Genomic DNA, 52,282 nt, shown 5'->3' with positions numbered 1-52,282 from the left:
TTCTCGGGGGGGCTCCCGCCCCACCCGCTCCGCCGCGGGCCGCCGACCCCGTACGGGGTCGGCGGCCTTCGCCGTATGGACCGGAATCAGCGCTCCGCGACGGGGACGTAGTCCCGCTGCGGGTAGCCGGTGTAGATCTGGCGCGGGCGGCCGATCTTGGTCTCCGGGTCGTTGATCATCTCGCGCCACTGCGCGATCCAGCCGGGCAGCCGGCCCAGGGCGAAGAGCACCGTGAACATCTTGGTCGGGAAGCCCATGGCCTTGTAGATCAGGCCGGTGTAGAAGTCCACGTTCGGGTAGAGCCGGCGGGAGACGAAGAAGTCGTCCGCGAGGGCGATCTCCTCGAGCTGCACGGCGAGGTCCAGCAGCGGGTCCGGCTTGGCCATCCGGCCGAGCACGTCCTGGGCGGCCTTCTTCACGATGGCGGCGCGCGGGTCGTAGTTCTTGTAGACCCGGTGGCCGAAGCCCATCAGCTTCACGCCGTCCTGCTTGTCCTTCACCTTCTGCACGAAGGAGCGGACGTCGCCGCCGTCGGCCTGGATCCGCTGGAGCATCTCCAGCACGGCCTGGTTGGCGCCGCCGTGCAGCGGGCCGAAGAGGGCGTTCACGCCGGCCGAGACCGAGGCGAAGAGGTTGGCGTTGCTGGAGCCGACCAGGCGCACGGTCGAGGTGGAGCAGTTCTGCTCGTGGTCGGCGTGCAGGATGAAGAGCATGTCCAGCACCCGGGCCACCACCGGGTCGACCTCGTACGGCTCGGCCGGCACGCCGAAGGTCATCCGCAGGAAGTTCTCGACGTAGCCCAGCGAGTTGTCCGGGTACAGCAGCGGCTGGCCGATCGACTTCTTGTAGGCGTACGAGGCGATGGTGGGAACCTTCGCCATCAGCCGCACCGTGGACATCTCCACGTGCTCGGAGTCGAACGGGTCCAGGCTGTCCTGGTAGAAGGTCGAGATGGCGCTGACCGCCGACGAGAGCACGGCCATCGGGTGCGCGTCGCGCGGGAAACCGTCGAAGAAGCGGCGCATCTCCTCGTGCAGCAGCGAGTGCCGCCGGATCCGTTCGCTGAATTCGGTGAGCTGCTGCGGGGTCGGCAGCTCACCGTAGATCAGCAGGTACGAGACCTCCAGGAAGGAGGAGTTCTCGGCCAGCTGCTCGATCGGGTAGCCCCGGTACCGCAGAATGCCCGCGTCACCGTCGATGTAGGTGATCGCGGACGAGCAGGACGCGGTGTTGACGAAACCGGGATCGTAGGTGGTCATCCCGGTTTCCTTGAGCAGATTGCCCACCCGGATGCCGGCGGGGCCCTCGACCGCGGACTGCACCGGCATCGACAGCTGCCCACCGGGGTGGTCGAGCTTGACTTCCGTCATGTGTTCCTCGCTTCGCCGGCAAGATCTTCGTTGAATTGCCTTCGCTTTTACCGTACTTACGGTCGGGAGGACACCGCTCGTCATGGTTCTACGGTGAGGTATGCGTCACGCGATTCCCGACTTGCCGGCTGGGAAACCCCGTGGAAGCGCGACCACGCCGCCGCGCGCCGGAGCGTCGGAAGGGCACGCGGCAGCGGTCAGGACAGGGTGAGCCGGCGCAGGGCGCCGTCCGCGGCCACCCGGTAGATGTCCAGGCGGTTGGCCCCGGCGGCGAAGAGCCGGTCGTCGGGCAGCAGCGCCGCGAACCGCCGGCCACCCTTGTCCGGCGGGACGACCGGGACCACCGCGCCGATGGTCCCGTTGACCGCCACCGCGAGCTTCGTCCCGTTCGGCACCGAGGCCGGCACGGTGCCCCAGACCAGGGCGGGCAGGTCGCCGTTCGCCGGGTCGACGGCGCGGAACGCGGCGAGGTTGGCCACGGTGGCCGTACCGCCGGCGGGTCGGTTGCCGGGCCGGGTGCCGACCAGCGGATCCGGGGCGGGGGTGGCGGGCGGGGACGGCACCCCGCCGGTGATCGGCACCGGTTCCCCGGGCCGGTCGTAGAAGCGCTTGTCGGCGCCCTCGCGCGGGGACTGCTTCGCCGAGCGGCCGTCCGTCCGCCAGGGGATCCGGATGTGGGTCTCGTCGGCGATGGTGGGCAGCAGGTCGACATGCTGCCAGTTCCGGTCGTCGACCCGGCCGGTCCGCTGGCCGGGCTCCTTGACGAACATCGGCACCCAGGCGACCTGGTCGGCGGCGTGGTTGATGGCGTCCATCCCCCGGCCCTGCCAGTCGCGCAGGAAGCTCACCCCGTGGTCGGCGGTGACCAGGACGAGGGCCTGGTCGTAGAGGCCGGAGGCGCGCAGCGTCCGCAGCGTCTCGCCGATCAGCCGGTCCGTGTAGCCGAGCTGCGCCAGGTGCCGCTGCCGGGCCAGGTCCACCCAGCCGGCGCCGTCGTTGGGCAGGTCCTCCGGCGCGGCGTACCGGGCCCCGGACGGCAGGTACGCCCACGGCGCGTGCGGCATCAGCAGGTGCAGGAAGTGCAGGGTGGGCCGGGACGAGGGGCGCAGCCCGGCGAGGAAGCTGGTGAACCGGGCCGGCTGGTTGGCGTTGAGGGCGTCCCAGCGGAACTTCGGGTCCGCCGGGACCGGCTCGGCCGCGTCCAGCCCCGCCTCGGCCCGGGTCAGCTCCCGGTACGACGTCTCGGGGTCGACCCGGATGTCCACCGGCGCGGTGACCTGCCGCAGCAGCTTGCCGCTCTCCCGGACCAGCACGCCGAGGCCCTGCTGCGGCGCGGCCGCCTGCTCGCAGCGACTGGGCGGGCAGAGCCGGGTGATGCTCTCCTCCGCCTTGATCTCGTACAGGCCGCCCAGGGCGGTAAACAGGTTGTCCGGGTACTGCGAGTAGTGCGGGGCGACCGACTCGGCCGGGTAGCGGCCGGTCAGCATGGCCGGCAGCGCGTACGGCGTCCAGCCGCTGACGCCGGTGGCGTTGCGGTACCAGGTCGAGCCGGCGGCCAGCTCGGCGAAGTGCGGGTACCGGGTGGCGTCGATCCGCCCGTCCGGTCCGAGCAGCGAGACCAGCGGCAGCTCGTCCAGGACGATCATGACCACCGATGGGTGGACGCCCGCGCCGGCCACTCCGGCGGCGCCGGCGTGGCCGCGGGGCAGCACCACCGCCGAGGCCGGCGAGGCGAAGAGGAAGAGGCCGACGAAGATCGCCGGCCCGACGGCGGCCAGCCGCAGCACCCGCTCCGGCGCCCGCCAGCGACGGTGCGCGGCCGCCCCGACGGCGCCGGCCACAGCCGCCGCCAGCAGCAGTGGTACGCCCCGCAGCGGCGTGGTGTGCCGCCCGACCTGGACGGCGAGCGCGGCCAGCAGCAGCCCCACCACGAGGGTGTGCACGACCGCCCGGGTGACCCGCCCGGCGCACAGGCTGACCGCGCCGAACAGGGCGACCGGCACGGTCGGCGCGATCGCGATCAGGGCCACCAGGAGCAGGACGTCGGCCGGGGAGGCGCGGTGGAACAGGAAGAAGTCGGGGCTGCGCCCCAGCACGTCCAGCAGCGGCTGGGTGACCACCAGCCCGACCAGTGCCGTCACCTCCAGCAGCCGGCCCAGTTCGCTCCGCCAGACCCGCCGGCCGCCGGAGGGCGCCGGCGCGACCGGGCGTACCTCGGGCGGCGCGAGGGTGTCAGCCATGTACCACCACCTGGTAGAGCGTGCGGGTGCCGGACGGCAGCTCGGCCTGGCGGACGATCCGGCCGCGCGCCGCGAGCAGCGGCTCGAACGCCTCCCGCCGGTAGTCGGGGAAGAGCCCGCCGGGCTTGTTGGCCAGCAGCCGGCGTGCCATCGGGTCCTCGGGGTGGACGAACTCCACGACCAGGCTGCCGCCGGGTGCGGTCAGTGCGACGAACTGGTCCAGCACCTCGGCCAGCGGCACGTTCCGGCCGATCGCCAGGTGGTGCACCACCGCCAGCGCGAGCACCAGGTCGGCCCGTGCCCGGTCGCCGAAGGCGGCCCGCTCGACGCCGCGCCAGCCCCCGCCGGGCGACGGGTCGGCCAGGTCCATCACCAGCGGCAGGACGCGCCGCTCCCCCGCCGCCCGCAGGGCGCGGTAGAGCGCGTCGGCCACCGCCGCGTCCTGCTCGACCGCGACCACGTAGCCAGCCTGCCGGGCGGCGATCCGGGCGTACCGGCCGTCGTTGGCGCCCAGGTCGAGCACGAGCCCGGGCGCGGCGGCGGCCACCGCCCGGTCGACGAACTCCTCCTTGGCCTGCCGGTCCGGCACCGAGTACGCGCAGGTGCGCTGGTAGTCCGACCAGTAGCTCTCCCCCGGCCGGTGGTCCAGCCGCCGGACCAGCTTCTCCAGCCCGCGTACGGTCGCCAGGGCCAGCTCGCGCGAGTAGCCGGCGGCCCTCAGCTGGGCGCGGACGTCGGCGGTGCTGGCCCGGGCGTTGCGGGCCTGCATCGCGCCGTGCAGGTGGACGTGGGTGAGCACCCCGGGCCGCCAGCGTCGGGTGCCGCCGAAGAGCCGCCGCATCTGGTCCGGCTCGATGCCGTCGATCCGGGCCCGCAGCCAGGGCTGGAAGTCGACCCCGAGGTGGGCCTGGAGCAGCATGGGATAGAGCAGGGTCTGGCAGAACTGCCGGTACCCGGCCCAGGGCTCCCCGTCGCGGGCCGGCTCGAACGAGCCGACGTCGATGAAGACCGGCGTTGCGCCCCGCCACTGGAGGTTGTACGCCGAGCCGTCCTTGGTGGTGAAGCCGTCGGCCAGCGCCATCCGCAGGACGTCCAGGTGCAGCAGGGCGGCGTCGCGCAGCATGCCGTACGTCCACTCGTACGGGTGGGAGACGAACGGGATGCGCTCGTGCCGGAGCACCGCCGCCCAGGGCAGGTCAACCGGGGCCGGGGTGAGTTCCTCGGTGCCGCAGACCTTGCCGGCGGCGAGCAGGTCGCGGAAGAAGTCGGCGGCAGCCAGTGCGTGCCAGTCCCGGGCGGACCGCTCGTCGAGCCCGCGCAGCACCTCGCCGTGGCGGTGGAAGACCCGGTTGCCAGGGTCGCGGAAGGAGCCGGGCTCGGCCCGGACGCCGGTGTCGAAGAAGGCCACGCCGGTCAGCTCCGGTCGGTGGGCTGCCGGCGGAACCGGGCCACCAACCGTCGCCAGTAGAGCTTGGCGGCCACCGCCGCGCCGGCCACCCCGCCGACCACCGCCTGCACGATCAGGCTGCCGGATCCCGCATCCAGGTAGGCCAGGTGCGTCACGGCTGCCCCCTTCCCCTGTTGATGGAGGCCGGCCCGATATAGGGGCTTTCGGCCTTTAAGCCGGACTTGTCCTTCACCGTACGCCGCCGAGGCGGTCCGTGTCGGGCACACCCGCCACTCCACCCACGTCCGTTCCGTTCAAGACGCCCCGGCCCGCCCGCCCCTACCGTGGCGGCCATGACACCGCACTTCGATCTGATCGGCATGGCCGTCACCGACATGGACCGCACCCTCGACTTCTATCGCCGGCTGGGGCTGGCGATCCCGCCGGGCGCGGAGCGGGAACCGCACGTGGAGATCAACCTGGACAACGGCGTCCGGCTGGCCTGGGACGCGGTCGACATGGTGCGCACCTTCAACCCGGGCTACACGCCGGCCACCGGCAGTCCCCGGATGAACCTGGCCTTCCGCTGCGCCGACCCCGCCGAGGTCGACCGCTGGTACGCGGAGCTGACCGCCGCCGGCCACCACGGCCACCTGCCGCCCTGGGACGCCTTCTGGGGCCAGCGGTACGCGGTCCTGCACGACCCGGACGGCAACGGCGTGGACCTGTTCGCCCCGCTCGACCGGGCCTGACCCCGGGCGCTCCTCCGGCGGCGACCGGTCAGCCGCGGCGGGCCGGCAGCAGGCGGGTCGGGGGCACCCCGGCGAGATCCTTCACCTCGCGGGTGAGATGGGCCTGGTCGGCGTACCCGGCCCGGGCGGCCGCCTCGGCCAGCGGGATGCCGGCACGGGCCAGGTCAAGGGCGCGGCGCATCCGCAGGATGCGGGCGAGGGTCTTCGGGCCGTACCCGAACAGGGCCCGGCTGCGCCGGTGCAGCGCCCGCGCGCCGAGCCCGACCTCGGCGGCGGTGGCCGCCACGGTGGCGCCGGCCGCCAGCCGGGCGGCGACCCACGCGCCGAGCGGGTCGGGCCCGCCGGCGGCGCGCAGCCGCGCCACCGCGACCGCCTCCAGCACCGCGCCGACCGGCCCGGCCCGGCCCGGCCACGCGGGCCCCACCACATCGGCCGGCGCGGCGAGGGAGACGGCCCGCCCGGCACCCGCAGCGCCGGCGGATGGCCCCGGAGGCCGGGCCTCGGCGGCCACCGCCAGCCGGTCGGCCAGCTCGGCGGCCGCCCGGCCCCACAGCTCGGTCAGCGGGGCGCGGCGGTCCCGCAGCTCGTCTGCGGGGACACCGACGACGGCCGGGCCGGTGCCGGGCGGCAGCCGCAGCCCGACCCACCGCTCGCCCGGCACGCTGACGGAGAGGTGGGCGGTCCGATCAGGACCGGCGACCAGCAACCCGGCACGGCTGGACCAGAGCAGGTCCAGGCACCCGTCGGGCAGCACCCGAGCTGGCGCCGCGCCCACCGCGACGCTCTCCCACACCACCGCCCCACCGATCCCCGCCGCTGCCCGTTCCCGATACATCCCTCCACCCTGCCACGCCACCCGGGGCGGTCAGGGGCGGCGGTGGTGCATGGCGAGGCGGAGCAGGATGAAGCGCAGGACGGTGGCGGCGAGGTTCGCGGCGACGAGCACAGCCAGTTCGAGCGTTCGGGGCGGGGCTGCCGTGGCGGTGTGCAGGATTGCCAGGGAGCCGCTGGTCAGGGCCAGGCCCAGGGCGAAGGCGAGCAGCCCCTGGAGGTGGTGCCGGCCGGCGTGGTGGCGGCCCGTGACGCCGAAGGTGAGCCGCCGGTTGGCGGCCGTGTTGGCCACCGCGGTGAGCAGCAGCGCCAGCAGGTTCGCCGGCTGCGCCCCGAGCGGCCCCCGGGCCAGCACGAACAGCAGCAGGTACGCGAGCGTGCTGGCCACCCCGACTGCGGCGAACCGGACCAGCTGCCGGGGCAGCCCGACCGGCACCTGCGCCGGCGGCTGGTGCAGGGGCGCCCGCCCCAACTGCTCGCGCAGCTCCGCCAGGGGCAGCGCGCCGGTGACCAGCGCCCGGCCCAGCCGCCCGATGCCGCGCAGGTCGGCCAACGCGGTGGCCACGATGTCCACCCGGCTGTCCGGGTCGTCCACCCAGTCCACCGGCACCTCGTGGATGCGCAGCCCGGCCCGCTGCGCCAGGACCAGCAGCTCGGTGTCGAAGAACCAGCCGGTGTCCTGGACCAGCGGCAGCAGCCGGGCGGCCACGTCGGCGCGGATCGCCTTGAACCCGCACTGCGCGTCGGAGAAGCGCGCCGCGAGGGTGCCGCGCAGCAGCAGGTTGTAACCGCGGGAGATGACCTCCCGCTTGGCGCCCCGGACCACCCGGCTGGTCCGGGCCAGCCGGGTGCCGATGGCCAGGTCCGAGTGGCCGGAGATGAGCGGCGCCACCAGCGGCAGCAGCGCCGCCAGGTCGGTGGAGAGGTCCACGTCCAGGTACGCCAGCACCGGCGCCGGGGAGGCGGACCAGGCCGCCCGCAGCGCCCGGCCCCGCCCCTTGGCGTCGAGGTGCAGCACGCTCACCCCGGGCAGCTCCGCGGCGAGCGTCTCGGCCACCGCGAGGGTGCCGTCGGCGCTGGCGTTGTCGGCCACCGTGATCCGGAACGGGTACGGGAAGTGCGTGCTGAGGTGGGCGTGCAGCCGCCGGACGCAGGGCCCGAGGTCGGTCTCCTCGTTGTAGACGGGGACCACCACGTCCAGCACGGCCGTCGGCGCCGTCGGGCGGGCCTGCACCGCGGCCCGGGGTTGGCTCGTCCAGGTCATGGTCAGCCCTGCTTCCCGCTGCTCAGGTCGTACACGGTGACGCCGTCGACGGTCTTGGCGGTGAAGTGCTCGGCGACCCAGGCGGCGATCTCCTGGGACGCGCTGCTCCCGCCGTTGGCCCGGAACCCGCCGCCGCCGATGAAGTAGTGGACCTTTCCGGCGGCGACGTACTGCTGGAACTGCGCCAGGGTCGGGGACGGATCGCTGCCGTTGAAGCCGCCGATCGGCATCACCGGCCTGCGGGTGGTGAGCTGGTAGCCGGAGGCGTTGTTCGAGCCGACGGTGGCGGCCACCCAGGTGTACCGGTCGGCGTCGGCCGTCAGCAGCGCGGTCATCTCCGCGCTCGGCTCGCTGGCGTCGAGCAGCCCGCCCATGCCGCCGCCGTTCCGCTGCGACCGCCCGTCGCCCCCGGGGAACGCGCCACCGGGGAACTGTCCCGTGCCGGTCTGGCCGGGCTGGCCGGTGCCGGCGGTCGCACTGCCGGGCAGACCGGGGAGACTCCCGTTCGGACCGCCCGGGAAGCCCGGGAACTGCCCCTGGCCGCCGGGGGAACCGGGGAACCGGCCGTCCTGCGCCGTGCCGCCGTCCGGGCCGCCGGGGAGCTCCATGCCGGCCGGCATCCGGCCGCCGGGGAACCCGCCGCGCCCCGGGCCGAAGCCGCCCTGCGTGAACGGGCCGGCGCTGGGGATCGAGCCGGTGTGCGGCGTCGCGGCGGTCTTCAGCGCGTACCCGGCCGGGCCGGCGAGGACGGCCACCGCGCCGAGCGCCAGCACCACCGGGGCCACCCGGCGGGGCAGCCGGCCGACCAGGAGCAGCAGGACGGCGGCGGCCAGGCCGACCGCCAGCACGGCGGTGGGCAGCCACGGATACCAGTCGGCGCTGCGGCCCAGCAGGCGCCACGACCACCAGGCGGTGACCGCCAGGGTGACCGCCAGCGTGGCGGTCGCCGCGCGGGACCGCCATCGGCCCGGGGTGGCCCGGGCCCGCCACAGCAGGGCCACGCCGATGCCGACCAGGGCGCCGACCGCGGGGGCCAGGGCCACCGTGTAGTAGGCGTGGAAGATCCCGGACATCAAGCTGAAGATCAGCCCGGTGACCAGCAGCCAGCCGCCCCAGAGCAGCAGGCCGGCCCGGGTCCGGTCGGTCCGCGCCGCCCGGCCGGCCAGCACCAGGCCGGCGACCAGCAGGATCAGCGCGGCCGGCAACAGCCAGGAGATCTGCCCGCCGACCTCGGTGTCGAACATCCGCAGCCAGCCGGTCTGGCCGGAGAACGGTCCCCCGCCACCGCCGCCCATCCGGCCGGGGCCGACGCTGCCCTCCTCGTTGCCGGTGATCCGGCCCAGACCGTTGTAGCCGAGGGTCAGCTCCAGGATGCTGTTGTGCTGCGACCCGCCGATGTACGGGCGGGCGCTCGCCGGCACCAGCTCCACCACGGCCACCCACCAGCCGGCGGAGACCACCACGGCGAGCCCGGACAGCAGCAGCTGACGGATCCGGCGCCAGACGCCGGTCGGCGCGGCCAGCAGGTAGACGCCGGCGAAGACCGGGATCACCAGGAACGCCTGGAGCATCTTGGTGAGGAAGCCGAGGCCGACCAGCACGCCGGTCAGCATGAGCCACCGGGTGCTCGCCGTCTCGACCGCACGCACCGTGGCGTACGCGGCGGCGACCAGCAGGAACACCAGCAGCGCGTCCGGGTTGTTGAACCGGAACATCAGGGTGGCCACCGGGGTGACCGCGAGCACCGCGCCGGCGAGCAGACCGGCGGCCGGGCCGTACCAGCGGCGGACCGCCGCGTACAGCACGCCGACCGTGGCCACCCCGAGCAGCGCCTGCGGAACCAGGATCGACCAGCTGCTGAGCCCGAAGACCCGGACGGAGAGCGCCATCAGCCACAGCGAGGCGGGGGTCTTGTCGACGGTGATCGAGTTGGCCGCGTCGGATGAGCCGTAGAAGAACGCGGTCCAGCTCTCCGAGCCGGCCTGCACGGCCGCCGAGTAGAACGCGTTGCCCCAGCCGGAGGCGCCGAGCCCCCACAAATAGAGCACGGCGGTGGCCAGCAGCAGCCCGATCAGGGCCGGTCTCGCCCAGCGCGGATCGCGGCGGGGCGGCGCGGGTGCCGCCACTGTGGGACCCGGTTCCGGGGCGGGCGCAGGGGGCGGCTCGGTCCCGGTCGACCCGCTCGCGGGCGCGGTCAGCAGACTCTCTGTTCTGTCCATGCCGGCCAGCCTCCGGTGACCCGCTGGTCCGGCCCCATGAACGACCTATGCGTCGGCTGTGGATCCCAGCAGCCGCACCGTGAAGGTGGTCCGGCCGGGACGGCTGGCCACGTCGACCCGGCCGTGGTGGGCCTCGACCACGGCGGCCACGATGGCCAGACCGAGCCCGGTGCTGCCGTGCGCCCGGGAGCGGGAGCTGTCGCCGCGGGCGAAGCGCTCGAAGACCTCCGGCTGGAGGTCGGTGGGGATGCCGGGGCCGTCGTCGGTGACGCTGAGTTCGACGCCGTCGGTCACCGGCGCCAGCCGGGTGGTCACGGTGGTGCCCGGTGGGGTGTGTACCCGGGCGTTGGCGAGGAGGTTGGCCAGCACCTGGTGCAGCCGGTGGGCGTCGCCGGTGACGCTCACCGGCTCGTCCGGCAGGTCCAGCTGCCAGCGGTGGTCGGGGCCGGCCACATGCGCGTCGCTGACCGCGTTCACCACGAGGGCGGTGAGGTCCACCGGCTCGGCCGCGAGGGGTCGCCCGGAGTCCAGCCGGGCGAGCAGCAGCAGGTCGTCGACGAGGCTGGTCATCCGGGTGCTCTCGGACTCCACCCGGCGCAGCGCGTGGGCCACGTCCGGCGGGACCTCGTCCCGGCCGCGCCGGGCCACCTCCGCGTACCCGCGGATCGCCGCCAGGGGGGTGCGCAGCTCGTGGCTGGCGTCGGCGACGAACTGGCGTACCCGGGTCTCGCTGGCCTGGCGGGCGGCGAGCGCGGCGGCGACGTGGCCGAGCATCCGGTTGAGCGCGCCGCCCACCTGCCCCACCTCGGTCCGCGGGTCGGTGTCGGCTGCCGGCACCCGGACCGACAGCGCCACCTCGCCGCGGTCGAGCGGCAGCTCGGTGACCCGGCTGGCGGTGGCGGCGACCCGGTTCAGCGGGCGCAGCGTGGCCCGGACGATCAGCGCGCCGAGGCCGCCGGCGATGATCAGCCCCGCCACGATCACGCCGGCCTGGGCGACGACCATCCACATCACCGTCTGCTCGGCGCCGGCGAGCGGGATGGCGAGGGCGAGCACGTCGCCGTCGGGCGCCCGGTGGGCGGTCGCGCGGAAGTCACCGCGGTCGCCGACCTCGACGGTACGTGGCCGCCCGTCGAGCGGCAGCGCGGCAACTGCGGTGACGTCGGTGGCGGACACGGCTTCGGTTCCCCCGGACTCGGTTCGGGCCGTCGCCGTCGGAACCCCGCCGTCGATCCGGATCGCGATCGAGCCGGGTGGGAAGCCGGGCGGCGGCTCCGGCCGGTCGGTGTTGGGGCCCAGCCGCCTCGAATCGCCGGGGCGGAACCAGGGCGGCACGTTGGAGCCGCGCCGGTCGCTCATGGTGAGCTGCTTGTCGACCTGGTTGACCAGGAAGTGCCGGAGGGCGACCGTGGTCAGCCCGCCGATGCCGACGCTGACCAGGGCGAGCAGCGCCACCACGGAGAGCACGAGGCGGCGGCGTAGCGACCAGCCGGCCAGCCGACGACGCAGCCGCTCGGCCAGGTCACTCCGCCGGCTTGAGGACATACCCGGCGCCCCGCAGCGTGTGGATCATCGGCTCGCGGCCCGCGTCGATCTTCTTGCGGAGGTACGAGATGTACAGCTCGACCACGTTGGCCTGGCCGCCGAAGTCGTAGTTCCAGACCCGGTCGAGGATCTGCGCCTTGCTGAGCACCCGGCGCGGGTTGCGCATCAGGTAGCGCAGCAGCTCGAACTCGGTGGCGGTGAGGGTGATCAGGTCGGCGCCACGGCGTACCTCGTGGCTGTCCTCGTCCAGGCTGAGGTCGCCGACGGTGAGCACGGCCTCCTCGCGGGTGGCGACCGCGAACCCGGAGCGGCGCAGCAGGGCACGCAGCCGGGCGATCACCTCCTCCAGGCTGAACGGCTTGGTGACGTAGTCGTCCCCGCCGACGGTGAGCCCGGCGATCCGCTCCTCCACCGCGTCCCGGGCGGTGAGGAAGAGCACCGGGACGCTCGGGGTCTCCTCGCGCAGCCGGCGCAGCACCTGGAAGCCGTCCAGGTCGGGGAGCATGACGTCGAGCACCACCACGTCGGGCTTGACCTGCCGGGCGGTGGTGATCGCGGCCGTCCCGTTGCCGGCCGTGGCCACCTCCCAGCCCTCGTAGCGCAGGGCCATCGCGAGCAGGTCGGTCAGCGTCGGCTCGTCGTCGACCACCAGTACGCGCACCGGTTCGCCGTCCGGTCGGCGCAGCTCGATCCGACCCCGCATGGCCTGCCCGTCCATCACCATGTCCCCCATCGTGGGCCGCCCCGCTGTGCCGCGCCTGTCCCGATCCTGTGTACCAGCTGTGCGGCCGCCCACGGCGTTCCCGCGCAGGTCGGCCGCTCGGCCCGCCGCCTGGTGGCCCGCCGGGTGGTGGGCGGGGTCGCTGCGGGATCACTTGTCGGCAGTGCGTGGACGGCGGTCGGTCGGCCTGAGCCCGCTCACTCGGTGGCGCCGAACGGCTCGGTGCGCACGTACCGCATCGTCCAGGTGCCCCAGCCGTCCCGCCGGTCGCGCTCGTAGAGGTGGTCGGTCTCGTCGCCGGGCGGAGCGGCCGCCTCGCCCGGGTGCCGCATGATCCACCGCCGCGGCGGCTCCCCGTCCGGCTCGGCCGGCAACTCCCGGACCAGGTCGTGGGCGGGTCCGCCGACGAACCGTACGCGCACCAGAGCCACCGCGCACCCTCCGTTCCCGCCGGCACGACCCCTTCCGGGGAACCTACCCGCGCCGCCGGCCCGGCGGGCGAAACCCCCGGCGGTTTGCCCTGCTCGGGGCCCGGGTACCGCGACCCGCAGTACCGGGGCGCTTCCCGCACCGGACGCGACGGCGAGGAGGGTCGATGAGGACGCTGGGCGGGCGGTACGAGCTCGAACAGCGCGTCGGCGTCGGGGGCATGTCGGAGGTCTGGCGGGCCCACGACCTGGTGCTGGACCGGACCGTGGCGGTGAAGCTGATCTCCCCCGGGCTGGACGGCGAGGCCACGTCGGTCGAGCGGATCCGGGGCGAGGCCCGCTCCGCGGCCCGCCTCGTGCACCCGAACGTGGCCAGCGTGCACGACTTCGGCACCGCCACCGCCACCGCCCTGGACGGACGCGAGCTGCCGTACATCGTGATGGAGCTGGCCGAGGGCGAGACGCTCGCCGCGCACCTGCGGGGCGGCCCGTTGGACTGGCGGATCGGGGTCCGGGTGTGCGCCGAGGTGAGCGCGGCGCTGGCCGCGGCGCACGCGCAGGGCATCGTGCACCGGGACGTGAAGCCGGCGAACGTGATCCTCACTCCGGCCGGGGTGAAGGTGCTCGACTTCGGCATCGCCACCCCGGCCGGCACCCCCGACCAGACGCCGGACGGCGTGGTGATCGGCACTCCCGCGTACCTGGCGCCCGAGCAGCTGGACCGGCAGCCGGCCACCCCCGCCGCTGACATGTACGCCCTCGGCGTGCTCCTCTACTACTGCCTGACCGGCCGGCTGCCGTACACCGCCGACAGCACCGCGCAGTATCTGGGCTGCCGCCGGCGGCAGGCGCCGGAGCCGCTGCCGGAGATCGACGGCCTGCCGCCGGAGGTCGCCGACCTCTGCCACCGGTGCCTGTCCGAGGATCCGGCCCGGCGCCCGACCAGCCTGATGGCCGCGCTGCTGCTGGCGGAGGCGGTCGATGCCCGGGTGTACGTGCCGATGATGCCGCCGGCCGCGCGCCGGCAACGTCCGGCCCCACTGTCCCCGTGGACCGAGCAGGCCGCCGCCGCGTCGACCGAGGCGATGGGCCTGGACGAGCCGACCTGGACTCGCTGACCTGGACCCGCCCGCGCTGATCCGGCCGCCGCAGGCGCTGGTCACGCCGCCGCTCGGCGGGCCGTCCGCGGTGCTCCCGGCCCGGTTTCGCGGGGCGGCGGCCGGGTAGCCGGGCGGGTGAGCGACGGGAGGAACGCGATGTCGGATCCGAGTTCCTGGCTGCACGAGAAAGCCACGGCGACCGCCGCGGGCGGTCACGTACGCACCGACGACGGCGGGCTCTCCACGGCCCTGGCGTCCCCGCTGGCGCCGCACTGCACCGGGCTGACGCCGGAGCAGTTGCTGGCCGCCGCGTTCGCGTCCTGCCTGCACCATGCGGCGGTGGAGGCGGCCGCCGAGATCACCGACGAGGCGCACACCGTCGAGGTGACCGCGGAGGCGAGGCTCGGCCGCGACGACGACGGCCGGTACCGGGCCGATGTGCACGCGGAGATCTCCTCCGCCGGCCTGACCCGGGACCAGCTGGCCGACCTGGTCGTACACGCCGATCGGTTGTGGCCGTTCTCCAGCGACGACAACAGCCGCCACCGGCTGACCGTCACGCCGGCGGACGGCGGCCGGCACTGACCGCTACCAGCGGAAGCTGGCGGTCACCGCGCGGTGGTCGCTGTCCGGGGTGTGCAGCACGCCCGCCGCGGTGGGGGTGAGCCCCCGGTAGAGCACGTGGTCCGGGCGGGTCACCGGCAGCTCCGCCGGCCAGGTGAACCCGAAGCCCTGACCGACGTCGGCCTGCGCGTTGTTCAGCAGCCGGGTGAGCGGCGCGAAGACCCGGTCGGTGGTGGCGGTGTTCAGGTCGCCGAGCACCACCAGGCGGGAGGCGTGGTCGTCCCGGACCTTGGCGGCCAGCGCGGCGAGGGTCTCGTCCCGGGTGACGGTGTGCCCGGCCCGGGCGGAGCCCAGATGGACCACGTACACCACGAGGTCGCCCTGGGGGGCGGCGACCACCGCCCGTAATGCCCGGTCCCAGCCCAGGCCCGTGTCCACGCCCACCGAGTCACGGATCGGCCACCGGCTCCACAGCGCGACCGTCGACACCGCGGCCCGGTGGGGGTACCGCTGACCCAACGCCACGTCGACCCGGTCGCCGTCGTCGACCTCCTGCAGCCCGATCAGGTCCGCGCCCGCACCGGCGAGCGCGTCGACCGTGGCCGCCGGGTCGGGGTTGCCGGAACGCAGGTTCTGGCTGGCCACCCGGATCGAGGCCGGCCCGGTGCCGGCCGCCGGCGGCAGCCAGGCGCCACCGAAGAGCGCGGCCCAGACGACCGCCGGCAGGAGCACGGCCAGCAGCGCCCGCCGGGATCGGCGCAGCAGGGCCGCGAGCGCGAGCGGGGGTACGCCCAGACCGAGCAGCGGGGTGACGCTGTCGACCAGGCTACCCAGGCCGTGCACGTTGGGCACCACCCGATGGCCGGCCAGCAGCACGGCGAGCAGCACGGCGAGGAGGCCGACGAGCAGTCCCCGCCGGTCCGGGCGACCGCTGGGGTCACCGGCGGCCCGCTCATCCACCATCTGCTCCGTCACCGTCCGCATCGTATCGAGCCGGCCCGCCCCCGGTGGCCGCGATGCCGGCACACCCGGCCGTCGTGTGGTTAGGCCCACCGGCTGAACCGAAAACCGCAGGTGGCGGGGGTGCGCATGGGCCGAACGGGGGAGGCGCGGGCGAAGCATGGCAAAGATGATCATCCGCACGCTTCATCCCGCCCTTCCCGTCATTACCGACAAATGCGAAAGGAAGGAAGGGCGGCTTTCGTTATTCACCGAGCGTATTGCCGGGGCGGATCATGGCAAATTGTGGCGCATGCCACTAACTACCCTGGTGGCAACCGCCGCGAAGCTTTCTAGCCTCTCCGGGTGCACCCCGACGACCCCTCACCGCAGAACCAGACCGAGACGTGCGTCTGTGGCCTGACGACCGACCGGGCCTCGGCCGAACGGAGGATCGGACGGCACCGGACCGCACCACCGCGCCGCGGCCCGCTCCGGTCAACGCCCGCCCGGGTCGCGCTGGCGGCCGGCGTGACCTGCTGTCTCGGCCTGATCGGCTTCGTCGGCGCCCAGGACACCGGCCAGCGACACGAGCCCGTCCGCGAGGTACTCGCCGACCGCGCCGCCGCGGAGCAGCCAGCCTCCCGGGATTTCACCCGCACCACTCCCCCGGTCGCCGTGCCGGTCACCCCGATCCCGGTCGCCACGCCCAGCCCGACTCCGACGAAGAAGAAGGCGCCGAAGAAACCGGCCAAGCCCAAGCGCCCCCGCCCGGTCGCCGGTCTGGACCAGCTGCAGATGGACAACGCCAAGGTGATCGTCGACGTCGGGCGGGCCATGCAGATGCCGCGCCGCGCGCTCGTCGTGGCCATCGCCACGGCCATGCAGGAGAGCAACCTCTACAACCTGGCCAGCGACGTGCTGCCCGAGTCCTACGACTACCCGCACCAGGGCAGCGGATCCGACCACGACTCGGTCGGGCTGTTCCAGCAGCGGCCGAGCAGCGGCTGGGGCACCGTCGCCGACCTGATGCGGCCGGCGTACGCGGCCCGCGCCTTCTTCACGGCGCTGAACGAGGTGCCCGGCTGGGCGGACCTGAGCGTCACCCAGGCCGCCCAGGCCGTGCAGGTCTCCGCCTTCCCCGACGCGTACGCCCAGCACGAGGAGCGGGCCACCACGGTGGTCGCGGCGCTGGTCTGAGCAGGGCTCAGGCAGCGCTCCGCTCGGCCGGCCCCGGACCGCCCGCACCGACCCGGGTGGCCGGCACCCCGGCGGCGGCGGTCGGGGTGTCCGCCGGCACCACGTCGCCCGGCACCCCGGCCAGGATCTCCTCCGTCTGGGCCGCGCGCCGGCGGCGGGCCAGCAGCGCCGCCTCGAAGTCCCGGCGCGCCCGCACCGCCTCGGCGTACGCCTGCTCGCGGACCTGGCGGGCCTCCTCCCGGGCGGCCTCCAACTCGCCGCGGGCCTGGGCCAGCAGCTCCGCCGCCTCCCGCTCCAGGGTCGACGCCCCGGCCCGCCAGGCGGCCACCTCGACGTCGACCGGTGCGGTACGCCGGTGCAGGAAGTCGCAGAGCTGGCCCGCCTCCTGCCGGACCTGGTCCCACTCGCGGCCGGCGCCGCCCGCACTCTCCGCGCGCGCCGCGAGCCGGACCAACCGGATCCCCAGCTCGTCCAGGCAGGCATCCACCTGCCGCTGGTCATAGCCGGTCTCAACGACGGAGAACCTCATACTGTCGCCCCCCAGGCAGCTGGTGTCACTTCCCCCACCTGCCGATCCTGCGGGGTCGCGGCTGCCGCCGCGGCGGTTCCCAAAAAATGTTCAGTATCCGAGCATCCCCGCGACCTGGCGTCGTCGACGACTCAGCGCTGCTTGGGGAGGACGGCCACCCGGCCGAAGAACTCGTCGATGCGGTGCACCACGTCGTTGAACTCGTCCAGGTCGATCGGCTTCGTCACGTACGCGTTGGCCTGCAGGGTGTAGCTGCCGAGAATGTCGGTGTCGGCGTTGGACGTGGTCAACACGACGATCGGGATGGTCCGCAGGTCGTCGTCCCGCTTGACCGCGCCGAGCACCTGCCGCCCGTCCATCCGAGGCATGTTGAGGTCGAGCAGGATCACGTCCGGTCGGCGGGCCTCGGTGTGCCGGCCCTCCCGCCGGAGAAACTCCATCGCCTCCTGCCCGTCGTTGACCACGTCGATGACCTTGTCGACGTCCGAGTCCGAGAGGGCCTCCTCGATCATCAGGACGTCACCCGGGTCGTCGTCCACGACGAGAATGCGTACCGGGTTCGAGGTGCCTGGGCCCATGGCTTACCTGCTTCGGGTCGAAGGCGGAACGGGACCGGGCGGTCACCTATGGCGGGGAAATCTAGTCGATCACGGGGCCGACGGCGAGGCCGGGCCGGACAGGTCAACCTCGTATCGCAGCAGCTCGGCCAGCCCGGTCATCTGCAGCACCCGGGCCACCCGGCCGGTCGCCCCGGTGATGCGCAGCCAGCCGCCCTCGGCGGAGGCGTGGTTGTTGCCGCGGACGAGGGCCGCGATGCCGATCGAGTCGCAGAAGGTCAGCTCGGTGAGGTCCACCAGCAGCTCGTGGTGCCCGTCGGCGGCCAGCCGGTCGACGGCGGCGTTGAGCTGTGCAGCGGTGCTCAGGTCGAGCTCGCCGGCGAGCCGGAGGCAGGCTCTGCCCCCGTCCTGCTGGGCGTACGTGACGGTGAACGCCACCGGGGCCCCTCTCACTCAACGACGGACACTTGCAGGGCGGCAAGTATACGCGGGGCCGGGTCGGTTGAGCAGCCACCCGGGACAGGGGTGGCCCCCGACCCTGGGACCAGGGGCCGGGGGCCGGGGAGGGTGGCTCAGGCGGTGACCGGCTGCCGCCGCGGACCGGACTCCCGGAGCTCGCCGAGCGTGGGGGGCTCGGCGTCCTCCGGTGCGCCGGTGTCGGGTGTCTGGAAGAGATAGCGGACGAACGTCCCACCTGGCTCGTTGTCGTCCGCACCGGGCCACTGCCCCACACAGTCGACGCCGACGACCTCGCGGCCGCTGCCGTCGGCCTCCTCCAGGAGCGCCCACAGGGTGACCGGGTAGCAGCGGGTGGTTTCCGGGCTGACCTGCCACCGTGCGTACCAGCCGGGTCGGGCGGGAACGATCTCGGCGATCCTCTTCATGGCGACCTTCCCTTCCGCGTGCATCGGAAGTTCTTCCGGTCCATTGCGATCGTGGAGCCGCCCCGGGTGAGCGACCCTCACCCGCAGCGAATGAAGCTCGCCGGCCCGCTTGGCCCGGTCGCCGGGCGCACCCCGTTTCCTTCCCGGCAGCGCCGGGAAGGCCAGCGGCGGAAGGCGCAACCCGAAGAGGAACGAGGTGCGACGATGCGCAAGCAGATGGAGGGCGACAACCAGCGCCGCCGGACGCTGGCCCGGGAGGCCCGGGAACGCGGACGGCGGCCGAGCCAGACCGGCGCCAGCCTGAGCGCGTCCAAGCAGATCACCTCGCTGGACCAGCGCGAACGGTCCGGGCCGGCGCCCGCCGGGCGGCGCAAGCCGGACACCACGCGCGGCGGTCCGGCCCCGCCGCCGGCCGGCGTGCCGGAGCGACCCCGGGCGCTGCCGAACCGGACCCCGCAGGCTGCGGGGGTCACCCGGGTGGGCTACCGAGATCTGGTCGAGGAGGTCAGCCGGCGCGCGGGGGTGGACTTCTCCACCGCCAAGGTCGCGGCGGAGGCGACCGTGCTCGCGCTGGCCTGGGCGTTGGACGAGGCCGAGCGGGAACGGCTGCTCGCGGCGGTGCCGGTGAAACTGCACGACGTGGTGCCGGTGGACGGCATCGATCGACACCGGGACCTGCCGGGCTTCCTGGCCGAGGTGGGCCGGCGCAGTCGGCTCAGCCCGGAGCAGGCGCGCTACCAGGCCGAGGCGACCCTGGCCGCGTTGGCCGACGCCGACGGCGACCTGGTCGAATCGCTGCGCGTACCGGACGGGTTGCGGGACCTGCTCGCGCCGCCAGAGGCCGGCGGTGGCCTGGTGGGCCCGACCTCCGCCACCGCGCCGCTCAACGAGCAGGAGCTGCGCGACGCGCTCGCCAGCCTGCCGTACTGGTCCAGCGACCGGCAGTCGCTGGTGCGCACCATCGAGCTTCCGGCCGACAACCTGGACCGGGTGCTCGACCGCCTCGACCAGCTGAAGGCCGAGACCGGGCGGGGCCCGCAGATCGGGCGCCCCGAATCGGACAGCGCTCTGATCACCGTACGGACCCAGCAGGTTGACGGGGTGAGCGCGCTGGACGTGGACCTGGCCCAGCGGGTCGACGCCGCCATCGACGAGGTGGGCGCCGGCATGAACGCCGGCTGAGCCACCCCCCGGGCCGGCGGGCACGCCGCCCGCCGGCCCACGCCGCACGGGTAGCGTTGCCCGCCGTGGGCAGCGGTGCGGAGGATCTGGAGATCGTCGTGGACCGGGCCCGGCCGAGCGGGCGTACCCTGCTCGCGGCCGGGGTCGAACAGTCCTACGTCGACGTCGCCGACCCCCGCCACCTGCACTTCGAGTACGTCCGGCGGATGGCCGCCGTGGTCGACCTGGCCGCCCCGGCCAGGCGTCCGTTGACCGCCCTGCACCTGGGCGGCGGCGCGCTCACCCTGCCGCGCTGGCTCGCCGCCACCCGCCCCGGCTCCGCGCAGCGGGTCGTCGAGCGGGAGCCGGCCGTGGTCGAGCTCGTCCGCCGGGAGCTGCCCCCGGTGCCGCCCGAGATCGCCGTGGAGATCGGGGACGCCCGGGAGTCGGTGGCCGCCGCGCCGGCCGAGGCGTACGACCTGATCCTCGCCGACGTCTACCGGGCGGCCCGGATGCCCCGGCACGTGGCCAGCGTGGAGTTCGTCGCCGAGGTGGCCCGGGTACTCCGCCCGGACGGCATCTACCTGGTCAACGTCACCGACCTGCCGCCGCTGGTCTTCGCCCGGACCCAGGTGGCCAACCTGCGCGCCGTGTTCGCCGACGTCTGCCTAGTCGCCGACCGGCGGATGCTCCGCGGCCGGCGCTACGGCAACCTGGTGCTCGCCGCCGCCCACCGCCCCGACCGGCTGCCGGTACGCCGGCTCGTGGCCCGCGCCGCGGGAGACCCGGTGCCCGGCGGCGTGCTGCACGGGGCGACGCTGGACGCGTTCCTCGCCGGCACCCGCCCGGCCACCGACGCCGACCTCGCCGACCACTGACCCGCCGGGTTTCCGCGCCCCGCGCAGGGGTAGGCGCGCCGGATGAGCAACGCCGACGACCGGTCCACCGTCCGGCGCACGCTGATCGTCATCGGTCTGCTGCTCGCCACCCTGATCGCGCTGGGGTTCGTCTGGGCGACCAGGGTGGTGCTCACCTGGATGCTCGTCGCGGCGTTCTTCGCGGTCGCCCTCAAGCCGGTGGTCGACTGGCTGCAGCGCCGGCTCGTCCGGCGCCGGGCGCTGGCCACCCTGATGGTCTTCGTGGCCGCCTTTGTGCTGCTCGCCGGGCTGACGGCGGCGATCGTGCTGCCGCTGGTGCACGAGGTGGCCCGGTTCGCCGAGCGGGCGCCGGAGTTGCTCCGCGAGGCGAGGGCCGGGCAGGGGCCGATCGGCCACCTGCTGGACCGGCTCCACCTCCGCCAGTACGCCAACGCGCACGCCGGTCAGTTCGAGCAGTACGCGTCCCGGCTCGGCCAACCGGCCATCGGGGTGCTCCGGGGGGCGGCCCAGATCGGCGCCGGGATCGCCGCCGTGGTGGTGCTCTCGTACCTGATGGTGCTGGAGGCGCCGAAAGTCATCGCCGCGACGCTGGCCCTGGCCGGCGACCGCCACGCGGAGCGGCTGCGCCGGATCGGCCGGGAGTCCTCCCGCACCGTCACCGGCTACCTCAGCGGCAACCTGCTGATCAGCGTGCTGCTGGGCGGGATGACCTTCGTGCTGCTCCTCGTCACCGGGGTGCCGTTCGCCGCGGTGATCGCCCTGCTGGTCGCCATCGCGGACCTGATCCCGCTGGTCGGCGCGACGATCGGCGCGATCCTCGCGGCCGGTGCCGGTTTCCTGAAGTCCCCCACCACCGGCGTGGTGGTGCTGGTCTTCTTCATCCTCTACCAGCAGGCCGAGAACCACCTGCTGGCACCGGTCATCATGTCCCGCGCCGTCCGGCTCAACCCACTGACCGTGCTGGTCAGCGTGCTGCTCGCCGCCGCGGTAGGCGGCCTGGTGGGTGCCCTGCTGGCCATCCCGGCGGCCGGGATCGCGCAGATCCTGCTGCGTGAGTTCACCCCCGCGGGGCTGCGTACGCTGCCCGCGCCAGCCAACGGGGACTCGGGCCGGTCCTGGCGGGGCCGCCGGAGCGCCCGAAGGGACGACACATCCGGGCGCCCGCCCGGCGGGCGGGGCAAGGAAGAAGATCAACCGGAGTGAACGATCCTCCGCGCCGGCCGGCGGCCACCCCGCGCCGGCCTGCCTCAGCGGCGGCGAACCACCTCGGGCGACTCGCTCTCCAGCGGTACGGCGTTCGCCGGCACCAGCCCGAGCTGCACGGCGGGCCGGGGCAGGGTGGCGTCGAGCACCCAGTCCGCGCCGACCCGGGCCCGGTTGCCCGGCATGGCGAACAGGTGGTAGCCGCGAGTGACGGCCTTCGCCGGCAGGCCGGCCAGCGACACGTTCAGCGGGTTCGCCGCCGCGTCCTTGCCGCCCAGGTCCACCACCCAGCCCAACTCGTGGTGCTTGTACGGCTTGCGGGCGCCCTGACCGTAGGAGGCGGCGATGTTGTGCGCCGCGAGCTTGCCCTGCCGCTGCGCGTGCTGGGCGGTCATGGCGCAGATCTGCCCGGGTCGGCTGGGATCGGGCACGGCGGACGCGTCGCCGCAGGCGAACACCTCGGGGTAGCCGGGGACGTTGAGGTACTCGTCGACCACCAGGCGCCCCCGCTCGGTACGCAGCCCCAGCTCGGCGACGAACGGGTCGGGACGTACCCCCACGCACCAGACCAGGCTGCACGTCGGGACGTACTCGCCGTCGGTGAGCATGACCCCGTCCGGCGTGGCCTCGGAGACCGAGGTCCCCATCCGCACGTCGACGCCCCGCCGGCGCAGCACCCGGTCGGCGGTGATCGACATCCGCTGGTCCAGCTCGGGCAGCACCCGGGGCGCCACGTCGAGCAGCATCCAGCGCGGACGTACCTTCAGGTGCGGCCGCTGGGCGATGAGCCGGTCGGTGAAGAGCTGCCCGTGCGCCGCCACCTCGGTGCCGGTGTAGCCGGCGCCCACCACCACGAAGGTGGTCCGGGCCCGCTGCTCGGCCGGGTCGTCGGTCACCTCAGCCAACTCGATCTGCCGGACCACATGGTCGTGCAGGTAGAGCGCCTCGGGCAGGCCACGGAAGCCGTGCGCGTACTCGGTGACCCCGGGGATCGGCAGCAGCTTGTTGACGCTGCCCACGGAGAGCACCAGCCGGTCGTACGCGAGCTGCCCCTCGTCGCCCTCCGGCGACCGGTAGCCGACCCACCGGTTGTGCAGGTCGACCCGGTTCGCCTCGCCGATCACCACCCGGACGCCGTCGAGGGTGCCGGCGAGCGGCACGGAGATCCGGGTCGGTTCGACCACCCCGGCGGCCACCTCGGGCAGCAGCGGCAGGTAGAGGAAGTAGTCGGTCGTGTTCAGCAGGACGATCTCCGCCCGCCTGCTGGCCAGCCGGCTCAACGTCTTCGCCGCGTGGTATCCGGCGAACCCGGCACCCACGATCACCACACGAGGTTTCGTCATGTCCACTGCCGTTCCCGTCGCCACGCCCGACAAACGTGGGCATCCCGTCCGCGACGGCCGAATCCCGTGCCGCGGTGTGGGCCACTCACCCGTACGGGGTGACCTAACGGCCGTCGCATCCAGGGCAGACGATATAGACAAACCTCGTGGCCAGGGGCGAGGATGCGCGGATGGGATCGCACGAGACCGCCGGCGACCGGCCCACGAGGTCGACCCGACGCACCTTCCTGACCGCCTCCGCCGCAGCCACCGCCGCCACCGTCGCCGCACCGTTCGCCGCCACGCCTGCCGTCGCCGAGGAGGCGGTCGCGCCGCCCGGCCCCGGCCACCCGATCGTGCCCCAGCCGCCCGGCCGGGATCTGTCCGCGCTGCTGCGCGAGGTCGACCGGGACCGCATCGAGGCCACCGTACGGCGACTCGCCGCCTTCGGCACCCGGCACACCCTCTCCAGCCAGGACGACCCGGTCCGGGGCATCGGCGCCGCCCGGGACTGGATCCACCAGCAGCTCTCCGGATACGCCGCCGCCTCCGGCGGCCGGATGACGGTGGAGCTCCAGTCGTACGTCCAGCAGCCCGCCTCCCGGATCCCCACCGCCACCCGGATCACCAACGTGGTGGCCACCCTGCGCGGCGACGCCAGCCCGGACCGGGTCTACGTGATCACCGGCCACTACGACTCGCGAGCCACCGACGTGATGGACGCGGTGAGCGACGCCCCGGGCGCCGACGACGACGCCTCCGGCGTGGCGGTGGTCATGGAGCTGGCCCGGGTGATGGCCACCCGTCCCACCGAGGCCACCATCGTCTTCGCCGCCGTGGCCGGCGAGGAGCAGAACCTGTACGGCTCGACGTACCTGGCCGGGCAGTTGAAGGCGGCGGGCGTGGACGTGCAGGGCATGTTCAGCAACGACATCGTCGGCAGCAGCACCGCCGACGACGGCACCCGCGACCCGCGAGTCGTCCGACTCTTCGCCGAGGGGGTGCCGACCGCCGAGACCCCGGCCGAGGCGAACACGCGGCAGTCCGTCGGCGGCGAGAACGACTCGCCGTCCCGCCAGCTCGCCCGGTTCGTCAGCGACGTCGCGGAGAACGGGGCGACCGGGATGCGGGTCCGGGTCGTCTACCGGCGGGACCGCTACCTGCGCGGCAGCGACCACATCTCGTTCCTGCGCCAGGGCTGGCCGGCCGGTCGGTTCACCGAGCCGAACGAGGACTTCGCCCATCAGCACCAGGATGTCCGGACGGTCGACGGCGTCCAGTACGGGGATCTGCCGGAGTTCTGCGACTTCGACTACATCACCCGGGTGGCCCGGGTGAACGGCGCCACGCTCTGGTCCCTGGCCCAGGCGCCGGGCACCCCGAAGAGGGTCACCATCGTCACCACCAACCTGACCAACGACACCACCCTGCGCTGGCAGCGCGGCACCGAGCCCGACCTCGCCGGCTACGAGGTGGTGTGGCGGGAGACCACCGCGGCCGAGTGGCAGAAGGTGCTCCCGGTCGGTGACGGCACCGAGGTGACCATCGACCTGTCCAAGGACAACGTCTTCTTCGGCGTACGGGCGGTGGACCGGGACGGGCACCGCAGCCCAGTGGCCTTCCCGAGGCCCGGCAGCTGAGCGTCACCCGGATCGGGTGGGGTGGCCTCACCCGATGGCGACGGAGGGTGGTGGGACCGCGAGAGCCGAGGGAGGAAGCGACATGGCGGTCCGGACCACGGTACGTCCCGCACCCGAGGACGTGTTCCCGATCCACCCCGCTTACGGCTACCGCATGCGGCGGCAGCGGCATCCGGTGGGCGTACGCGGCGGGCCGCGACGCGCGCCTGGGGGCCCCTGGTTGGCCGACACCGCACGGCACCAGGTACGCGCCCGCTACGAGCTGCGGGACCGGCAACTGGCCCGGGCCCTGGTGGCGGCCGTCAGCCAACCCGGTGACTCGACGGAGAACCTGACCGGCCAGCTGGAGCAGCGGATGGACGCGCTGGTGCACCGCGCCGGGTTCGCCCGCTCCATCAACGAGGCCCGCGACCTGGTCGCACACAACACGTTCACGGTCGACGGCGGCAAGGTCAACCGCGCCTCTTACCTGGTCCGCCCGGGGCAGACCATCCAGGTCCGGCCGGACCGGCAGTGCCGCGCCCCGGTCGCCGTGGCGTTGGCCGACCAGGCCGCCGGCGACAGCCCGCCCTACCTGGACGTCCGGGCGGACCGCGGCACCGCGACCCTGACCCGGGAGCCGCAGCGCCAGGAGGTGCCGGCGCTGCGGGACGTCCCGCTCGCCGTCCAGACCATCGAAGGGGGCCCGCTGTGAGCATCCTGCCGACCGACCGGCGCGTGTCCAACTACCACCAGCAGAGTGGCCGTCCGCGGCTCACGCCCCGGCAGCGCCGGCGGGTGGAGCACAAGGAGGCGAAGTTGCAACGGCTGACCGGGCAGCGCCCGCAGGCGCGCGGGCCCGGCCGCTGAGCCGACGGCAACGCGGTGGCGGTCGCCCGGACGGCGACCGCCACCGCCGCGTCAGGGCCGCTCGGGCTCCGGTGCGGTGATCGCCCACCGTTCGTGGTCCCGCCAGGCGCCGTCGATGAAGAGGTAGTCGGGCGACAAGCCCTCCAGCCGGAAGCCGAGGCGGCGGGCCAGCCGCTTCGACGGCTCGTTGCCGGGCTGGATGTTCGCCTCCAGCCGGTGCAGCCCGAGCGCGGTGAAGGCGTGCGCGATGACCAGGCGGATGCCGGCTGAGGCGTGCCCGGTGCCGGCGTACGGCAGGAAGGCGGCGTAACCCAGGTAGCCGCCACGCAGCGCGCCCATGACGATGCCGCTGATGGTGGCGTATCCGGCGATCTCCCCGGTGGCCCGGTCGCAGAACAGGTAGCCGGCGCTGTCCCGCCCTCGGATCTTGCGCAGGTACGCGGCGTACCGCTCGGCGTCGTCGGGGGCGGACAGCCACGGGTGGTGCAGCTCCTGGCTGCGCCGGGCGGCGGCGATGAACTCGGCCTCGTCGGCGGGCCGGGGCCGCCGGATGCCCACCCGACCGTCGGTACGCAGGTATCTCACGGGGCCTCACTCTCGGCCACCGGCCGGTCCGCTGTCCAATCGGGGGTCGCCCGCCGGATCGGGATCGCCTAGCGTGGGCCCGGACGACGGGAGGTCGCGCATGGCGAAGGTTCTGTTCGGCACGGTGCTGGTTTCCGCTTCGCCGCTGGGGACCATGGTGTCCTGACCCGAGCCGCCGGCGGCGCCCGCCGCCCGGCCCACCCGGCGCTCCCCCGCCGGACCGTCGACCCCGCCGCGCCCTCCCCCGGGTTCCCGGGGTCGGTCCCTCGGCACCACCCTCGCCGCGAAGCGATCAGGTGACCCGCCCCGCGCGGGTCCCCCGTCCTGGCGTGCGTACGCCACCACATCGCTTCCGAGGGAGATCCTCGTGTTTCCGGACAATCCGTCCGGGCATCCCGTCGTGCCCGGACCGCGTACCCGTCTCCGGTGGCCGGCATGACGGTCACCGTTCCCACCGGCCGGCTCGGCCGCGACTTCCGCCGCCTCTGGACCGCCACCGCCGTCTCCAACCTGGGCGACGGGGTGACCCTGGTCGCCGGCCCGCTGCTGGTCGCCTCGCTCACCCCGCACCCGGCCGCGGTGGCCGCGGCCCTCGCCCCGCAACTGCCCTGGCTGCTGTTCGCCCTGGTCAGCGGGGCGCTCGTGGACCGGCTGGACCGGCGCCGGCTGATCATCGGGGTCAACGTCGGCCGGGGCCTGGTCCTCGCCGCCCTGGCCGGGGCGGTGCTCGCCGGGGTGGCCACCGTGCCACTGATCTGCCTGGCGTTCTTCCTCGCCGGCGTCGGGGAGACCCTGGCCGACACCGCCGCCGGGGCGCTGCTGCCGTCGGTGGTCCCGCCCGAGCGGCTGGAGCAGGCCAACAGCCGCCTCTTCGCCACCTTCGTGATCGGCAACCAGTTCGCCTCGAAGCCGCTCGGGGCGTACCTCTTCGTGGTCGCGGCGGCGCTGCCGTTCGGCTTCGACGCGGCCACCTTCGGGCTGGCCGCGCTGCTGCTGGCCCTGCTGCGCTGGCGGCCGGTCCCACCCGCGGCGGCCGCGGACGCCGGCCCGAAGCGCTCGCTGCGGGCGGACATCGCCGCCGGACTACGCGCCCTGTGGGCCGTACCGGTGCTGCGGACCCTCGCCGGCTGCATCGCGGTGATGAACGTGGCGTTCTGCGCGGCGTTCGCCGCGTTCGTGCTGTACGCCCGGCAGCGGCTCGGCCTCACCGAGGTCGGGTACGGCCTGCTGCTGACCGCCTCCGCGCTGGGCGGGCTCGCCGGGAGCACCCTGGCGGTCCGGCTGCGGGCCCGGTTCGGCACCCCCGCGCTGCTGCGTGTCGGGCTGCTGATGGAGATCGGGCTCCAGGTCGTGCTGGCGACCACCCGGCAGCCCTGGGTGGCCGGGGCGGCCCTCGCCGTCTGGGGCGTGCACGCGATGGTGTGGGGCGTGCTCGTGGTGTCGCTGCGGCAGCGGCTCGTGCCGGACCGGCTGCGCGGCCGGGTGAACAGCGTCTACTCCCTCGCCGACCTGGGCGGGGCCGCCGTCGGCACGGTGACCGGCGGGCTCGTCGCGCAGGTGACGGGAAGTCTCCTGGCGCCGTTCTGGCTCGCCGCCGGCGCGCTGGCGGTGCTCACCGCGCTGGCCTGGCGACGACTCGCGGACACGTCCGGCTGAACCGCCGGTGGGGAGGCCGGCCGGCCTCCCCACCGCTGGGCCGGGCAGACCGACGGATCGGACTCCAGGTCGCCGAGGTGGGCGTGTCGAGGGCGAGCTTATCGCGCGACATCGGCGATCTGGTGGTTCCTGCCGCGCGAGGGGGGCGCTACAGCGGGCCGGGGTGGGGCTGGTCGAGCGGCATCGGCAGCTCGAGGACGGTGGCCCCGCGCAGGTCCAACCAGGCGCGGTCGGGCGCGCGGACCAGCCGCAGCATCACCTGCTCGCAGACCGGGCAGCGGCCGACCAGGCCGGGGGCGTGGGAGAAGACGTGCAGCCCGGCCATCGGGCCGGCCGTGCCGCAGTGCGCGCACCGGCCGGTGGCGGTGCTGAGGTCCACCGCGAAGATCTCCCGCAGCGGCCCGTCCAGCATGTTGCCGTCCAGGTAGGACATGTCGGTCATGCGCCCTCCTCGGTCACCCGGTCGGTCCGAAGCGTTCGGTCTTCACCCGCCGGGTCGGGTGGCCCAGGCCCACCAGCAGGTCCGCCACGGTCTCCACGAAGCCGGTGGGACCGCAGACGTAGCAGAGCGGGTCCAGATCAGGCGGCCAGCCGTGGGTGTTGACGTCGGCCAGGTTGATCCGGTGCGGTTCGCCCCGCCAGTCCTCCGGCGCCTGTCGGGTGTACACGTACGCCACGTCCAGGCCCTGGTCCTCGCGGACGCGGCGGCGCAGTTCGTCGGCGTAGAAGACGTCGGCGGGGCTGCGCACCGAGTAGATCAGCCGGAAGGGCGCCCGGCTGCCGGCGGCGCGGCGGGCCCGAAGCATCGCCATCAGCGGCACCACGCCGGAGCCGCCGGCCACCAGCAGCACCGGCGCGGTCTGCTCGGTACGCCAGACGAACCAGCCGCCGACCGGCCCGCGTACCTCCACCGGGTCGCCCGCGGCCCACACGTCGATCAGGTACGGCGACACCTCCCCGTCGGGCACCCGCTGCACGGTCAGCGCGATCCGGCTGGCGTCGGCCGGCTCCGCGAGCGAGTACGACCGGGCCGCCTGGTAGCCGTCGGCGGCGGTGAGCCGGACATCGACGTGCTGCCCCGGCAGGTGCCCCGGCCAGCCGGGCACGTCCAGGACCAGGGTCTGCGCGGTCGGCGTCTCGATCCGGCGCTCGGCCAGGCGGGCCACCCGCCAGGTCAGCGGCGCGGCGACCCGGTTGCCGGCCGGGGGCGCGGACACCTCAGTCGCCCTGGTAGCGCTGCTCGCGCCACGGGTCGCCGTAGTCGTGGTAGCCCGCGGTCTCCCAGAAACCGGGCTGGTCGTCGACGAGCAGCCGGATGCCCCGCACCCACTTCGCCGACTTCCAGAAGTAGAGGTGCGGTACGAGCAGCCGGGCCGGGCCGCCGTGCTCGGCCGGGAGCGGGCCGCCCTCGTACGTGTGCGCCACCCAGGCCCGCCCGCCGCGCAGGTCGTCCAACGGCAGGTTCGTGGTGTACCCGCCGTACGAGTGGGCCAGCGCGTACCGCGCGTCGGTGTCGATGCCCTCGAGCAGGGTGTCCAGGGAGACGGCCTGCCAGTTGGTGCCGAGCTTGGACCAGCGGGTGACGCAGTGGATGTCCACCGTCGGCGTCTCCTGCGGCAGCCCCATCAGCTCGGACCAGGACCAGCGGAACTCGGCGCCGGTCTCGGTGCTGACGACGAATTCCCAGGTGTCCAGCGGCACCTTCGGCGTCGGGCCGGCGGAGAGCACCGGCCAGTCCTCGGTGAGGTACTGCCCGGGCGGCAGGGCCGGCTCGGCCGTGCGGGGCCGGCCCTGGAAGCCCGGCGACACGATTCCCACCCGTCAGTCGTACCACCGCAGGGGTGGGCGGGGCGTGGGGTTCGGCCGGACCGGCCGCGGTGGGTGACCACCGCGGCGGCTCCGTCCGGCGGTTTCAGTGCCGCTCGGCGACGACCTTTGCGTCGCCCGCTTCCCGGTTCCGGGTGGTGCGCAGGCTGGTCAGGGTGACCACCACGAGGACGCCGATGATCACGCCGAGCGAGGCGAGCGTGGGGATCTGCGGCACCCCCGGCCAGACGCCGTGCGCCCAGTGCAGGCCGAGCTTGACGCCGATGAAGGCGAGGATGACGGCCAGGCCGTAGCTGAGGTGCACCAGGCGGCTCAGCGCCGCGTGCAGCACGAAGTAGAGCGCGCGCAGGCCGAGCAGGGCGAACGCGTTGGTGGCGAAGACCAGGTAGGGGTCCTCGGTGATGCCGTAGACGGCGGGCACCGAGTCGACGGCGAAGACCACGTCGGTGGCGAGCACCGCGACCACCACGAGGGCGAGCGGGGTGAGCGCGCGGCGGCCGTGCTGCCGCACGGTCATCCTGGTGCCCTGGTATTCCTCGACCACCGGCATGATCTTGCGGAGCAGCTTCACCGACCGCATCTTGTTGATGTCGACCTCCTGCTCGTGCCCGGAGAGCGCGTCGCGGAGCAGCTTGACCGCGGTGGCGATCAGGATGATCGCGAACAGCAGGAAGGCGAAGTCGAGGTTCTGCAGGGCGGCGGCGCCGAGGGCGATGAAGACCGCGCGCAGCACCAACGCACCCGCGATGCCGTAGAGCAGGACCCGCTGGGCCAGTACCGCGGGCACCGCGAAGGCCGCCAGCAGCAGCATGAAGACGAAGAGGTTGTCGACCGAGAGCGACTTCTCCACCAGGTAGCCGGTCAGGTACTGGACGCCCAACTCCGAACCGTACCGGGACCAGACCCAGGCGCCGAAGGCCAGCGGCAGGGCGACGTAGAAGGCCGACCAGCCGAGGGCCTCCTTGAGCGACACCTCGTGCGGGCGGCGGGTGACCAGGAAGTCGAGCACCAGCAGGGCGAGCACGCCGGCGATGGTCACCGCCCACAGGGTGGGGGTGCCGACCGTAGACAGCTCAGCCGCGGACAGGTACGACAATTCGGTCATGGGATCTCCTCGAACACCGTGTCATGTTCGAGGTCTCCTTCACCCACCCTTCGTGGGCAACCACCCGAGGCGTGCCGGGCACGCCGTACTGACCGGAATGGTTCGTGGGAAGTACTCCCCTCGCGCGCTCCAGGTTAGGGCAACCTCAGCGTGCCCGCCAAGTCCGCATCGATGCCCCCGGGTCGAATGATTGCCCTGGTCAACTGCTGGGTGCGGCGGCGGACCATGGTGTGTAGTGCGCCGGGGACCTATGGTGACGCGATGACCAATGAGGGCCCGCTCGCCGGCGTACGGGTGATCGAGCTGGCCGGCATCGGGCCCGGCCCGTTCGCCGCGATGATGCTGGCCGACCTCGGCGCGGACGTGGTCCGCGTCGACCGCACCGCCCCGGACGAGTTCGGCAGCATGCCCGGCGACCTGCTCACCCGCAACCGCCGCTCGCTCGCCGTCGACCTCAAGTCCGCCGAGGGGCGGGAGGTGGTGCTCGCGCTGGTGGCCGGGGCGGACGCGCTGCTCGAGGGTTTCCGGCCCGGGGTCACCGAGCGACTCGGCCTCGGCCCCGACGACTGCCTCGCCGTCAACCCCCGGCTGGTGTACGGGCGGATGACCGGCTGGGGCCAGGACGGACCGCTCGCCCACACCGCCGGCCACGACATCGACTACCTGGCGCTGACCGGCGCGCTGCACGGCATCGGCCGGGCCGGCGAGCGCCCGGTGCCGCCGATGAACCTGCTCGGCGACTTCGGCGGCGGCGGGATGATGCTGGCCCTCGGCGTCGTCGCCGCCTTGTACGCGGTCCGGGCAGGCGCGCCCGGCCAGGTCGTCGACGCGGCCATCGTGGACGGCGTGTCGGTGCTGGCCACCCAGATCCACGCGCTGCGCGCGGCCGGCAGGTGGCAGGACCGGCGCGGGGTGAACCTGCTCGACGGCGGCGCCCCCTTCTACGACACGTACGAGTGCGCCGACGGGCGGTACCTCGCGGTGGGCGCGCTGGAACCGCGGTTCTACGACGAGCTGATCCGGCGCACCGGTTTGCCGCTGGCCGGCGACGAGGCCCCGGACCGGACCGACCCGGCCAACTGGCCCGCGCTGCGTACGGCGTGGGCGCGCCTGTTCCGCACCCGGACCCGGGACGAGTGGACGGAGCTGCTCGCCGGATCCGACGCCTGTGTCGCGCCGGTGCTGGACTGGACGGAGGCGCCGGAGCACCCGCACCTGGCGGCCCGGGGCGTCTTCGTCGACCACGACGGGATCACCCAACCGGCGCCCGCGCCACGCTTCTCGGCGACCCCCACGGCCATACGCCGGCCGCCCCCGCGGCCCGGCGAGCACACCGACGAACTGCTCACCGAGGCCGGCTTCGACGCCGACCGGATCGCCGCCCTGCGCGCCGCCGGCCGGGTCGCCTGACCGCTACCGGGGCGGCGCCGCAGCGGACGGCCTCGTCAGCCCTCGGGCGCGGGGGCACGACCGCTCAGGGCGGCCGAGCGGCGCGCCTCACCTGCGGCGCGCGCTGGCCGGCGCGAGTGCCGGCTCCACGATGTCCCGGAAATCGCGGGGCAGCTGCACCACCACGTCGTTGAACTCCCCGCCGGTGATCGCCTCGCGCAGGGTGGTGAACACGGCCCGAATGGTGTCCCGCGCGGCGTTCTCGTCGATGTCGGCCCGTCGGGCGACCCGGGCGACGAACTCGGCCGCCCCGAACCGTTCGGCCGCCTCGGCACTCGGGTGGGGCTTGAGCACCCGCTGGAGCCCCTTCGGCAGCTGCGCGGCGAGATCCAGCAATTCGCCGCCGGTCAACCGTTCGGCCAGGGTCTCCAACGTGGCCCGGGCCAGCTCCGCCGCCCGCTCCTCGGACGTCCCGGTACGCCGGGCGACCTGGTCGACGAAGGTGAGGTATTGCATCGGTGGTGCCCCCTTCGGTCTGCGGATCGGCCGCCTACCCGCCACCGGGGCGCGGAAACGACGGGATTTTCCGCCCGTCCCGTGCGTGACCGGCGGCCCGGCGGGTAACCGCCGCCGGTCGTGACCGCAACCGAGGCGCGAGGAGCCCGACTCATGGCGAGTTACACGGACGTCCTGGACTACCTGTCGGCGCTGGACTATCCGGCCGGCAAGGACGACGTCATCCGGGAGGCCGAACGGGAGGGCGCGCCGCCGGACGTGTTGCAGGCGCTGCGGGCGCTGCCGCCGGTGGACTACGCCAACGGCAATGAGGTGGCCCGCTCGGCGGGCATCGACGCCGCGCCCGAGGTCGACCGGTCGCAGCGCGCGGCGCAGGCCCGGGACAAGCACAACCGGGTCTCGCAGCACGTACGCGGCATCTGACACCCGCCGGTGCGGAGCCCGGGCCGCGGCGTCCCGGACGGGCACACCCCGGCCAGGGTCCAGCTCGCCGTGATGGGGCTGGTCGGGGTCGTCTGCGGTGGACTGTTCGGGGTGCTGGCCTCGCCGGCACTCGGCCCGCTGGTGGGCTGGGACGCCGCCGCGCTGGCCTGGCTGGCCCTGCTCTGGGGCCGGCTGTGGCGGCTGGACGCCGCCCGGACGGCGCGGCTGGCCGTGAGCGAGGATCCGAATCGGGCGGTCCGGGACGTGCTCCTGCTGGTCGCCTGCATGGCCAGCCTGGTCGGGGTCGGGGTGGTGCTGACCAAGGCGCACGCCGCCCGCTCCGGCCTTCCGTTGGACGCCAACGCCGGGTTGGGCGTACTCAGCGTGGTGGTCTCCTGGTTCGTGGTGCACACCTTGTTCGCCGCCCGGTACGCCCGGCTGTACTACAGCGGCACGCCGGGCGGGGTGAACTTCCACCAACCCGAACCGCCCTGCTACGCGGACTTCGCCTACCTGGCGTTCACGGTGGGGGCCACGTTCCAGGTCTCGGACACCGACCTGTCCAGCACCGAGATGCGGCGGACCGTGCTCGCCCACACGCTGCTCGCGTACCTCTTCGGATCCGTCATCATCGCGGCCACCGTCAACCTGGTGGCCAGCCTGGCGCGATGAGCCCCCGACAGGCGGGCGCCCCGGGTCACGAACCGCGACCTGGGGCGCCACGCAGCACCTGTCCTTGGTGGTCCGCGCCCGAACCGGGTCGCGACCATCAAGCGGTGGATCTTCGCCCGAACCGGGCGGGCATCGCTGCCACGATCATCATACAATGCAACATCAGCCGAACGGGTGACTATCGCGAAAGTGTGTCCCGCCGCACGTCCCGATCAACTCGTCAGCTCCGCGTACCGCTTCTCCAGGTCCACTCGGGCCAGTGCACCCACCAGCCAGGCCAGCCGCTCCGACTCACCGCTGCCGGCCAGCCCGGCCAGGTCGTCGGCGGAGCGGCCGAGCCCCAGCCGGCGGGCCGCGACCAGGGCCCGCTTGTCGGCCACCGGCGCCACCTCGCGCCACACCGCCTGGGCCTCGCGCAGGAACAACTCGATCACGTCGTCGTCCACACCGGGCAGGTCGCGGAGCAACCGCCGTTCCCGGGCCGGATCCTGCTGCGCCGCGGTCCGCAACCGGCGCAGGTCGCCCCGGTAGCGGTCCACGACGGCACGGGCCAGGTCACCGAGCACGGTGGCCAACTGGTCCACATCGCCGCGCTGGCCCGCCTCGCGCAGCACGCGTACCCGGTCGGCGTGCAACGACCGGGCCAGCCGGGCGGCGCTGTCCCATCCGCTGTCCCGGAGCGCCACCGCACTGTCGACCGCCTTGCGGAAGTCGCCGCGGCGGGCCAGCAGAACGGACAGGTAGAGCACCTGGAAAAGGGAGGACGGGTTGTTGATGACCCGGAACCCGTACCGTTCGGCGAACCCCCGGCCGTCCCCGGCGAGCCGGCGGACCAGCCGCTTCTTGTCCTCGATGCTGGAAATCACACTGGTCGGCATGCCCGGGTCTACCCGCGCCGGGGCCAGGCATTCAGCCGAGCACACCGCCGCTGCGGTCCCGCGCCTTCAGTCGCGTGGTGGGCAGCGCCGGGGCCGGCAGCGGGGGCGCCGGATCGTCGGCGACGGCGCCGAACCGGCGGCCCGCCATCCAGTCCTCCCGGGCGGCGGCGACCTCCTCGTGTGAGCGGCCCACGAAGTTCCACCACATGACCAGCGGCTCCTCGAACGGCGTACCGCCGAGCAGCAGCAGCCGGCTGCCCGGGGCGGCGCGCAGGGTCAGCACGGCCCGACCGGAGCCCAGGTAGAGCAGCGCCCCCGGCGCGAACGGCACCCCGTCCACCTCGGCGGAGCCGGACATCGCCAGCAGGCCGTACTCGAAGTCACGGCGCAGCGGCAGGGTGGCCGGCGCCGGGCCGCGGACCTCGAGCTGCGCGCCCACCAGCGGGGTGTGCACCACGGCCGGCGAACGCTCGCCGCCCACCTCGCCGACCAGCAGGGTCACGTCGAGGTCGCCGTCGCGCCAGCGGGGCAGCTCCGCGTGGTGGGCGAAGTCCGCCGCGCCGGCCCGCGCCGGGTCGGGCAGCGCCACCCAGAGCTGGACGCCGTGCATGACCGGGGGGTGCGCCGCCGGTGACCGCTCCGAGTGGGCGATGCCGTGACCGGAGGTCATCACATTGAGCTGCTCCGGGCGGATCGGCTGGACGTTGCCCAGACTGTCCCGGTGCAGGATTTCTCCGTCGAGCAGCCAGGTGACGGTCTGCAACCCGGTGTGCGGGTGCGGCGGCACCTCCATGCCCGGCCGCTCGGCGACGTCATCCGGTCCGAAGTGGTCGACGAAGCACCAGGCGCCCACCATCCGCCGCTGCCGCTGCGGCAGCAGCCGCCGCACCGTGGTGTAGCGGCCGAGCGGCACGTCGTGCCCGGGCAGCAGCACGCTGCCCGGGTCGGTGGGCGCCGCGCCAGGTGGGACGGTCTGCGCCGGCAGCGATTCGGTACGGTCCACCGCCCGACTCTACGCGCAGCTCGCCGGGTCGGTCACCGGGTTCACGGCCTCCGCGGGGCCGACGCGGAGCGGGTGCACGGGCTGGCGATCACCGCGCCCGGCGACCCGCCGGCCCGGTACGCGTCGGCGTGGGCGCCGCGTGTCCCGCCGCCGGTCGGCGGGGCGTGGAGGTGGTCGCTCCGCTTTCGGCGGACGCCGGTGTGTTGTCGCGGGTGCGCTGGGTCAGTACGACGCAGGCCAGCACGACCAGCGCCGCCCCGATCGAGGCCGGGGTGACGGTTTCGGCGAGCAGCAGCGCGGACCAGAGCAGGGTGAGTACCGGCTGGGCGAGTTGGAGCTGGCCGACCTGGGCGATGCCACCTCGGGCCAGGCCCGCGTACCAGGCGAAGAAGCCCAGGAACATGGAGATCGCGGTGAGATAGCCGAACGCCGACCAGGCGGCGACGTCGGCGTGCGGGGGATTCGCCACGGCGGCGACGAGCGTGATGACCAGGGTGACCGGCAGCGAGAGCAGCAGCGCCCAGCAGATCGTCCGGGCGCCGCCGAGTTCCCGGGCGAGCGAGCCGCCCTCGGCGTAGCCCAGCCCGCACAGGACGACCGCCGCGAGCAGGAACAGGTCGGCGGTCGACAGTGCGCCGTGCACCGCCCCGCTGGTCATCAGGAAGGCGAGCACCGCGACCAGCCCGCCGCCGCTGGCGACCCAGAACAGCGGCGGTGGGCGCTCGCCGGCCCGCAGTACCGCGAACACGGCGGTCATGGCGGGCAGCACGGTGATGACGACCGCGCCGTGCGCGGCGGTCTGGGTGGTCAGTGCCAACGAGGTGAACAGCGGGAAGCCGACGACGACGCCGACGGCCACGATCGACAGCCGCCGCCACTGGCGGCGGGTGGGCCGCGGCGCGCCGGTGAAACGCAGATACGCCCAGGCCAGTAGCGCCGCGCCGACGGCCCGGCCGAAGGCCACGAACCACGGGTCGAGGTGCCCCACGGCGACGCGGGTGGCGGGCAGCGACATGCTGAAGGCGAGCACGCCCAGCGCGCCGAGGGTGAGGCCGATGAACCGTTCCGCCGTTACCGTGGCGGCCACAGTAGCGCTACTCTTCCGCTTCATGGACAACGGTAACGCAGTGGATCGCGTTATCCAAGATCTGCGCGGGCTGGCGGCCGCCGCGGCCGCCGGCACACGGCTGCCCTCGGTGCGCGAGTTGACCGCCCGGCACCAGGCCTCACCGGTCACCGTCGCCGAGGCGGTCCGGCAACTGGTGGCGCAAGGACTGATCGAGACGCGACCGGGGAAGGGCACCTTCGTGGCCGCCCGGCCGGACGAGCGGCGCGCACCCGACCTGTCCTGGCAGACGGTGGCGCTCGGCGCCCGCAGACCGGGCGAGGAGGAGATGCAGGCGTTACTGGCGTTACCGCGGCCGGGAGCGATTCCGCTGTCCGGCGGCTACCTGGACGCCGATCTGCAGCCGGCCGCGGCGCTCGGCGCCGCGCTCGCCCGCGCCGCCCGGCAGCCCGCAGCCTGGCAGCGCGGACCGGCCGAGGGACGCGCGGACCTGCGCGCCTGGTTCGCCCGCGAGGCCGGGACCGGGCTGCACGCCGACGACATGGTGATCTGCCCGGGCGGGCAGGCGGCGCTGTCGTCGGCGTTGCGCGCGCTCGCCGCGCCCGGCGACACCCTGCTCGTCGAGTCTCCGACGTACCTGGGGGCGCTGGCCACGGCCCGGGCGGCCGGGCTGCGGGTGGTGCCGGTGCCCGCCGACGCCGACGGCGTACGCCCGGACCAGCTCGCCGCCGCGTTCGCCCGCACCGGCGCGCGACTGTTCTACTGCCAACCGCTGCACGCCAACCCGTCCGGTGCGAGCCTGGCAGCTCACCGCCGGGCCGGGGTCGCCGACGCCGTCCGAGACGCGGGCGCATTCCTGATCGAGGACGACTACGCCCGCGACCTCACCATCGACGGAGAGGGCCCGCCACCGCTGGCCGCCGACGACCCCGACGGGCATGTCGTCTACCTGCGCTCACTGACCAAGTCCGCCGCTCCCGGGCTGCGGGTCGCCGCGATCGGTGCCCGCGGCCCGGCCGGTGCCCGGCTGCGCTCGGCCCGGTTGCTCGACGACTTCTTCGTGGCCGGTCCGCTGCAGCAGGCCACGCTGGAGTTCGTCACCGCCCCGTCCTGGGCCCGGCACCGCCGTACCCTGCGCACCGCGCTGCGGGCGCGGCGTGAGGCGCTGCTGACGGCGCTGCGCCGGCACCTGCCGGAGCTCGCCCCAGCGATGATCCCCCGTGGCGGCCTGCACCTGTGGGTCCGCCTGCCCGACGGCACCGACGACGTCGCACTGGCCGGCGCGGCTGCCGCCGAAGGCGTCATCGTCTTCCCCGGCCGCCCGTGGTACGCGGCCGAACCCCCGGCGCCGCACCTGCGCCTGACCTACGCCGCGGCCCCGCCCGAGCTCATGGACGAGGCCGTCCGCCGCCTCGCTCGCGCCGCCGAAGCCGTCACCGACGCGCGCCGGCCACGAGGCCAGCCGCCCGCACCATCCGGCCGATTCACCAACCCGCGGTGAGGATCAGGGTGCCACCGGCAGGTCAGCTCGGTGTCCCCGGCGCCCGTTGGCGCCGTCCAGCCAGTCACGGGAGGCTCGCGCGCCGTCCCAGATCAACTCGTCCACGGGATCAGTGAACCGGACGATGGTGATTATCGTATCCGGGGGCGGTCGGCGCGAGGCCGATCCGGTGGGGCGACGGGGCAGCCCGGGACCGGAAGGGACGTGTCGGGTGATGCCGGAGACCATCGAGACGGTGTTCGCGGGCGTGGTCAGCCGCAACCCGGGTGAACCCGAGTTCCACCAGGCGGTACGGGAGGTGCTGGAGAGCATCGGCCCGGCCCTGGCCCGTCACCCCGAGTACGCGCACGCACGGATCATCGAGCGGATCTGTGAGCCGGAGCGGCAGGTCATCTTCCGGGTGCCGTGGGAGGACGACCGCGGCCGGATCCGGGTGAACCGCGGCTTCCGGGTGGAGTTCAACAGCGCGCTGGGCCCGTTCAAGGGCGGGCTGCGCTTCCACCCGTCGGTCTACCTGGGCATCGTCAAGTTCCTCGGCTTCGAGCAGATCTTCAAGAACGCGCTGACCGGCCTGCCGATCGGAGGTGGCAAGGGCGGCGCGGACTTCGACCCGAAGGGCTGCTCGGACCGGGAGGTGATGCGCTTCTGCCAGAGCTTCATGACGGAGCTGTACCGGCACATCGGCGCGCAGACCGACGTGCCGGCCGGCGACATCGGCGTCGGCGGTCGGGAGATCGGCTACCTGTTCGGCCAGTACAAGCGGATCACCAACCGGTACGAGTCGGGGGTGCTCACCGGCAAGGGCCTGTCGTACGGGGGCGCGCAGGTGCGCCGGGAGGCGACCGGGTACGGGGCGGTCTTCTTCGCCGAGGAGATGCTGAAGCAGGCCGGGGACAGCCTGGAAGGCAAGCGGGTGGTGGTGTCCGGCTCGGGCAACGTGGCGATCTACGCCATCGAGAAGGTGCACCAGCTCGGCGGCCGGGTGGTGGCCTGCTCCGACTCGCACGGGTACGTGCTGGACGAGCAGGGCATCGACCTGGAGTTGCTGCGGGAGCTGAAGGAGGAGCGCCGGGTCCGGCTCGACACCTACGTCAAGCACGTGCCGGACGCGGTGGCGGTCACCGGTCGTACCGTCTGGGAGGTGCCCTGCGACCTGGCGCTGCCGTGCGCGACGCAGAACGAGATCGGCGGCGCTGAGGCCGCGGCGCTGGTGGCCGGCGGCTGCATCGCGGTGGTGGAGGGGGCGAACATGCCCACCACGCCGGAGGCCGTGCGGATCCTGGGCCGGGCGGGGGTGAAGTTCGCCCCGGGCAAGGCGGCCAACGCGGGCGGCGTGGCGGTGAGCGCACTGGAGATGCAACAGAACGCCAGCCGCGACTCGTGGACGTTCGCCCAGTCGGAGCAGCGGCTGCGGGAGACCATGCGGGACATCCACGCCCGCTGCTGGGCCACCGCCCAGGACTACGGCCTGCCGGGTGACTACGTGGCCGGCGCGAACATCAACGGTTTCCGTCGGGTGGCGGAGGCGATGCTCGCGCACGGCCTGGTGTGAGCGACCACTGTGGGCGGCCGGGCGACCGTGGGTGGAGGCACGTCCGTCACGGCCGCCCGGCACCGGCCGGCGGGTCGTCAGGAGAGGGGGCGCAGTCCCGCTTCGAAGGCGCCGCGCATGCCCACGTACCCGTTGATCCGCTTCTCAATCTCGGCATAGTGCGCCCGCTGCCCGGCGGACACCGCCGGGTCCTTGGCCGCGCCGACCAGGTCGACCACGCGAGCCGCCGGGCGGTACTCCATCCAGGTCGGCAGCACGCTCACATTGGTGACCTCCCAGCCCCCGGAAGTGGTGCGGGTGAAGGTGAACTCGGGCACCACGGCGTCCTGGGTGTTCTCCGGGGAGCCGTCGTCGAACCGGGCGGTCAGGTTGCCCATCCCGTAGGCGACCCATTTCCGGCCGATCTTCTCGAACGGCTGTACCACGTGGACGTGGTGTCCGATGATCAGATCGACGTCGGGCGAGGCGAGCAACTCCTGGGCGAGGTCCAGCTGGTCGTCGTTCGGCGCGTTCTGGTACTCGGTCCCCCAGTGCATGGAGAGGATGACGATCTCCGCGCCCGCCGCCCGCGCCCGGTGCGCCGCGGCGAGGATGGCGTCCCGGTCGATGAGGTTCGCCGCCCACGGCTTGCCGTCCGGCAGTGGGATGTCGTTGAAGCTCAGCGCGTACGACAGCTGGGCGACCTTCACGCCCGCCACGTCGAGGATGTTCGTCCGGGCCGCCTCCTCGGCGCTGCGGGCTGTGCCGGCGTGCCGCAGCCCGACCCGGTCAAGGTTGTTCAGGGTCCGGGTGATGCCCTCCATGCCCGTGTCCAGCGAGTGGTTGGATGCCGTGGAGCAGGTGTCGAATCCGGCCCAGGCCGCCGCGTCGGCCAACTCCGGCGGCACGCTGAAGGCCGGCCATCCGGTGAATGGGCCCTGCGGATCCGCCAGCGGTGTCTCCATGTGACAGATGGCGAGGTCGGCAGCGCTCACCCGGGGACGAATCGCACTGAGCACCCGGGTGAAGTCGTGCCCGGTACGGCCTGCTGCCTGCGCGTCGGCGGCGGCCTGCTCGGTGAGCGGCGGGTGCACCAGCAGATCACCGGCGGCCACCACGGTGAGCTGGTTCTTCGGTGCCGGGGCCGGTGCCACGGCGCGTGGGGTGGTGGGCGGTTTCGGAGCCACTCGCGCCGAATCGGTGCAGGCCCCGGTCAGCAACGCCAGCATCGCCGCAAGGCCGAGCTTCATCCTCATCTCCGGAAGTCTTCTCAGCTCCGGTCCGGCAGGAAGGGCGAACGCGAAAGGACCCCTCCGAAGGGGGAGGGGTCCTTTCGCATTGCTGCGTGTCCACCTCGCGGAACCGGCGGTATCCGGCACCCGCCGACACCGCCACATGCCCGACCCGGCGCCGGCCACGGGCGGGCCCGCCCGCGAGACGGCGCGGGCTACCGGTCGTCCGTCTGCTCGGGCACGTACCAGCCGCCCCGGTACACGGTCCCGCGAGGCGGCTCGACCGGGACCGACCGGGACCGTCGCGCCCGGCGTACCCGGCTGAACACGAACCAGCCGACCGCGCCCACGCAGACCACGATGACGACGTTCTGCAGCGTCCCGACGTACGTCTCGACGACGTGCCAGTTCTCGCCGAGCAGGTAGCCGGCCAGTACGAAGACGCTGTTCCAGATCAGGCTGCCCAGCGTGGTGTAGAGCAGGAAGATCGGCACGGGCATCCGTTCGACGCCGGCCGGGATGGAGATGAGGCTGCGGAAGATCGGAATCATCCGGCCGAAGAAGACCGCCTTGACGCCGTGCCGGAGGAACCACGCCTCGGTACGGTCGACGTCCTCCAGCTTGACCAGCGGCAGCCGGGCCACGATGGCGCGCATCCGGTCCCGGCCGAGGGCGGCGCCGATGCGGTAGAGGGCGAGCGCACCCAGCACCGAGCCGAGGGTGGTCCAGAGGATCGCCCCGAGCAGGCTCATCCGGCCCTGGCTGGCGGTGAATCCGGCCAGCGGGAGGATCACCTCGCTGGGGATGGGCGGGAAGAGGTTCTCCAGGGCCACGGCGAGACCGGCGCCGGGGCCGCCGAGCCGTTCGACCAGGCCGGTGACCCAGCCGACGGGCCCGTCGCCGGCCGGCTCCGCGGCCCTCGGGGCGTTGACACGGGGGCCGAGCAGGAGCTGTGCGTTTCCGATCATCCGACTACGTTACGGTCCGGCGCGACCGGCGACCACGAAACCGTCGCCGGTCGCCTGCGGAGGAGCAGAGCGTCCCGCCGCGCGGCCCGCCACCCGCAGGCGCGGACCAGGCGACACTCCATTGAGCACGGGCGATCGTGTCGGACCGGTGACCTACGGTGAGGCGGTGGGGCCGCCGGCCCCGGAGAGGAGAGGGCCGATGACTCGCGCACCCGTCGAGGGCACCATCCGGTCCGCCGACGGCACCACCATCGCGTACGAACGCAGCGGCTCCGGGCCGACCGTGGTGATGGTGGACGCCGCCGGCGGATTCCGTGAGATGGGACCGATGCGTCCCCTGGCCGCCCGGCTGGCCGACGAGTTCACCGTGGTCTGCTACGACCGGCGGGGCCGGGGCGGAAGCTCGGACAGCGCGCCCTACCACGTGGACCGCGAGGTCGACGACCTGCGGGCGCTGGTCGAGGAGATCGGCGCCCCGGCGTGCCTGTTCGGCTTCTCGTCCGGGGCGGTGCTGGCGCTGGTGGCGGCCGCGCGAGGGCTGCCGGTGGACCGGCTGGCGCTGCTCGAGCCCCCGCTGGATCTCGCCAGCGCCCCGACCGGCGAGCCGGGGCTGGCCGCGGAGATCGCCGAGCTGGTCGCGGCGGGCCGCCGGGGCGACGCCGTGGCGCACTTCCAGACGAGCATCGGCGTGCCGGCCGAGATGACCGAGGGCATGCGGGAGAGCCCCTGGTGGCCGGCGCTGGAGCGGCTGGCCCACACCCTGGTCTACGACCTGACGATCGTCGACGCGCTGCCGGCGGAGGAACTGGCCCGGGTCACCGTGCCGACTCTGGTGGTCGACAGCGAGCAGAGCGACGCGCGGCTGCGCGAGTGGGCCGCCGGCGTCGTGGCGGCGCTGCCGCACGGCCACCGGCGCAGCATGCGCGGGGAGTGGCACCAGGTGCCCGACGCCGACCTGGCACCCGTGCTGGCGGACTTCTTCGCCGGCCGCGCCGACCTGGCCGGGCCGGCGCAGCGCCCGCAGAGCGGACAGGTGACAGCCGACGCGGGGCGGTGACGCCGACGGCCTGGCCCACGAGGACCAGCATCGCCGGCCGCCAGCCCGAGGACGGCGGCGGGGTGATCCGGCGCGGTCGGCCGGCTTAGCCCTCGTCCTGGCTGCCGCCGCGCACCTGCGCGTACGTGTCGAGCAGGTCCTGGAGGTCGGCGGCGGTCCGCTCATCGATCTTGTCGTCCTCGACCGCCTTATCGATGCGTTCGCGCAGGTCCTCGATGCGCTCGGCGCGGTCCTTCGGCTTGCCCCGCTCCAGCTCCCGGGCCTTCTTGAGCAGGTCTTCGGCCGTCTTCCGATCGATGTCGCGGCTGGCCACCGCCCGGGCGACCAGCTCGCCAAACCGTGCGGCGAGCTCACGGAGGGTGGCCGGCACCGGCTGGGTGGTGGCCGGCTCGGTGGCGGTCGGCTCCGGGGCGGACGACTCCGGCGTGGGCTCGTCGGTGGGCGTGGTGATGCTCGGCCCGGCGGCCGGCTGGTTGCCGGAGTTGTTGTCGAGCAGCAACGCGCCGACCAGGCCGAGCAGGAGCACCAGCCCGGCCGCGACCAGCATCCCGATGGGCCGGTTCGACCGGCCGGGCGGACGCGACAGCGGCGGCGCGGCCGGGCGGGCCGGCGCGGCCGCGCGGTCGATGAGGGTCGGCGGGTGCTCGGCCCGGACGACGGTGGGCAGGATCGCGGTCGGCGGGTCGGCCGGCTGGCCGGCGCCGAACCGGGTGGCGAGCTGGGCGGCGGTGGGCCGGTGGGCCGGGTCGACGGAGAGGCAGGCCAGGGTGAGGTCGGCGACGTCGGCCGGCAGCCCCGGTACGTGCAGCGGCGGCACCGGGGGCCGCCGGGCCTGCACGTCGAGCACGTCGTCCCAGGTCTGCACGGGCAGCGGAGCCCGCCCGGTGAGGGTGCGGTAGAGCAGCGCGCCGAGGGCGTACACGTCGCTGGCGGGGTTCGCCGGGCCGGGCGTCATCCGCTCCGGGGCGAAGTACGCGGGGGTGCCCATCATCAGCTCGCCGGTCTGGCCGGCGAGGGGGTGGCGCGGACCGGCGAGCGTGGCGATGCCGAAGTCGAGCACCTTCGCGCCGGTCTCGGTGAGCATCACGTTGCCGGGCTTGATGTCGCGGTGCACCACGCCGATCCGGTGCGCGGCGGCCAGGGCGGCGGCCACCTGGCCGGCCAGCCGGACCGCCTCCGGCCAGGCGAGCGGCCCGCCGGCCAGCCGGTCGGCGAGGGTCCGCCCCTCCACCAGCTCCATGACCAGGTACGGCACCACCGAACCGTCCGGCAGGGTCGCCTCGCCGTAGTCGTAGACCTGGGTGACGTGCGGGTGGGTGAGGCGGGCCGCAGCGCGCGCCTCGCGCTGGATGGTGGCCCGCAGCTGCGGGTCGGCGGCGAGTTCCGTGGCGAGGGCCTTGACCGCGACGGGGCGGTGCAGCACCTCGTCGTCGGCGCGCCACACCTCGGACATCCCGCCGAGCCCGATGCGCTCGCGCAGGACGTACCGATCGTGGAGCCGCAGCGTGGATGTGAACGGCGACATGATGGTCCTAGTCTGCCTGGCGATCCGCGCGCCCCACCAACCCGGTGCCCGGTTCCGCCCCGAGCAGGCACTGGTGGGCGGAAACGGCGGTCGCCCGGGTGGCGCCGGCACCCCGGGCGAGCCGTCGAGGTCAGGGCGTGCAGGACGGCACGGAGGCCGGGTGGGGTTCCATCCGGTCGGCGAGCCGGCGCAGGGCGCCGGCGACGGCCAGCCGGGTGGGGGCCAGGCGGGGCGCGCGCGGCCGGTCGGGGCGGACCGGCGCATCGGGCCGGGCCGAGTTGACGTGCCGGGTCACCGCGTCGACTGCGAGGACGAAACCGGTGGGCTGTTCCATGGTCAGCTCCTGGTGACGGGACGGGTGGAGGTTCGGATGACGGGTTCGGTGGGGAGCAGTACGTGTCCCGCGGCCGGATCGGCCGGCGGGGCCAGCAGCAGCGCGGCGGCGAGTCGCCCCTTCTCCTCGGCCGGTTGGCGCACGGTGGTGAGCCCGGCGGTGGCGGCCTCGGCGATGTCGTCGAAGCCGGTGACCGAGACGGGGTGGGCCAGTCGCGGGCCGATCTCGGCGAGCGCGTCGAGCACCCCGAGGGCGAGCACGTCGGAGCAGGCCAGGACGGCGGTGGGTGGGTCGTCGCCGGCCAGGACGGCAGTGACGGCGGCGGCCCCGGCGGCGCGGCTGTTGCTGCTGGCGTTGAGGACGGTGATCGCCGGCCAGGGCACGCCGGTGGCGGCGAACGCGTCGGCGAAGCCGGTGAGGCGGCCACGGGTCGTCGGGTGCGGCGCGTCGGACGGGTCGGCCAGGCGGAGCGGCCCGGGCGGGGCGTCGGGCAGCACGGCGTCGCCGAGGAGGGCCACGCGGCGGTGGCCGAGGGCGGCGACGTGCTCGGCGACGGACCGGGCCGCCGCGCGCTCGTCGATGCCGACGTAACGGTCGGTCGGGCCGGCGTCGGCGCGGGACGCGGTGGTGACGTAGGGCAGTCCCCGGTCGCGGATGGCGCCCAGCACCCAGTCCTCGTCCCCGACACAGTAGACGCAGAAGCCGTCGACGGCGGCGTTCTCGACGGCGGCCCGGACCCGGGTGTGCTCGGCCGGCAGCGGGACGAGCAGCAGGCTGGTGCCGTGCTGCTCGACCGCCGCGCTGACGCCGGCGAGGAAGCGCACCGCGAACGGGTCGGTGAAGGCGTACGACAGCTGGGAGGTGAAGAGGACGCCGATCGCGCCGACGAACCCGCGGCGCAGCGATCGGGCGGTCGGGTCGGGGCCGGGGTACCCGAGGCGCTGCGCGGCGTCGAGGATCTTCGCCCGCAGGGCGGTGGAGAGCTGGTCGGGGCGGCTGTAGGCGTTGGACACGGTGCTCCGGGACACGCCCACGGCGTCCGCGACGTCCTGCAGGGTCGGTTTCACCGGACCGTCACCCCTTCTGGATCGATTCAGAACTGTATCGATCCAGAGATTACCCGCGCGGGTCGGCGCGCGTCAATGCACATCAGGGACTGGCCGGGGCCCCGGCCCCGGCCGGCAGGCGGATCAGCCGGATCAGGCCGAGAACTCGTCCCGGATCTCGACGAGCAGTTCCCGGGTACGCTCCGGCGGCTCGGCCTCCACGCAGAGCCGCTCCATGGCCAGCGCGTAGTAGTCGAGATCGTCGCGCTTGTCGAGGTAGATCGCGCTGGTCAACTGTTCGATGTAGACGACGTCCGGCAGGTCCTGGTCGCCGAAGCGCAGGATGCTGAACGCGCCGCTAGCGGCGGCGTGCCCACCTGCGGCGAAGGGCACGATCTGGAGCTGGACGTGCGGTTGGGCGGTCGCCGCGATCAGCGCGTCGAGCTGCGCGCGCATCACCTCGGGGCCACCGATCGGCCGGCGCAGGGCAGCCTCGTCGAGCACCGCCCAGAGCTGGGGCGGCTTGTCCCGGCGCAGCACCTCCTGGCGCTTCGTCCGCAGGCTCACCCGCCGGTCGATCTCCTCGTCGGGAGCGCCGCGGTGGCCCAGCAGGATCACCGCCCGGGCGTACTCGGGGGTCTGGAGCAGACCCGGCACGAACTGCACCTCGTACGTGCGGATCAGCGCGGCGGCCGCCTCCAGCCCCAGGTAGGACTGGAACCAGCTGGGCAGCACGTCGCCGTAGCGGTGCCACCAGCCGGGGCTGTTCGCGTCCCGGGCCAGCCTGAGCAACGCCTCCCGCTCCTCGGCGGCGGTGACGCCGTAGAGGGTGAGCAGATCGGCGACATCGCGCTCCTTGAAGCCGACCCGACCCAGCTCCATCCGGCTGATCTTCGACTCCGAGGAGCGGATCTCCCAGCCGGCGCTCTCCCGGCTCACTCCAGCGCCCTCGCGCAGGCGCCGCAGCTGCGCCCCCAGCAGCATGCGCAGCACCGTCGGCCCGCTGGCCGGATCACCCGCGGGTACCGTCGTCACCTGGCCGTCCTTCGCATGCCGACTGTCGCCGGCCGGACGCCCCGGCCCGGCCGACGTGTAAGCATGCCATGACCCCTCAGTGAGGTGAACCCCTCCGAACGGCCGACCCGGCCGGTCAGCCGGCGGCGCGGCGGGTGATCAGGTCATCGAAGTCGCCGTCGCGGGCGCCGAGCACGAAGGCCGCGATCTCGTCCACTGTGTAGATCAGCGCGGGCCCTTCGGGGTGCCGGGAGTTGCGCACGGCGATGCCGGCGCCGCCGGGCAACTCGGCCAGCTCGACGCAGTTGCCACTCGGGTTGCTCCGGCGACTCTTCTGCCAGCGCAGCGGCGGCAGCTGACTGGTCGGTACGCCATTCTCAGGCTGCTGCATGGGGCGTCTTTCTGTGCAAGAGCCAGCCGATGCCGCGGGGAGGAGCGGTGGGTGGCGACGCGGGTTCTGTCGACTGAGGAGTGAGATGCACGTGCATCTGCTATTGCATCTGCATTGGACAGCAAGCATGATAACCACACGTGCGGTGTACCCACAGGTTCACTCTGGGTTACCCGGACCCCGGTTGCGACCGGGGAAGACACGGGCCTGGCGCGGTCGGCCCCAGTGCCGCCCGGCGAGGCCGAGAGCTGCGGTAAAGGAGGGCGTGTGCCGGATCCGATGACCATCGCCTCCGGTCTCTCCGCCGCCGGCGCCATCGTCTCCGCCTGGCAACTGCGCCGCCGGGCACTGCGGGCGGAGACGCAACTCGAGCTGCTCCAGGCCGAACTGGAAGCCGAGCGGCACGCGGCCAGCCACGACCCGCTCACCGGGCTGCCCAACCGCCGCGCCTTCTTCCGGCTGGCGGCGGCCCTGCTGACCGACGCCGCCGGCCAGCCGCTGGTGGCGATCGTGCTGGACCTCGACGACTTCAAGCAGGTCAACGACCGCTACGGGCACGCCGCCGGCGACCAGGTGCTGATCAGCACGGCGCAGCGGCTGTCCGCATTCGCCGGGGACAACCTGGTCGCCCGCCTCGGCGGGGACGAGTTCGCCGGCCTGCTCGCCAGCCCGACGGTGGACCGGCGGTGGATCGAGCACGCCACCCGCAGGCTCTGCGAGGCGCTCGCCGCGCCGATCCCGCTGGGCACCCGCACCGTGCGGGTGACCGCCTCGGTCGGGCTCGCCCCGGTGCACGGTCCCGCCCAGCTCACCGACGCGCTCTGCCGGGCCGACGCGGCGATGTACCAGGCGAAGAGCCTCGGCGGCGGCCGCGCGACCCGCCAACTCGTGGAGACACCCCACCTCGCCGAGTGCTGACCGGCGACCCGGCCGCCAGCCGGGGGCGGGTCAGCCGTCCCAGCGGCCCAGGTCCCGCAACGCCTGACGGGCCAGGCCGACCAGGCCCACCGGCGACAGCAGGCCCGCCACGATCTTCAGCGCGCGGACCCGGTCGGCCGCGGACCGCCCGGCGTCCGCCACGTCGCCGGCCCAGCTCCAGATGTCGTCCAACGCGCGGACCCCGAGGTGGTAGGCCAGCCGGACCGGATCCAGCTCCACCGGGCCGTACCCGTCGAAGAAGGCCGCCTGCTGCGCGGGAGTCACCGGCGCGAACGCGAGCACACCGCCGACGACGAACATCAGATCCCGCTCGCGCGGAGCGAGCACCGCGTCGTCCCAGTCGATCAGCCAGACCCGCCCGTCGGGGCCGAGCAGGAGGTTCCCCAGGTGCGGGTCGCCGTGGCAGACCACCAGGTCCGCCGGACGGGACCGCAGCTCCGCGCCGAGCCGGTCCACCCGGTCGAGCAGGATCGCCAGGTCATCGGCCCACTCCCGCCAGTGGGCCGCCACGGCACGGGTCCACGGATCGGCCGACCGGTCGTCCACTGCCCGCAGCCGGCGGTCCATCTCCCGAACCGCCGCGCCGATCGCCGCGTGCGTGTGGTCCTCCCGGGGCAACCCGGCCAACTCGTCGGTCGCGGTGGCCGCATGCGTCGCGGCCAGCACCTCACCGTACGCACGCCAGTGGGCGGGGTGCATGCCGCCGCCGAGGGCCCGTTCGTCCGACGCCCACGGCACGACCGACAACCGCCGCCCCTCGTGGACGGTGCACACCTCGCCGGACGCGGTGGTGAGCGGTGCGACGATGCCCGGTACGCCCTGGCGGGCCAACTGCGCTGTCACCAACAGCCCGGCCGGCGTGCCGCCGCCGCTCAGCTTGACCGCGTAGTCGCCACCGTCGGCGGTGGTGGCCCGCCACAGCTCGGCCGTGGGGTCCGCGCCATACCCCACGGGCACGGCAGAGACCAGGGCCAGGCCGAAGTCCTCCGCCACCCACCGGGCAAGCCGCTCATCCACACTCGTCGTCTCGCTCGTCACCGGGCCAAGATGCCATTCCGCAGACCGGTGGGCGAGCCGTTATCGCCAGCCGTAACCGGCACGAAGCGCCTGGCCCACCCGGTCGAACCGCCGCCGGTCCAGCACCGCGCCCTCGCGGCGGATGCTGTCCTCGCGCATGGTGAGCACCCGATCGAGGCGGACCCAGCTCGGGCGCTGATCCCGGTCCCACTCCCCCGGGCCCAGGGCCAGCCAGTGCCGCTGGCCGTCCCGGTCGCTCTGGCTGGACAGCATCAGCCCGAACAGCGTCCGGCTCTGCCGGCCGACCACCAGCACCGGACGGTCCTTGCCCTGCCGGGGATCGTCCTCGTACGGGACCCAGGTCCAGACGATCTCCCCCGGGTCGGCCTGCCCGTCCAGCTCCGGGGCGTACGACAGCTCGCGCCGCTGCAGCGCGGCGACCTGCCGGCGCCGGGCGACCTGGGCCGGGATCGGCCCAGCGGTCGGGGCCGGCACGGACCGGCCACCGGTGATCCGGCCGAACCGGGACGCCACACTCCTCAACAGACCTGCCACGGCGGGCAGCCTATCCTCCGGGCGCACCGGCTACCCAGCCCCGGCGGCCGCGCGGGCGTGGACTCGGCGAGCATCTGCCGGTGACCGTTCCCGCCCCCCAAATCCGAGAGAGCTACGCCGGTCCGGACTGAAGCGTCGAGGCGTGGGGTGCGCCGGGATGGTTGACTCGGCCTGGTCAGAAGCGGAGGTGGTCGGCATGACCTTCGAGGTACGCACTAGCAGCTTGCCGGGCCGGCCGGCGGCGATCGGCTCGGCGGGGCCATTCACGCTGGTGGTGGACCGCCCGGCGGACGGCGGTGGGGACGGGCTCGGCTTCAACGGCGGGCAACTGCTCTATCTGGCCGTCGCCGGCTGCGTCTCCAACGACCTGTTCCGGGAGGCAAGCGCGGCCGGGATCGCCCTGCACCGGGTCGAGGTCACCGTGCACGGCGACTTCGCCGGCGACCCGGCCGTCTCCACCGACGTCAGCTACGACGTACGGGTCGACGGCGACGCAAGCGAGGCGCGGCTGCGCGAGCTGGTCGCCCGGGTCGACGCGATCGCCGAAATCCCCAACTCGCTGCGCCGGGGCACCGCGGTGCGGCTGCGGCACGCCGAGGTGACCGGCGCCGCCGACGCGTTGTGACGCGAGCCACGCGGGGCCAGGCGAACCGCGCAGGCCCCGGTAAGGCGATTTGGGCTGACGCGAGCCGGGCGGGGCGAATCGGCCGGGGGCGGGGCGCGGTCAGGCCCGGCGGCGGGCGAGGACCAGGGTGGTACGCAGGTCCAGCACCACCGTGCCGCCGAACCCGTCGACGGCCGCGCCGACCGCGGCGAGCACCAGCTCGCGCAGCTCCGGAGGCCGCCGCAGTTGGGGTGAGAAGGTGCTGACCAACCGCTGGTACGCCGCCGTGTCGAGCGGCACCGCGCGTTGGAAGCGCACCGACCGGACGTCGGTGAAGAGCCCGCTGTCCGCGATGTCGGCGCGGAACCAGTCCTCCGGACGGTCGTGGTGCGGCTCCGGGTCCGCCGACTCGAACGCTGCCCGCAGTCCGGCGGCGTGGTCGGGGTCGACGTAGTCGTAGCGGTGTGCGAAGACGGCCAGGGTGCCGCCGAGGGCGAGTGCGTCGTGGGCCCGCCGGTTACGGATGGCCGGGTCCAGCCAGTGCCAGGCCAGCGCGCAGGCCAGCGCCGGCACCCCGCCGGGCGGCGCGGTCCACTCCTCGAAGGGGGCGGTCACCACCTCGACGTCGGGGAAGTGAGCCGCCAGCACCTGGGCCATCCGGCGATCCGGCTCCACGCAGGTCATCGGTGCGCCCAGGGTGAGCAGCGCCCGGGTGGCCAGGCCGGTCCCGGCGCCGATCTCGACCACGGCGCTGGGTGTCCCGCCGTGGTACGCGCGGATCGTCTCGACCAGGTCGGGTGGGTAGCCCGGACGGGCCTCGTCGTAGTCGCTGGCCACCTCGCCGAAGAGCTCAGACATGATCGCCATCTTCGCAGGGGTGGCCCGCCGCCGCTGATCCTTCAACGTGGATTGCCGGCGAGTCGACTGGACGGGGTGCGGTGCGAGGTCAACCGGCCTGGTGCCCCACCTCTCGGCTCGGTTCGGCTGGCACGGTTGCTGTACATCACTGCTGTACTGCCGGTGTCAGCCGAGCGGCATGGTGCGTTACACGGTGGCTTCAGATGATGCGTGACACTCCGCCGAGTCCCCCGCACAACCACGAAGAACATCGCTAGATTCAGGCCCGCAAGCCCGAGCCCTCACGACGGCGACTCCCCTCGGAGATCCCCAATGACCGAAAGCGACCCCCGCGCTTCCCAGCCCGGCGACGAAGCGGCGACGAACGACGATGATCCGGCCCTCCCGTCACGGCACAGACGTATTGTCGTCCAAGTTCTGGTGGCCACCGTGCTGCTGACGCTGACGGCAATGGCGGTCCGGACGACCCGCTGGTGGGGCTGCACGTTCCCCCCTGGTGATCAGGCCGCAGCGGTGACGGCATACCGGAAGGACCCCGCATTCTCGCTGGCTCCACCGAACGGTCGGCTGCTCGAGGAGACGTCCAAGACGCATGCCTGTGACCACCGCACGGGTTCCCGAGAACGGGAAGAGGCGGCAGGGCCGGAGTTCGCAACCGTTTGGCGTCAATACAGCGCGGACCGCGCGTACACGGCGGACGAACTCGCCGTCCTCGTCGGGCCAGACGTGCAGGCTGCGGGCTGGCAGTACCAGGTGGGTGACGCAGGCGAGGGCAACGTGCGGTATTGCAAGACGTTCAACGGGATGGCCACGCGCCTGGATGTGACCAGCCTGCCCGACGGCACACCGGACCACCGCGCGACCTTCATCGTCCTTATCGACGGTCGCCCGGAGAGCACAGACTGCTAAGGGCGCGTCTCATTTGGATGGTCGTTGGCCTGGGGCATGATCTGCTCCCGTGGACGAGGCCATGATCCGCACGTGGGCGCCGGATGATCTCTGGGAGA

55 protein-coding genes are annotated in these 52,282 nt (G+C 73.9%); 20 read left to right on the top strand and 35 right to left on the bottom strand.

The features are described from left to right. Nucleotides 1-86: 86 nt before the first annotated feature. The 4 genes from ABZ783_RS33705 to ABZ783_RS33690 all read right to left on the bottom strand — a co-directional run bounded on the left by ABZ783_RS33705 (nt 87) and on the right by ABZ783_RS33690 (nt 5,173). Complete coding sequence (locus tag ABZ783_RS33705; protein ID WP_073836571.1) at nt 87-1,370, bottom strand: citrate synthase; 1,284 nt, start codon at nt 1,368-1,370, stop codon at nt 87-89. A 197-nt stretch (nt 1,371-1,567) separates the two neighbouring features. Next, nucleotides 1,568-3,610 (bottom strand): sulfatase-like hydrolase/transferase, encoded by a 2,043-nt coding sequence (locus tag ABZ783_RS33700; protein WP_357445925.1) that lies wholly within the window; start codon nt 3,608-3,610, stop codon nt 1,568-1,570. Beyond that, on the bottom strand, nt 3,603-5,027 hold the full coding sequence (locus ABZ783_RS33695; RefSeq protein WP_357445938.1) for a class I SAM-dependent methyltransferase: 1,425 nt from the start codon (nt 5,025-5,027) through the stop codon (nt 3,603-3,605). Before ABZ783_RS33695 ends, ABZ783_RS33700 begins: the two co-directional genes overlap by 8 nt. After that, nucleotides 5,024-5,173: a hypothetical protein gene (locus ABZ783_RS33690; protein WP_167666652.1), complete on the bottom strand. Its 150-nt coding sequence runs from the start codon at nt 5,171-5,173 to the stop codon at nt 5,024-5,026. The genes ABZ783_RS33695 and ABZ783_RS33690 overlap by 4 nt, the downstream gene beginning before the upstream one ends. A gap of 177 nt (nt 5,174-5,350) precedes the next feature. On the opposite strand from ABZ783_RS33690, the gene ABZ783_RS33685 reads away from it, so the two are divergent. Then, entirely contained in the window at nt 5,351-5,749 is a 399-nt protein-coding gene (locus tag ABZ783_RS33685) for a VOC family protein (RefSeq protein WP_357445921.1), read from the top strand. Between the two features lie 28 nt (nt 5,750-5,777). Here the strand turns inward: ABZ783_RS33685 and ABZ783_RS33680 are convergent, their stop codons facing one another. From ABZ783_RS33680 to ABZ783_RS33655, 6 genes are all read right to left on the bottom strand, one after another. Continuing rightward, entirely contained in the window at nt 5,778-6,584 is an 807-nt protein-coding gene (locus ABZ783_RS33680) for a helix-turn-helix domain-containing protein (protein WP_357445918.1), read from the bottom strand. A 30-nt stretch (nt 6,585-6,614) separates the two neighbouring features. After that, a complete protein-coding gene (locus tag ABZ783_RS33675) occupies nt 6,615-7,844 on the bottom strand; it encodes a dolichyl-phosphate beta-glucosyltransferase (protein ID WP_357445915.1) in 1,230 nt (409 codons plus the stop codon). Between the two features lie 2 nt (nt 7,845-7,846). After that, nucleotides 7,847-10,063: a glycosyltransferase family 39 protein gene (locus ABZ783_RS33670; protein WP_357445912.1), complete on the bottom strand. Its 2,217-nt coding sequence runs from the start codon at nt 10,061-10,063 to the stop codon at nt 7,847-7,849. A gap of 45 nt (nt 10,064-10,108) precedes the next feature. After that, nucleotides 10,109-11,608 (bottom strand): ATP-binding protein, encoded by a 1,500-nt coding sequence (locus ABZ783_RS33665; protein WP_357445909.1) that lies wholly within the window; start codon nt 11,606-11,608, stop codon nt 10,109-10,111. Further along, nucleotides 11,586-12,326, bottom strand: a complete 741-nt coding sequence (locus tag ABZ783_RS33660) for a response regulator transcription factor (protein WP_357445935.1) — start codon at nt 12,324-12,326, stop codon at nt 11,586-11,588. The genes ABZ783_RS33665 and ABZ783_RS33660 overlap by 23 nt, the downstream gene beginning before the upstream one ends. Before the next feature lie 200 nt (nt 12,327-12,526). Next, complete coding sequence (locus tag ABZ783_RS33655) at nt 12,527-12,760, bottom strand: hypothetical protein (protein ID WP_357445906.1); 234 nt, start codon at nt 12,758-12,760, stop codon at nt 12,527-12,529. Between the two features lie 164 nt (nt 12,761-12,924). Between ABZ783_RS33655 and ABZ783_RS33650 the strand changes: the two genes are divergently transcribed. Both ABZ783_RS33650 and ABZ783_RS33645 read left to right on the top strand, forming a co-directional pair. Continuing rightward, nucleotides 12,925-13,875: a serine/threonine-protein kinase gene (locus tag ABZ783_RS33650; protein ID WP_357445903.1), complete on the top strand. Its 951-nt coding sequence runs from the start codon at nt 12,925-12,927 to the stop codon at nt 13,873-13,875. Nucleotides 13,876-14,013: 138 nt separating this feature from the next. Then, the gene (locus tag ABZ783_RS33645) at nt 14,014-14,442 is read left to right on the top strand and encodes an OsmC family protein (RefSeq protein ID WP_357445900.1); all 429 of its coding nucleotides are present in this window, start codon (nt 14,014-14,016) and stop codon (nt 14,440-14,442) included. Nucleotides 14,443-14,445: 3 nt separating this feature from the next. Here the strand turns inward: ABZ783_RS33645 and ABZ783_RS33640 are convergent, their stop codons facing one another. Next, complete coding sequence (locus ABZ783_RS33640; protein ID WP_357445897.1) at nt 14,446-15,396, bottom strand: endonuclease/exonuclease/phosphatase family protein; 951 nt, start codon at nt 15,394-15,396, stop codon at nt 14,446-14,448. A 417-nt stretch (nt 15,397-15,813) separates the two neighbouring features. On the opposite strand from ABZ783_RS33640, the gene ABZ783_RS33635 reads away from it, so the two are divergent. Then, complete coding sequence (locus ABZ783_RS33635; protein WP_357445932.1) at nt 15,814-16,560, top strand: hypothetical protein; 747 nt, start codon at nt 15,814-15,816, stop codon at nt 16,558-16,560. Nucleotides 16,561-16,567: 7 nt separating this feature from the next. On the opposite strand, the gene ABZ783_RS33630 is transcribed toward ABZ783_RS33635, so the two are convergent. The 4 genes from ABZ783_RS33630 to ABZ783_RS33615 all read right to left on the bottom strand — a co-directional run bounded on the left by ABZ783_RS33630 (nt 16,568) and on the right by ABZ783_RS33615 (nt 18,530). Further along, nucleotides 16,568-17,089, bottom strand: a complete 522-nt coding sequence (locus ABZ783_RS33630; RefSeq protein WP_357445894.1) for an ATPase — start codon at nt 17,087-17,089, stop codon at nt 16,568-16,570. 131 nt (nt 17,090-17,220) lie between these two features. Further along, nucleotides 17,221-17,667: a response regulator gene (locus ABZ783_RS33625; protein ID WP_357445891.1), complete on the bottom strand. Its 447-nt coding sequence runs from the start codon at nt 17,665-17,667 to the stop codon at nt 17,221-17,223. A gap of 69 nt (nt 17,668-17,736) precedes the next feature. After that, nucleotides 17,737-18,084, bottom strand: a complete 348-nt coding sequence (locus ABZ783_RS33620; RefSeq protein ID WP_357445888.1) for an STAS domain-containing protein — start codon at nt 18,082-18,084, stop codon at nt 17,737-17,739. 134 nt (nt 18,085-18,218) lie between these two features. Beyond that, nucleotides 18,219-18,530: a hypothetical protein gene (locus tag ABZ783_RS33615; RefSeq protein ID WP_357445885.1), complete on the bottom strand. Its 312-nt coding sequence runs from the start codon at nt 18,528-18,530 to the stop codon at nt 18,219-18,221. A gap of 204 nt (nt 18,531-18,734) precedes the next feature. Between ABZ783_RS33615 and ABZ783_RS33610 the strand changes: the two genes are divergently transcribed. The 3 genes from ABZ783_RS33610 to ABZ783_RS33600 all read left to right on the top strand — a co-directional run bounded on the left by ABZ783_RS33610 (nt 18,735) and on the right by ABZ783_RS33600 (nt 21,772). After that, nucleotides 18,735-19,712 carry a DUF2267 domain-containing protein gene (locus tag ABZ783_RS33610; RefSeq protein ID WP_357445882.1) on the top strand — a complete coding sequence of 326 codons (978 nt, stop codon included), beginning with the start codon at nt 18,735-18,737 and terminating at the stop codon, nt 19,710-19,712. Between the two features lie 65 nt (nt 19,713-19,777). Beyond that, complete coding sequence (locus ABZ783_RS33605) at nt 19,778-20,569, top strand: fused MFS/spermidine synthase (protein ID WP_357445879.1); 792 nt, start codon at nt 19,778-19,780, stop codon at nt 20,567-20,569. A gap of 42 nt (nt 20,570-20,611) precedes the next feature. Next, nucleotides 20,612-21,772 (top strand): AI-2E family transporter, encoded by a 1,161-nt coding sequence (locus ABZ783_RS33600; RefSeq protein WP_357445876.1) that lies wholly within the window; start codon nt 20,612-20,614, stop codon nt 21,770-21,772. 44 nt (nt 21,773-21,816) lie between these two features. Here the strand turns inward: ABZ783_RS33600 and ABZ783_RS33595 are convergent, their stop codons facing one another. Further along, a complete protein-coding gene (locus tag ABZ783_RS33595; RefSeq protein WP_357445873.1) occupies nt 21,817-23,115 on the bottom strand; it encodes an NAD(P)/FAD-dependent oxidoreductase in 1,299 nt (432 codons plus the stop codon). 170 nt (nt 23,116-23,285) lie between these two features. Here ABZ783_RS33595 and ABZ783_RS33590 point away from each other — a divergent pair, with 170 nt between their 5' ends. From ABZ783_RS33590 to ABZ783_RS33580, 3 genes are all read left to right on the top strand, one after another. Then, nucleotides 23,286-24,734: a M20/M25/M40 family metallo-hydrolase gene (locus ABZ783_RS33590; RefSeq protein WP_357445870.1), complete on the top strand. Its 1,449-nt coding sequence runs from the start codon at nt 23,286-23,288 to the stop codon at nt 24,732-24,734. An 82-nt stretch (nt 24,735-24,816) separates the two neighbouring features. Continuing rightward, the gene (rpsD, locus tag ABZ783_RS33585; protein ID WP_357445867.1) at nt 24,817-25,428 is read left to right on the top strand and encodes a 30S ribosomal protein S4; all 612 of its coding nucleotides are present in this window, start codon (nt 24,817-24,819) and stop codon (nt 25,426-25,428) included. Further along, nucleotides 25,425-25,583 carry a hypothetical protein gene (locus ABZ783_RS33580; RefSeq protein WP_357445864.1) on the top strand — a complete coding sequence of 53 codons (159 nt, stop codon included), beginning with the start codon at nt 25,425-25,427 and terminating at the stop codon, nt 25,581-25,583. Before rpsD ends, ABZ783_RS33580 begins: the two co-directional genes overlap by 4 nt. A gap of 51 nt (nt 25,584-25,634) precedes the next feature. Here the strand turns inward: ABZ783_RS33580 and ABZ783_RS33575 are convergent, their stop codons facing one another. Then, entirely contained in the window at nt 25,635-26,168 is a 534-nt protein-coding gene (locus ABZ783_RS33575; protein ID WP_357445861.1) for a GNAT family protein, read from the bottom strand. Between the two features lie 435 nt (nt 26,169-26,603). On the opposite strand from ABZ783_RS33575, the gene ABZ783_RS33570 reads away from it, so the two are divergent. Further along, nucleotides 26,604-27,824 (top strand): MFS transporter, encoded by a 1,221-nt coding sequence (locus ABZ783_RS33570; RefSeq protein WP_357445858.1) that lies wholly within the window; start codon nt 26,604-26,606, stop codon nt 27,822-27,824. Between the two features lie 148 nt (nt 27,825-27,972). On the opposite strand, the gene ABZ783_RS33565 is transcribed toward ABZ783_RS33570, so the two are convergent. The 4 genes from ABZ783_RS33565 to ABZ783_RS33550 all read right to left on the bottom strand — a co-directional run bounded on the left by ABZ783_RS33565 (nt 27,973) and on the right by ABZ783_RS33550 (nt 30,756). After that, on the bottom strand, nt 27,973-28,266 hold the full coding sequence (locus ABZ783_RS33565; protein WP_357445855.1) for a DUF6510 family protein: 294 nt from the start codon (nt 28,264-28,266) through the stop codon (nt 27,973-27,975). 13 nt (nt 28,267-28,279) lie between these two features. Further along, entirely contained in the window at nt 28,280-29,041 is a 762-nt protein-coding gene (locus ABZ783_RS33560) for a ferredoxin reductase (RefSeq protein ID WP_357445852.1), read from the bottom strand. 1 nt (nt 29,042) lies between these two features. Continuing rightward, complete coding sequence (locus tag ABZ783_RS33555) at nt 29,043-29,633, bottom strand: sulfite oxidase-like oxidoreductase (protein ID WP_357445929.1); 591 nt, start codon at nt 29,631-29,633, stop codon at nt 29,043-29,045. 103 nt (nt 29,634-29,736) lie between these two features. Next, nucleotides 29,737-30,756, bottom strand: coding sequence for a TerC/Alx family metal homeostasis membrane protein (locus ABZ783_RS33550; protein WP_357445849.1), 1,020 nt, complete (start codon nt 30,754-30,756; stop codon nt 29,737-29,739). A 261-nt stretch (nt 30,757-31,017) separates the two neighbouring features. Between ABZ783_RS33550 and ABZ783_RS33545 the strand changes: the two genes are divergently transcribed. Then, a complete protein-coding gene (locus ABZ783_RS33545) occupies nt 31,018-32,166 on the top strand; it encodes a CaiB/BaiF CoA-transferase family protein (RefSeq protein ID WP_357445845.1) in 1,149 nt (382 codons plus the stop codon). A gap of 87 nt (nt 32,167-32,253) precedes the next feature. Here the strand turns inward: ABZ783_RS33545 and ABZ783_RS33540 are convergent, their stop codons facing one another. Beyond that, a complete protein-coding gene (locus ABZ783_RS33540; protein WP_073836542.1) occupies nt 32,254-32,661 on the bottom strand; it encodes a DUF2267 domain-containing protein in 408 nt (135 codons plus the stop codon). A gap of 153 nt (nt 32,662-32,814) precedes the next feature. Between ABZ783_RS33540 and ABZ783_RS33535 the strand changes: the two genes are divergently transcribed. Next, nucleotides 32,815-33,084, top strand: a complete 270-nt coding sequence (locus ABZ783_RS33535) for a DUF2795 domain-containing protein (protein ID WP_357445842.1) — start codon at nt 32,815-32,817, stop codon at nt 33,082-33,084. 9 nt (nt 33,085-33,093) lie between these two features. Beyond that, nucleotides 33,094-33,756 carry a DUF1345 domain-containing protein gene (locus ABZ783_RS33530; RefSeq protein ID WP_357445839.1) on the top strand — a complete coding sequence of 221 codons (663 nt, stop codon included), beginning with the start codon at nt 33,094-33,096 and terminating at the stop codon, nt 33,754-33,756. A 212-nt stretch (nt 33,757-33,968) separates the two neighbouring features. On the opposite strand, the gene ABZ783_RS33525 is transcribed toward ABZ783_RS33530, so the two are convergent. The 3 genes from ABZ783_RS33525 to ABZ783_RS33515 form a co-directional block, all read right to left on the bottom strand. Then, on the bottom strand, nt 33,969-34,634 hold the full coding sequence (locus tag ABZ783_RS33525) for a hypothetical protein (RefSeq protein ID WP_357445837.1): 666 nt from the start codon (nt 34,632-34,634) through the stop codon (nt 33,969-33,971). A gap of 31 nt (nt 34,635-34,665) precedes the next feature. After that, a complete protein-coding gene (locus ABZ783_RS33520) occupies nt 34,666-35,637 on the bottom strand; it encodes a pirin family protein (protein ID WP_357445834.1) in 972 nt (323 codons plus the stop codon). A gap of 88 nt (nt 35,638-35,725) precedes the next feature. After that, nucleotides 35,726-36,724, bottom strand: coding sequence for a DMT family transporter (locus ABZ783_RS33515; protein WP_357445831.1), 999 nt, complete (start codon nt 36,722-36,724; stop codon nt 35,726-35,728). 22 nt (nt 36,725-36,746) lie between these two features. Between ABZ783_RS33515 and ABZ783_RS33510 the strand changes: the two genes are divergently transcribed. Continuing rightward, nucleotides 36,747-38,204: a PLP-dependent aminotransferase family protein gene (locus tag ABZ783_RS33510; protein WP_357445828.1), complete on the top strand. Its 1,458-nt coding sequence runs from the start codon at nt 36,747-36,749 to the stop codon at nt 38,202-38,204. A 214-nt stretch (nt 38,205-38,418) separates the two neighbouring features. Further along, a complete protein-coding gene (gene gdhA / locus ABZ783_RS33505; protein ID WP_357445825.1) occupies nt 38,419-39,756 on the top strand; it encodes an NADP-specific glutamate dehydrogenase in 1,338 nt (445 codons plus the stop codon). Nucleotides 39,757-39,833: 77 nt separating this feature from the next. Here gdhA and ABZ783_RS33500 read toward each other — a convergent pair whose 3' ends face one another. Next, complete coding sequence (locus tag ABZ783_RS33500) at nt 39,834-40,991, bottom strand: CapA family protein (protein ID WP_357445822.1); 1,158 nt, start codon at nt 40,989-40,991, stop codon at nt 39,834-39,836. A gap of 191 nt (nt 40,992-41,182) precedes the next feature. Next, nucleotides 41,183-41,935: a DedA family protein gene (locus ABZ783_RS33495; RefSeq protein WP_357445817.1), complete on the bottom strand. Its 753-nt coding sequence runs from the start codon at nt 41,933-41,935 to the stop codon at nt 41,183-41,185. 199 nt (nt 41,936-42,134) lie between these two features. Here ABZ783_RS33495 and ABZ783_RS33490 point away from each other — a divergent pair, with 199 nt between their 5' ends. After that, nucleotides 42,135-42,992: an alpha/beta fold hydrolase gene (locus ABZ783_RS33490; protein WP_357445814.1), complete on the top strand. Its 858-nt coding sequence runs from the start codon at nt 42,135-42,137 to the stop codon at nt 42,990-42,992. An 85-nt stretch (nt 42,993-43,077) separates the two neighbouring features. Here ABZ783_RS33490 and ABZ783_RS33485 read toward each other — a convergent pair whose 3' ends face one another. From ABZ783_RS33485 to ABZ783_RS33465, 5 genes are all read right to left on the bottom strand, one after another. Next, nucleotides 43,078-44,517, bottom strand: coding sequence for a protein kinase (locus ABZ783_RS33485; protein ID WP_357445811.1), 1,440 nt, complete (start codon nt 44,515-44,517; stop codon nt 43,078-43,080). A gap of 130 nt (nt 44,518-44,647) precedes the next feature. Continuing rightward, complete coding sequence (locus ABZ783_RS33480; protein WP_357445808.1) at nt 44,648-44,851, bottom strand: hypothetical protein; 204 nt, start codon at nt 44,849-44,851, stop codon at nt 44,648-44,650. A gap of 2 nt (nt 44,852-44,853) precedes the next feature. Then, a complete protein-coding gene (locus ABZ783_RS33475) occupies nt 44,854-45,918 on the bottom strand; it encodes a LacI family DNA-binding transcriptional regulator (protein WP_357445805.1) in 1,065 nt (354 codons plus the stop codon). 132 nt (nt 45,919-46,050) lie between these two features. Beyond that, the gene (locus ABZ783_RS33470) at nt 46,051-46,932 is read right to left on the bottom strand and encodes a helix-turn-helix transcriptional regulator (RefSeq protein ID WP_357445802.1); all 882 of its coding nucleotides are present in this window, start codon (nt 46,930-46,932) and stop codon (nt 46,051-46,053) included. Between the two features lie 115 nt (nt 46,933-47,047). Then, entirely contained in the window at nt 47,048-47,302 is a 255-nt protein-coding gene (locus tag ABZ783_RS33465; protein WP_357445799.1) for a DUF397 domain-containing protein, read from the bottom strand. A 267-nt stretch (nt 47,303-47,569) separates the two neighbouring features. On the opposite strand from ABZ783_RS33465, the gene ABZ783_RS33460 reads away from it, so the two are divergent. Further along, nucleotides 47,570-48,220 (top strand): GGDEF domain-containing protein, encoded by a 651-nt coding sequence (locus tag ABZ783_RS33460; RefSeq protein ID WP_357445796.1) that lies wholly within the window; start codon nt 47,570-47,572, stop codon nt 48,218-48,220. A gap of 30 nt (nt 48,221-48,250) precedes the next feature. On the opposite strand, the gene ABZ783_RS33455 is transcribed toward ABZ783_RS33460, so the two are convergent. Together ABZ783_RS33455 and ABZ783_RS33450 are read right to left on the bottom strand one after the other, a co-directional pair. Then, nucleotides 48,251-49,279 (bottom strand): phosphotransferase, encoded by a 1,029-nt coding sequence (locus ABZ783_RS33455; protein ID WP_357445793.1) that lies wholly within the window; start codon nt 49,277-49,279, stop codon nt 48,251-48,253. 39 nt (nt 49,280-49,318) lie between these two features. Beyond that, nucleotides 49,319-49,813, bottom strand: coding sequence for a type II toxin-antitoxin system PemK/MazF family toxin (locus ABZ783_RS33450; RefSeq protein ID WP_073836525.1), 495 nt, complete (start codon nt 49,811-49,813; stop codon nt 49,319-49,321). 196 nt (nt 49,814-50,009) lie between these two features. On the opposite strand from ABZ783_RS33450, the gene ABZ783_RS33445 reads away from it, so the two are divergent. Then, nucleotides 50,010-50,438, top strand: coding sequence for an OsmC family protein (locus tag ABZ783_RS33445; protein WP_357445789.1), 429 nt, complete (start codon nt 50,010-50,012; stop codon nt 50,436-50,438). A 99-nt stretch (nt 50,439-50,537) separates the two neighbouring features. Here the strand turns inward: ABZ783_RS33445 and ABZ783_RS33440 are convergent, their stop codons facing one another. Further along, a complete protein-coding gene (locus ABZ783_RS33440; RefSeq protein ID WP_357445786.1) occupies nt 50,538-51,275 on the bottom strand; it encodes a methyltransferase domain-containing protein in 738 nt (245 codons plus the stop codon). Nucleotides 51,276-51,587: 312 nt separating this feature from the next. On the opposite strand from ABZ783_RS33440, the gene ABZ783_RS33435 reads away from it, so the two are divergent. Next, complete coding sequence (locus ABZ783_RS33435) at nt 51,588-52,184, top strand: hypothetical protein (protein WP_357445782.1); 597 nt, start codon at nt 51,588-51,590, stop codon at nt 52,182-52,184. The last annotated feature ends 98 nt before the right edge of the window (nt 52,185-52,282 follow it).

The organism is Micromonospora sp. NPDC047738 (genome assembly GCF_040642675.1).
Lineage (GTDB): Bacteria > Actinomycetota > Actinomycetes > Mycobacteriales > Micromonosporaceae > Micromonospora.
Note: the sequence above shows the minus strand (reverse complement) of the source record. Positions and strands in the feature narration are given on the sequence as shown.

Bases quoted from the DNA above. Each gene is read 5' to 3' on its own strand.
- ABZ783_RS33540 (WP_073836542.1), bottom strand. From the start codon at position 32,661: ATGCAATACCTCACCTTCGTCGACCAGGTCGCCCGGCGTACCGGGACG.
- ABZ783_RS33665 (WP_357445909.1), bottom strand. From the start codon at position 11,608: ATGTCCTCAAGCCGGCGGAGTGACCTGGCCGAGCGGCTGCGTCGTCGG.
- ABZ783_RS33490 (WP_357445814.1), top strand. From the start codon at position 42,135: ATGACTCGCGCACCCGTCGAGGGCACCATCCGGTCCGCCGACGGCACC.
- ABZ783_RS33610 (WP_357445882.1), top strand. From the start codon at position 18,735: ATGCGCAAGCAGATGGAGGGCGACAACCAGCGCCGCCGGACGCTGGCC.
- ABZ783_RS33435 (WP_357445782.1), top strand. From the start codon at position 51,588: ATGACCGAAAGCGACCCCCGCGCTTCCCAGCCCGGCGACGAAGCGGCG.
- ABZ783_RS33615 (WP_357445885.1), bottom strand. From the start codon at position 18,530: ATGAAGAGGATCGCCGAGATCGTTCCCGCCCGACCCGGCTGGTACGCA.
- ABZ783_RS33465 (WP_357445799.1), bottom strand. From the start codon at position 47,302: ATGCAGCAGCCTGAGAATGGCGTACCGACCAGTCAGCTGCCGCCGCTG.
- ABZ783_RS33600 (WP_357445876.1), top strand. From the start codon at position 20,612: ATGAGCAACGCCGACGACCGGTCCACCGTCCGGCGCACGCTGATCGTC.
- ABZ783_RS33445 (WP_357445789.1), top strand. From the start codon at position 50,010: ATGACCTTCGAGGTACGCACTAGCAGCTTGCCGGGCCGGCCGGCGGCG.
- ABZ783_RS33650 (WP_357445903.1), top strand. From the start codon at position 12,925: ATGAGGACGCTGGGCGGGCGGTACGAGCTCGAACAGCGCGTCGGCGTC.
- ABZ783_RS33525 (WP_357445837.1), bottom strand. From the start codon at position 34,634: ATGCCGACCAGTGTGATTTCCAGCATCGAGGACAAGAAGCGGCTGGTC.
- rpsD (WP_357445867.1), top strand. From the start codon at position 24,817: ATGGCGGTCCGGACCACGGTACGTCCCGCACCCGAGGACGTGTTCCCG.
- ABZ783_RS33495 (WP_357445817.1), bottom strand. From the start codon at position 41,935: ATGATCGGAAACGCACAGCTCCTGCTCGGCCCCCGTGTCAACGCCCCG.
- ABZ783_RS33550 (WP_357445849.1), bottom strand. From the start codon at position 30,756: ATGACCGAATTGTCGTACCTGTCCGCGGCTGAGCTGTCTACGGTCGGC.
- ABZ783_RS33595 (WP_357445873.1), bottom strand. From the start codon at position 23,115: ATGACGAAACCTCGTGTGGTGATCGTGGGTGCCGGGTTCGCCGGATAC.
- ABZ783_RS33570 (WP_357445858.1), top strand. From the start codon at position 26,604: ATGACGGTCACCGTTCCCACCGGCCGGCTCGGCCGCGACTTCCGCCGC.
- ABZ783_RS33500 (WP_357445822.1), bottom strand. From the start codon at position 40,991: ATGAGGATGAAGCTCGGCCTTGCGGCGATGCTGGCGTTGCTGACCGGG.
- ABZ783_RS33675 (WP_357445915.1), bottom strand. From the start codon at position 7,844: ATGACCTGGACGAGCCAACCCCGGGCCGCGGTGCAGGCCCGCCCGACG.
- ABZ783_RS33705 (WP_073836571.1), bottom strand. From the start codon at position 1,370: ATGACGGAAGTCAAGCTCGACCACCCCGGTGGGCAGCTGTCGATGCCG.
- ABZ783_RS33630 (WP_357445894.1), bottom strand. From the start codon at position 17,089: ATGAGGTTCTCCGTCGTTGAGACCGGCTATGACCAGCGGCAGGTGGAT.
- ABZ783_RS33645 (WP_357445900.1), top strand. From the start codon at position 14,014: ATGTCGGATCCGAGTTCCTGGCTGCACGAGAAAGCCACGGCGACCGCC.
- ABZ783_RS33590 (WP_357445870.1), top strand. From the start codon at position 23,286: ATGGGATCGCACGAGACCGCCGGCGACCGGCCCACGAGGTCGACCCGA.
- ABZ783_RS33440 (WP_357445786.1), bottom strand. From the start codon at position 51,275: ATGTCTGAGCTCTTCGGCGAGGTGGCCAGCGACTACGACGAGGCCCGT.
- gdhA (WP_357445825.1), top strand. From the start codon at position 38,419: ATGCCGGAGACCATCGAGACGGTGTTCGCGGGCGTGGTCAGCCGCAAC.
- ABZ783_RS33565 (WP_357445855.1), bottom strand. From the start codon at position 28,266: ATGACCGACATGTCCTACCTGGACGGCAACATGCTGGACGGGCCGCTG.
- ABZ783_RS33625 (WP_357445891.1), bottom strand. From the start codon at position 17,667: ATGGGCCCAGGCACCTCGAACCCGGTACGCATTCTCGTCGTGGACGAC.
- ABZ783_RS33700 (WP_357445925.1), bottom strand. From the start codon at position 3,610: ATGGCTGACACCCTCGCGCCGCCCGAGGTACGCCCGGTCGCGCCGGCG.
- ABZ783_RS33680 (WP_357445918.1), bottom strand. From the start codon at position 6,584: ATGTATCGGGAACGGGCAGCGGCGGGGATCGGTGGGGCGGTGGTGTGG.
- ABZ783_RS33485 (WP_357445811.1), bottom strand. From the start codon at position 44,517: ATGTCGCCGTTCACATCCACGCTGCGGCTCCACGATCGGTACGTCCTG.
- ABZ783_RS33480 (WP_357445808.1), bottom strand. From the start codon at position 44,851: ATGGAACAGCCCACCGGTTTCGTCCTCGCAGTCGACGCGGTGACCCGG.
- ABZ783_RS33660 (WP_357445935.1), bottom strand. From the start codon at position 12,326: ATGGACGGGCAGGCCATGCGGGGTCGGATCGAGCTGCGCCGACCGGAC.
- ABZ783_RS33535 (WP_357445842.1), top strand. From the start codon at position 32,815: ATGGCGAGTTACACGGACGTCCTGGACTACCTGTCGGCGCTGGACTAT.
- ABZ783_RS33545 (WP_357445845.1), top strand. From the start codon at position 31,018: ATGACCAATGAGGGCCCGCTCGCCGGCGTACGGGTGATCGAGCTGGCC.
- ABZ783_RS33510 (WP_357445828.1), top strand. From the start codon at position 36,747: ATGGACAACGGTAACGCAGTGGATCGCGTTATCCAAGATCTGCGCGGG.
- ABZ783_RS33670 (WP_357445912.1), bottom strand. From the start codon at position 10,063: ATGGACAGAACAGAGAGTCTGCTGACCGCGCCCGCGAGCGGGTCGACC.
- ABZ783_RS33685 (WP_357445921.1), top strand. From the start codon at position 5,351: ATGACACCGCACTTCGATCTGATCGGCATGGCCGTCACCGACATGGAC.